The organism is Pseudomonas putida (assembly GCF_028682475.1).
GTDB lineage: Bacteria > Pseudomonadota > Gammaproteobacteria > Pseudomonadales > Pseudomonadaceae > Aquipseudomonas > Aquipseudomonas putida_AG.
Genome location: NZ_JANHLE010000024.1, coordinates 1 through 56154 on the forward strand (window position 1 = coordinate 1; position 56154 = coordinate 56154).

Annotated in this window: 54 protein-coding genes and 1 tRNA gene; 39 read left to right on the forward strand and 16 right to left on the reverse strand. The window is 62.1% G+C overall.

What is annotated here, in order from left to right:
* The coding region (locus NPS47_RS18800; protein ID WP_274296301.1) for a retention module-containing protein at positions 1-2725 on the reverse strand (2725 nt) is incomplete at its 3' end.
* Between the two features lie 347 nt (positions 2726-3072).
* Between NPS47_RS18800 and NPS47_RS18805 the strand changes: the two genes are divergently transcribed.
* The 7 genes from NPS47_RS18805 to NPS47_RS18835 all read left to right on the forward strand — a co-directional run bounded on the left by NPS47_RS18805 (position 3073) and on the right by NPS47_RS18835 (position 11905).
* Positions 3073-4410: a TolC family outer membrane protein gene (locus NPS47_RS18805; protein WP_274296302.1), complete on the forward strand. Its 1338-nt coding sequence runs from the start codon at positions 3073-3075 to the stop codon at positions 4408-4410.
* Positions 4411-4452: 42 nt separating this feature from the next.
* Entirely contained in the window at positions 4453-6609 is a 2157-nt protein-coding gene (locus NPS47_RS18810) for a type I secretion system permease/ATPase (RefSeq protein WP_274296303.1), read from the forward strand.
* A 7-nt stretch (positions 6610-6616) separates the two neighbouring features.
* Positions 6617-7972: an HlyD family type I secretion periplasmic adaptor subunit gene (locus NPS47_RS18815; protein WP_274296376.1), complete on the forward strand. Its 1356-nt coding sequence runs from the start codon at positions 6617-6619 to the stop codon at positions 7970-7972.
* 240 nt (positions 7973-8212) lie between these two features.
* Complete coding sequence (locus tag NPS47_RS18820; RefSeq protein WP_274296304.1) at positions 8213-9115, forward strand: TauD/TfdA dioxygenase family protein; 903 nt, start codon at positions 8213-8215, stop codon at positions 9113-9115.
* 20 nt (positions 9116-9135) lie between these two features.
* Positions 9136-10155 carry an ABC transporter substrate-binding protein gene (locus NPS47_RS18825; protein WP_274296305.1) on the forward strand — a complete coding sequence of 340 codons (1020 nt, stop codon included), beginning with the start codon at positions 9136-9138 and terminating at the stop codon, positions 10153-10155.
* Positions 10156-10160: 5 nt separating this feature from the next.
* A complete protein-coding gene (locus tag NPS47_RS18830; RefSeq protein WP_274296306.1) occupies positions 10161-11024 on the forward strand; it encodes an ABC transporter ATP-binding protein in 864 nt (287 codons plus the stop codon).
* A 14-nt stretch (positions 11025-11038) separates the two neighbouring features.
* On the forward strand, positions 11039-11905 hold the full coding sequence (locus NPS47_RS18835) for an ABC transporter permease (RefSeq protein WP_274296307.1): 867 nt from the start codon (positions 11039-11041) through the stop codon (positions 11903-11905).
* 5 nt (positions 11906-11910) lie between these two features.
* Here NPS47_RS18835 and NPS47_RS18840 read toward each other — a convergent pair whose 3' ends face one another.
* On the reverse strand, positions 11911-12501 hold the full coding sequence (locus NPS47_RS18840; protein ID WP_274296308.1) for a WYL domain-containing protein: 591 nt from the start codon (positions 12499-12501) through the stop codon (positions 11911-11913).
* Positions 12502-12707: 206 nt separating this feature from the next.
* Between NPS47_RS18840 and NPS47_RS18845 the strand changes: the two genes are divergently transcribed.
* From NPS47_RS18845 to NPS47_RS18870, 6 genes are all read left to right on the forward strand, one after another.
* Positions 12708-13526: a tetratricopeptide repeat protein gene (locus NPS47_RS18845; protein ID WP_274296309.1), complete on the forward strand. Its 819-nt coding sequence runs from the start codon at positions 12708-12710 to the stop codon at positions 13524-13526.
* 94 nt (positions 13527-13620) lie between these two features.
* Positions 13621-14073, forward strand: coding sequence for a MarR family winged helix-turn-helix transcriptional regulator (locus tag NPS47_RS18850; protein ID WP_274296310.1), 453 nt, complete (start codon positions 13621-13623; stop codon positions 14071-14073).
* Positions 14070-16160, forward strand: a complete 2091-nt coding sequence (locus tag NPS47_RS18855; protein WP_274296311.1) for an FUSC family protein — start codon at positions 14070-14072, stop codon at positions 16158-16160. Before NPS47_RS18850 ends, NPS47_RS18855 begins: the two co-directional genes overlap by 4 nt.
* Positions 16157-16369 carry a DUF1656 domain-containing protein gene (locus NPS47_RS18860; RefSeq protein ID WP_028943804.1) on the forward strand — a complete coding sequence of 71 codons (213 nt, stop codon included), beginning with the start codon at positions 16157-16159 and terminating at the stop codon, positions 16367-16369. Before NPS47_RS18855 ends, NPS47_RS18860 begins: the two co-directional genes overlap by 4 nt.
* Positions 16366-17241, forward strand: a complete 876-nt coding sequence (locus tag NPS47_RS18865; RefSeq protein WP_274296312.1) for an efflux RND transporter periplasmic adaptor subunit — start codon at positions 16366-16368, stop codon at positions 17239-17241. The genes NPS47_RS18860 and NPS47_RS18865 overlap by 4 nt, the downstream gene beginning before the upstream one ends.
* Positions 17238-18638 (forward strand): efflux transporter outer membrane subunit, encoded by a 1401-nt coding sequence (locus tag NPS47_RS18870; RefSeq protein ID WP_274296313.1) that lies wholly within the window; start codon positions 17238-17240, stop codon positions 18636-18638. Before NPS47_RS18865 ends, NPS47_RS18870 begins: the two co-directional genes overlap by 4 nt.
* 88 nt (positions 18639-18726) lie before the next feature.
* Here the strand turns inward: NPS47_RS18870 and NPS47_RS18875 are convergent, their stop codons facing one another.
* Positions 18727-19473, reverse strand: a complete 747-nt coding sequence (locus tag NPS47_RS18875; RefSeq protein WP_274296314.1) for a slipin family protein — start codon at positions 19471-19473, stop codon at positions 18727-18729.
* 2 nt (positions 19474-19475) lie between these two features.
* Positions 19476-20861 (reverse strand): NfeD family protein, encoded by a 1386-nt coding sequence (locus NPS47_RS18880; RefSeq protein ID WP_274296315.1) that lies wholly within the window; start codon positions 20859-20861, stop codon positions 19476-19478.
* Between the two features lie 103 nt (positions 20862-20964).
* On the opposite strand from NPS47_RS18880, the gene NPS47_RS18885 reads away from it, so the two are divergent.
* The 3 genes from NPS47_RS18885 to NPS47_RS18895 all read left to right on the forward strand — a co-directional run bounded on the left by NPS47_RS18885 (position 20965) and on the right by NPS47_RS18895 (position 22426).
* A complete protein-coding gene (locus NPS47_RS18885) occupies positions 20965-21423 on the forward strand; it encodes an aminoacyl-tRNA deacylase (protein ID WP_274296316.1) in 459 nt (152 codons plus the stop codon).
* 60 nt (positions 21424-21483) lie between these two features.
* The gene (locus NPS47_RS18890; protein WP_274296317.1) at positions 21484-21723 is read left to right on the forward strand and encodes a DUF2789 domain-containing protein; all 240 of its coding nucleotides are present in this window, start codon (positions 21484-21486) and stop codon (positions 21721-21723) included.
* A gap of 64 nt (positions 21724-21787) precedes the next feature.
* Entirely contained in the window at positions 21788-22426 is a 639-nt protein-coding gene (locus tag NPS47_RS18895; RefSeq protein WP_274296318.1) for an NADH:ubiquinone oxidoreductase subunit N, read from the forward strand.
* A 16-nt stretch (positions 22427-22442) separates the two neighbouring features.
* On the opposite strand, the gene NPS47_RS18900 is transcribed toward NPS47_RS18895, so the two are convergent.
* From NPS47_RS18900 to NPS47_RS18930, 7 genes are all read right to left on the reverse strand, one after another.
* The gene (locus tag NPS47_RS18900) at positions 22443-22883 is read right to left on the reverse strand and encodes a CBS domain-containing protein (RefSeq protein ID WP_274296319.1); all 441 of its coding nucleotides are present in this window, start codon (positions 22881-22883) and stop codon (positions 22443-22445) included.
* Positions 22884-23083: 200 nt separating this feature from the next.
* Entirely contained in the window at positions 23084-23398 is a 315-nt protein-coding gene (locus tag NPS47_RS18905) for a DUF3077 domain-containing protein (protein WP_274296320.1), read from the reverse strand.
* A 387-nt stretch (positions 23399-23785) separates the two neighbouring features.
* Positions 23786-24019: a DUF7683 domain-containing protein gene (locus NPS47_RS18910; RefSeq protein ID WP_274296321.1), complete on the reverse strand. Its 234-nt coding sequence runs from the start codon at positions 24017-24019 to the stop codon at positions 23786-23788.
* 336 nt (positions 24020-24355) lie between these two features.
* Positions 24356-24679, reverse strand: a complete 324-nt coding sequence (locus tag NPS47_RS18915; RefSeq protein ID WP_274296322.1) for a hypothetical protein — start codon at positions 24677-24679, stop codon at positions 24356-24358.
* Between the two features lie 57 nt (positions 24680-24736).
* Entirely contained in the window at positions 24737-25267 is a 531-nt protein-coding gene (locus tag NPS47_RS18920) for a DUF5384 family protein (protein ID WP_274296323.1), read from the reverse strand.
* 11 nt (positions 25268-25278) lie between these two features.
* The gene (locus tag NPS47_RS18925) at positions 25279-25788 is read right to left on the reverse strand and encodes a hypothetical protein (RefSeq protein WP_274296324.1); all 510 of its coding nucleotides are present in this window, start codon (positions 25786-25788) and stop codon (positions 25279-25281) included.
* A gap of 209 nt (positions 25789-25997) precedes the next feature.
* A tRNA-Arg gene (locus tag NPS47_RS18930) sits at positions 25998-26074 on the reverse strand.
* A gap of 260 nt (positions 26075-26334) precedes the next feature.
* Here NPS47_RS18930 and gabD point away from each other — a divergent pair.
* The 3 genes from gabD (at position 26335) to NPS47_RS18945 (ending at position 30593) form a co-directional block, all read left to right on the forward strand.
* A complete protein-coding gene (gene gabD / locus NPS47_RS18935; protein WP_274296325.1) occupies positions 26335-27777 on the forward strand; it encodes an NADP-dependent succinate-semialdehyde dehydrogenase in 1443 nt (480 codons plus the stop codon).
* Between the two features lie 183 nt (positions 27778-27960).
* Positions 27961-29244, forward strand: coding sequence for a 4-aminobutyrate--2-oxoglutarate transaminase (gene gabT, locus NPS47_RS18940; protein WP_274296326.1), 1284 nt, complete (start codon positions 27961-27963; stop codon positions 29242-29244).
* 140 nt (positions 29245-29384) lie between these two features.
* The gene (locus NPS47_RS18945) at positions 29385-30593 is read left to right on the forward strand and encodes a response regulator (protein ID WP_274296327.1); all 1209 of its coding nucleotides are present in this window, start codon (positions 29385-29387) and stop codon (positions 30591-30593) included.
* Positions 30594-30658: 65 nt separating this feature from the next.
* Here the strand turns inward: NPS47_RS18945 and NPS47_RS18950 are convergent, their stop codons facing one another.
* Together NPS47_RS18950 and desA are read right to left on the reverse strand one after the other, a co-directional pair.
* Complete coding sequence (locus NPS47_RS18950) at positions 30659-31648, reverse strand: GGDEF domain-containing protein (RefSeq protein WP_274296328.1); 990 nt, start codon at positions 31646-31648, stop codon at positions 30659-30661.
* Positions 31649-31781: 133 nt separating this feature from the next.
* Positions 31782-32966, reverse strand: coding sequence for a delta-9 fatty acid desaturase DesA (desA, locus tag NPS47_RS18955; RefSeq protein ID WP_274296329.1), 1185 nt, complete (start codon positions 32964-32966; stop codon positions 31782-31784).
* A 149-nt stretch (positions 32967-33115) separates the two neighbouring features.
* Here desA and dibA point away from each other — a divergent pair, with 149 nt between their 5' ends.
* The 17 genes from dibA (at position 33116) to NPS47_RS19040 (ending at position 50078) form a co-directional block, all read left to right on the forward strand.
* A complete protein-coding gene (gene dibA, locus NPS47_RS18960) occupies positions 33116-35011 on the forward strand; it encodes a phosphodiesterase DibA (protein ID WP_274296330.1) in 1896 nt (631 codons plus the stop codon).
* Positions 35012-35219: 208 nt separating this feature from the next.
* Positions 35220-35402 carry a sulfur starvation response protein OscA gene (gene oscA, locus NPS47_RS18965; RefSeq protein WP_007941032.1) on the forward strand — a complete coding sequence of 61 codons (183 nt, stop codon included), beginning with the start codon at positions 35220-35222 and terminating at the stop codon, positions 35400-35402.
* Positions 35403-35442: 40 nt separating this feature from the next.
* Positions 35443-36450 carry a sulfate ABC transporter substrate-binding protein gene (locus NPS47_RS18970; RefSeq protein ID WP_274296331.1) on the forward strand — a complete coding sequence of 336 codons (1008 nt, stop codon included), beginning with the start codon at positions 35443-35445 and terminating at the stop codon, positions 36448-36450.
* Positions 36451-36537: 87 nt separating this feature from the next.
* Positions 36538-37356: a sulfate ABC transporter permease subunit CysT gene (cysT, locus tag NPS47_RS18975; protein WP_107025791.1), complete on the forward strand. Its 819-nt coding sequence runs from the start codon at positions 36538-36540 to the stop codon at positions 37354-37356.
* Positions 37357-37370: 14 nt separating this feature from the next.
* Positions 37371-38243, forward strand: a complete 873-nt coding sequence (gene cysW / locus NPS47_RS18980; RefSeq protein ID WP_038605430.1) for a sulfate ABC transporter permease subunit CysW — start codon at positions 37371-37373, stop codon at positions 38241-38243.
* A 3-nt stretch (positions 38244-38246) separates the two neighbouring features.
* Positions 38247-39236: a sulfate/molybdate ABC transporter ATP-binding protein gene (locus tag NPS47_RS18985; protein ID WP_274296332.1), complete on the forward strand. Its 990-nt coding sequence runs from the start codon at positions 38247-38249 to the stop codon at positions 39234-39236.
* Positions 39237-39569: 333 nt separating this feature from the next.
* A complete protein-coding gene (locus NPS47_RS18990; RefSeq protein WP_274296333.1) occupies positions 39570-41912 on the forward strand; it encodes a TonB-dependent receptor in 2343 nt (780 codons plus the stop codon).
* 213 nt (positions 41913-42125) lie between these two features.
* Complete coding sequence (locus tag NPS47_RS18995; RefSeq protein ID WP_274296334.1) at positions 42126-42926, forward strand: energy transducer TonB; 801 nt, start codon at positions 42126-42128, stop codon at positions 42924-42926.
* Between the two features lie 27 nt (positions 42927-42953).
* A complete protein-coding gene (locus NPS47_RS19000; protein ID WP_274296335.1) occupies positions 42954-43676 on the forward strand; it encodes a MotA/TolQ/ExbB proton channel family protein in 723 nt (240 codons plus the stop codon).
* Between the two features lies 1 nt (position 43677).
* Entirely contained in the window at positions 43678-44079 is a 402-nt protein-coding gene (locus NPS47_RS19005; RefSeq protein ID WP_274296336.1) for an ExbD/TolR family protein, read from the forward strand.
* Between the two features lie 241 nt (positions 44080-44320).
* Positions 44321-44902, forward strand: a complete 582-nt coding sequence (locus NPS47_RS19010) for an alpha/beta hydrolase (protein ID WP_274296337.1) — start codon at positions 44321-44323, stop codon at positions 44900-44902.
* 65 nt (positions 44903-44967) lie between these two features.
* Positions 44968-45909: a sigma 54-interacting transcriptional regulator gene (locus tag NPS47_RS19015; protein ID WP_274296338.1), complete on the forward strand. Its 942-nt coding sequence runs from the start codon at positions 44968-44970 to the stop codon at positions 45907-45909.
* Positions 45910-46069: 160 nt separating this feature from the next.
* The gene (locus NPS47_RS19020) at positions 46070-46855 is read left to right on the forward strand and encodes a MetQ/NlpA family ABC transporter substrate-binding protein (RefSeq protein WP_274296339.1); all 786 of its coding nucleotides are present in this window, start codon (positions 46070-46072) and stop codon (positions 46853-46855) included.
* A 272-nt stretch (positions 46856-47127) separates the two neighbouring features.
* On the forward strand, positions 47128-47793 hold the full coding sequence (locus NPS47_RS19025; protein WP_157190738.1) for an amino acid ABC transporter permease: 666 nt from the start codon (positions 47128-47130) through the stop codon (positions 47791-47793).
* Positions 47774-48433 carry an amino acid ABC transporter permease gene (locus tag NPS47_RS19030; protein ID WP_274296340.1) on the forward strand — a complete coding sequence of 220 codons (660 nt, stop codon included), beginning with the start codon at positions 47774-47776 and terminating at the stop codon, positions 48431-48433. Before NPS47_RS19025 ends, NPS47_RS19030 begins: the two co-directional genes overlap by 20 nt.
* Positions 48430-49203, forward strand: a complete 774-nt coding sequence (locus tag NPS47_RS19035; RefSeq protein WP_274296341.1) for an amino acid ABC transporter ATP-binding protein — start codon at positions 48430-48432, stop codon at positions 49201-49203. Before NPS47_RS19030 ends, NPS47_RS19035 begins: the two co-directional genes overlap by 4 nt.
* The gene (locus tag NPS47_RS19040) at positions 49200-50078 is read left to right on the forward strand and encodes a transporter substrate-binding domain-containing protein (protein WP_274296342.1); all 879 of its coding nucleotides are present in this window, start codon (positions 49200-49202) and stop codon (positions 50076-50078) included. The genes NPS47_RS19035 and NPS47_RS19040 overlap by 4 nt, the downstream gene beginning before the upstream one ends.
* A gap of 76 nt (positions 50079-50154) precedes the next feature.
* On the opposite strand, the gene NPS47_RS19045 is transcribed toward NPS47_RS19040, so the two are convergent.
* Both NPS47_RS19045 and NPS47_RS19050 read right to left on the reverse strand, forming a co-directional pair.
* Entirely contained in the window at positions 50155-52524 is a 2370-nt protein-coding gene (locus NPS47_RS19045; protein WP_274296343.1) for a penicillin acylase family protein, read from the reverse strand.
* Positions 52524-53126, reverse strand: a complete 603-nt coding sequence (locus NPS47_RS19050; protein ID WP_274296344.1) for a DUF6436 domain-containing protein — start codon at positions 53124-53126, stop codon at positions 52524-52526. The genes NPS47_RS19045 and NPS47_RS19050 overlap by 1 nt, the downstream gene beginning before the upstream one ends.
* A 99-nt stretch (positions 53127-53225) precedes the next feature.
* Between NPS47_RS19050 and NPS47_RS19055 the strand changes: the two genes are divergently transcribed.
* Positions 53226-54167, forward strand: coding sequence for an alpha/beta hydrolase (locus NPS47_RS19055; protein WP_274296345.1), 942 nt, complete (start codon positions 53226-53228; stop codon positions 54165-54167).
* Here NPS47_RS19055 and NPS47_RS19060 read toward each other — a convergent pair whose 3' ends face one another.
* A complete protein-coding gene (locus NPS47_RS19060) occupies positions 54168-54917 on the reverse strand; it encodes a DUF2059 domain-containing protein (protein ID WP_274296346.1) in 750 nt (249 codons plus the stop codon).
* 113 nt (positions 54918-55030) lie between these two features.
* Between NPS47_RS19060 and NPS47_RS19065 the strand changes: the two genes are divergently transcribed.
* Both NPS47_RS19065 and NPS47_RS19070 read left to right on the forward strand, forming a co-directional pair.
* Entirely contained in the window at positions 55031-55663 is a 633-nt protein-coding gene (locus NPS47_RS19065; protein ID WP_274296377.1) for a 2OG-Fe(II) oxygenase, read from the forward strand.
* Position 55664: 1 nt separating this feature from the next.
* Positions 55665-56147, forward strand: coding sequence for a DUF523 domain-containing protein (locus NPS47_RS19070; RefSeq protein ID WP_274296347.1), 483 nt, complete (start codon positions 55665-55667; stop codon positions 56145-56147).
* Positions 56148-56154: the final 7 nt, after the last annotated feature.

The window sequence follows — 56154 nt, forward strand, 5'->3', positions numbered from 1 at the left end:
TCGCGCTGACGGTAGCGGTGTAGGTGATTACGCCGCCTTCGCCGATGGTGCTGACGTCGGCAGTCAACTTCACGGTGCTGGTGTTGATGGTGTCGGCAACATCGGTCACCGCTGGGGTGGTATCTACCACCAGGCTCTCGAAGTCACCGCCATCGGTGGTTTCGATCACGGCTTCGACAGTGCCGGCGTCGATGTAGACGTCGTCGGTCGGCGCATCGAACTGCACGCTGCCTTCAGTCTCACCGGCCTTGATCTCGATGACGGCGCCGTTGCTCAAGGTCACGGTCATGTCGGTACCGGCCTTGTTGGTCAAGGTCGCGGTGTAGGTGATCTTGCCGCCTTCATCGACCGACGGGGTCGCGGTAAGGGACAGACCGGTCTCGTTCTGAGTGTCCGGGCTGTCGGTGACGGTGATCGTGGTTTCACCCGACGCTTCGAGCTTCTCGAAGTTGCCGCCGCTGACATCCTTGATGCTGTTGGTCAGGTCCAGGTTGCTGGTGTGGACGTTGTTTGGCGCGATGTCCTGCACGGTGCCGGTGGTCTGACCCACTTCAATCACGATCTGCTGACCGTTGGTGAGGTTGATCACCAGCGGTTTGTCGGTGACTTTCGCGCTGACGGTAGCGGTGTAGGTGATTACGCCGCCTTCGCCGATGGTGCTGACGTCGGCAGTCAACTTCACGGTGCTGGTGTTGATGGTGTCAGCGACATCGGTCACGGCTGGGGTGGTGTCCACCACCAGACTCTCGAAATCGCCGCCGTCGGTGCTCTCAATAGTCGCGTCGACCGTACCGGCGTCGATGTAGACGTCGTCAGTTGGCGCATCGACGGTGACGGTGCCGCTGGTCTCGCCAGCCTTGATCTGGATGACCGCGCCGTTGCTCAGGGTCACGGTCATCGCCGTGCCGGCCGGGTTGGTCAGCGTCGCGGTGTAGATGATCTGGCCACCTTCATCGACACTGCCCGTAGCGGTCAGAGAAAGGCCGGTAGTCGCATCGGTATCCGGACCATCGGTCACGGTAGTCACCGGGTTGCCGCTGGTGTCCAGCTTCTCGTAGTTGCCACCGCTGGTGCCGGTGATGCTGTTGGTCAGGTCCGGGTTGCTGGTGTGGACGTTGTTCGGTGCAACGAACTCCACCGAACCGGTGCTTTGGCCAACGGGAATAGTGATCTGCTGACCATTGGCCAGGTTGATGACCAGGTCCGAACCGGTCACCGGTGCGGTCACCGAAGCGGTGTAGGTCACCACGCCGCCTTCAGCGACGCTCGGGGTCGCGGTAAGGGTGACGGTCGAGGTGTTGATGGTGTCGGTCACCTCGGTCACCGCCGGTACTTCGCTGACCACCAGGTTTTCAAAGTTGCCGCCATCGGCCTTGTCGATGGTCACGCCAACGCTGCCGGCATCGATGTACACGTCGTCGCCAGGCGCCGCCACGCTGACGCTGCCTTCGGTCTGGCCTGCGGCAATGGTGATCACCGCGCCATTGCTCAGGGTCACCGTCACCGGGGTGCCGGCCGGGTTGGTCAGGGTCGCGGTGTAGATGATCTGGCCACCCTCGGCGACGGTGCCGGTGGCAGTCAGGCTCAGGCCGGTGTTGTCGAGCGAATCGGTGATGGTGGTAACGGCCGGGTTCGGGTCCGGCACCAGGTTCTCGAAGTTGCCGCCCGTGGCACCGGTGATGGTGGTGCTGACGCTGCTGCCGTTGTTGTAGACGTCGTTCGCTGGCGTCTGGACATCGACGGTGCCGGTGGTCTGGCCCGCGCCGATGGTGATGGTGGTGCCGTTGGACAGGGTGACGGTCACCGGCGTCTGGGCCGGGTTGGTCAGGGTGGCGGTGTAGGTGATCACGCCACCTTCGGTGACACTCGGGTTCGCGCTCAGGGTGACCGTGGTGGTGTCGACGGTGTCGGTGATCTGGGTAACCGCCGGGGTGGTGTCCGGGGTGATGATCAGGCCGGCGCCACCGCTGGTGCCGGTAATGGTCGCAGACACTTCGCTGCCATCCACGTACACGGTGTCGTTCGGTGCAATGGTCACGCTGACGCTGCCGGTGGTCTGTCCGGCGCTGATGACGATGACCTGGCCGTTGGACAGGGTCACGGTCAGGTCAGTCAGCGGCGGCTGGCCCAAGGTGGCGGTGTAGATGATCACACCACCCGCTTCAGTGATCGACGGCGTGGCGGTCAGGGTCAGGCCGGATTCGCGCGTAGGCGTAGCGGTGTTTGCGTTGTTGCCATCGTCCAGGCCGCCCAGATCCAGGCGGTTGTCATCTATGGCAAAGCCGATAGGGCCGGTCGGGAAACCGATGGTCGGGTCAACCGAACCCGCCGTGGCATCGAGCATGACGAAGCTGTGGCCACCACCGGCGGCGCCACCAGAGCCTGCAGCCGATGGGCCGGCCGCGGTGGCTTCCAGTTCGGTGGTCGGGTCGGCACCAGCAGCAATGGCTTGTTGCAATTCTTCAACCGATGGCGCGGCCTGTGCGGTAGCAGCCGAAAGGTCGGTGCTGCTGTCTGGCGCGTCAGCGCTCCATTGCGTGTCACGACCCAGGTCGAGCGTGCGACCGTCAGCCAGTTCCAGGGTCACAGCGCCCGCCAGGCCAGTCAGCACCTGCTCGCCAGCCAGCAGGCGGTCACCTTCGATGAGGACGCGCCGAGCCCCTTCCGGGGATACGGCGATCACTTGACCAACAATGCTTTTGACGATGGCAACAACGCTGCTCATTGGACTCTCCGAATACCCGTTCAGTTGGCTTCCATGCCCAGTCGGCGCTGATTTGCCGCATTCCGATGGGTATGTATCAAATGTTATTTTGACGCTAAATCCGTCAAATATTTGTCTATATTTTTTGGCTATTAACTTTATGCCAAACTATTGACCTTCCTGCCGCCATCCTAAACAATCAACACCGTAATGTCACATTGATATTTAAGCGGCTGCCACCCTTCCTACGTACGCTCGAGTACCCCTTCGGAAGTTTCCGACAGAACGTCAAGCTGGTTGCCATTTTCGAATGCAGCAACGTCCTTTTGCTGTGATCTGGGACAAGAGGTCCCTAGGAAAAACGTCTCATGCGCGCTTCATTGTTCACTGCTCTTCCTTTCGCCCTCGCCGCCGGTTTTGTTCAGGCACAAAGCCTGCCAGAGGCCATGCAAAAAGCCCTTGAGGTACACCCGGAAATCCAGGCCGGGGTCAACAGCCGTATCGCTGCTGACTACCAGCTGCGCGCAGCCAAGGGCGGCTACCTGCCAAAGGTCGATGTACTGGCAGGTTACGGTCGCGAAGGGACCGACAGTCCGAGCACAGGCAACCGCTGGGAAACCCTCAACCGTGGTGAATCGAGCCTGCGTCTGCGGCAAATGGTTTTTGACGGTTTTGCCACCTCCAGCGAAGTAGGGCGTCAACAAGCCACCGTTAACTCGCGTGCCTACTCCTTGCTCGGTGCCTCCGAGCGCACCGCGCTGACCGTCGCCCAGGTTTACCTGGACGTCCTCACCCGTCGCGAAATGGTGCGTCTGGCCGAAGACAACCTGCGCAGCCACGAACGCATCTATGACCAGATCAAGCTGCGCACCGCCCGCGGTGTGGGGCGTCTGGCTGACCTCGACCAGGCTGAAGCGCGTCTGGCCCAGGCGCGTAACAACCTGATCACCGAGCAGACCAATCTGGCCGACGCCAAGACCAACTACCTGAGCGTTGTGGGTCAGATGCCCGACGAGTTGACCGCGCCTGCACCGTTCATCGATTTGCTGCCGGCAAATCTCGACGAAGCCCAACGACAGATGATCGAAAGCAGCCCGATCCTGCGTTCGGCGGAGTCCGATATCGCGGCGGCGGAAAAACAATACGAGGCGGCGAAGTCTACGTTCTATCCACGTTTCGATGCAGAACTCGGACGGACGGCCGATAACGATATCGATGGCCTGAACGGCCACAACAACGAATGGCAGGCTATGCTGCGTATGAGCTTCAACCTGTATAACGGTGGAAGTAACAAGGCCGACCTGGAATCCAAGTCGTACCTGACCAATCAGGCGCTGGACATTCGTAACAATGCCTTGCGCCAGCTCAATGAAGAACTAGGCCTGGCATGGAATGCTATGGACAACGCCAACGCGCAATTGCCTATTGCCCAGCAATACGTCGACTACAGCAACAACGTGCGCAGCGCCTACCAGCAGCAATTCAGCCTGGGTGAGCGGACCTTGCTCGACTTGCTCGATAGTGAGAACGAACTGTTCACCGCCCAGCGTCGTCTGGCCGAGGTGAAGAACGTCCAGGTGTTTACTCAATATCGAATCAAGGCGACCATTGGCCAGCTGCTCAAGAGCCAGGGCGTTGTTGCCCCTATGGCATCCGTTGTGCAGAACGATATGAAACCGCAAGTGAACCTGCCAGGCATGAACTGAGGTTCGCCTTAATCTCCAACCGTAATCATCAAGAGAAACCGCGTGGAATCAGAAGTCAGTCGAGTCCAACTCAGCCATGATCCACGCAGTCAGCACGATGATCCGTTGCTGGACAGCCTGCTGTCCCTTTGTGTGCTGCACCAGAAGCCCGCCAGCCGAGCAATGCTGACCACCGGTCTGCCGTTGCCGGCCCAGCGCCTGAGCCCGGAGCTGCTGCCGCGTGCGGCCGCCCGTGCCGGCCTGCAAGGGCGTCTGTTGCAACGCAAGCTGGAGCAGATCCCGAACATCGCCATGCCGGCGATGCTGCTGCTCAAGGATGGTCGCAGCACGGTGCTGCTCGGTTGGGAGAATGACGACACCGCGCGGCTGTTGCTCAGCGAGAGCGACGGCGGCGAGGTGCATGTCAGTCGCGAGGCGTTGCAGAGTGACTACAGCGGACGGGTGTTCTTCGCCCAACCGCAGCACAAGTTCGACGTTAACCATGGCAACCTGATTCCGCGCGCCCGCTCGTGGTTTCGCGACACGCTAAAACGCAGCCGCTGGCTGTACATCGATGCCATCGCCGCCAGCCTGGTGATCAACCTGATCGCCCTGGCCGCGCCGCTGTTCGTCATGAACGTCTACGACCGCGTGGTGCCCAACCAGGCGACCGCGACCCTGTGGGTGCTGGCTGTCGGTATCGGCGGTGCCTATATCTTCGACCTGATCCTCAAGGGCCTGCGCAGCCTGTGCCTTGACCTTGCCGGGAAAAAGACCGACCTGATCATCTCCGCCACGCTGTTCGAGCGCATCGTCGGCATGGCGATGAAATACCGCCCGGCGCGGGTCGGCAGCTTTGCCCAGAACATTCACGAATTCCAGGGGCTGCGCGACTTCCTCGCCTCGCTGACCCTGACCAGCCTGATCGACCTGCCGTTCACCCTGCTGATCCTGCTGGTGATCGCCATCATCGGCGGCCACCTGGTGTGGATTCCGATCATTGCCTTCCCGCTCGCCCTGGGCATCGGCTACGCCCTGCAGAAGCCGCTGGTGGCGACGCTGGAGCGGACCATGGCCCTGGCCTCCGAGCGCCAGTCGAGCCTGATCGAGACCCTGGCCGGTCTCGACGCGGTCAAGGTCAACAACGCCGAAAGCGAACGCCAGTACATGTGGGAGCAGACCATCGGCACCCTCAGCCGCCTGGAACTGCGGGTCAAGGTGCTGTCGGGCCTGGCGATGAACATCACCCTGCTGATCCAGCAACTGGCCGGGGTGGCGCTGATTTGTGCCGGTGTTTACCAGATCATTGCTGGCAACCTGAGTATGGGTGGCCTGATCGCCTGCTACATGCTCAGTGGCCGTGCCCTCGGTCCACTGGCGCAGCTGTCCGGCTTGCTGACCCGCTACCAGCAGGCCAAGGTCACCATGGTCTCGACCGACCAGATGATGGAGCTGCCACAAGAGCGCAACTTCGAAGAGCGCCCGCTGAGCCGTCAGGTGCTGCAGGGTGCAATCGAGTTCCGCAACATTGATTTCACCTACCCGAACCAGCAGAACCTGGCGCTCAAAGGCGTGAGCCTGAGCATCCGCCCGGGCGAGAAGATCGGCATCATCGGCCGAAGCGGCTCAGGCAAGAGTTCGCTGGCCAAGCTGATCGTCGGTCTATATGAAGCCGACGGCGGTTCGCTGCTGGTCGACGGCGTGGACATCCGCCAGATCGACGTCAGTGAACTGCGCCACAACATCGGCTATGTGCCTCAGGATATCCAGCTGATGGCCGGCACCCTGCGTGACAACCTGGTCAGCGGTGCGCGTTACGTCGAGGACGAAATGGTCCTGCAGGCGGCTGAGCTGTCGGGTGTTCATGAGTTTGCCCGCCTGCATCCGCAAGGCTATGAATTGCAGGTCGGCGAGCGCGGCCAGAACCTCTCGGGCGGTCAGCGCCAGAACGTTGCCCTGGGCCGGGCGCTGTTGCTCAACCCGCAGATCCTGCTGCTCGACGAGCCTACCAGCTCCATGGACAACACCGGCGAAGAGCGTCTCAAGCAGCGCCTGCAAGCCGTTATTGAAAGCAAGACCGTGGTCCTGGTCACCCACCGGGCATCGTTGTTGTCACTGGTCGATCGCTTGATCGTCGTCGACCGCGGACAGATTGTTGCGGATGGTCCGAAAGCCGCCGTCATGGATGCGCTGAAGAAGGGGCAGATCAGTGTTGCATAAGATCGATATGGGTCAGGTCAAGGACAGCCTGCGCAAGTACTTCAAAGGCTCCGAGTCTCTCAACGGCCAGCCGCTGCCGGAGGTCAACAAGGCCCTCATCGAGGACGCGCCGCGTATCGTGCGCATGACCATCTGGGGTGTCATCGCGTTCTTCCTGTTCCTTGGGATATGGGCCAACTTCGCGATCATCGACGAAGTCACCCGGGGTGAGGGCAAGGCGATTCCGTCGTCCAAGCTGCAGAAAATCCAGAACCTGGAAGGCGGCATCGTTGCGCAGATCTTTGCCAAAGAAGGCCAGATCGTCGAAGCGGGCGACCCTTTGCTGCGTCTGGACGATACCCGTTTCGTATCCAACGTCGGCGAGACCGAGGCGGATCGTCTGGCCATGGCCTTGCGGGTGGAGCGCCTGAGTGCCGAGGTCGAAGACCGGCCGCTGAAGATCGACGAAGAGATCCGCAAGGCTGCGCCAAGCCAGGCGGCCAACGAAGATTCCTTGTACCAGAGCCGTCGTCAGCAATTGCAGAGCGAAATCGGCGGTTTGCAGGAGCAACTGGTGCAGCGCCAGCAGGAGCTGCGCGAGTTCAGCTCCAAGCAGGCCCAGTACCGCAACAGCCTGCAGTTGCTGCGCCAGGAAATCAGCATGTCCGAGCCGCTGGTGGCCCAGGGCGCAATCTCGCAGGTTGAAGTGCTGCGCCTCAAGCGTGCCGAGGTGGAAAACCGCGGCCAGCTGGATGCCACCTCGCTGGCCATCCCGCGGGCCGAATCGGCGATCAAGGAAGTCGAGCGCAAGATCGACGAGACCCGCGGCAAGTTTCGCAGCGATGCCCTCATGCAGCTCAACGAGGCGCGCACCGACCTGAGCAAGGCACAAGCCACCGGCAAGGCCCTGGATGACCGGGTCAACCGCACCCTGGTGACCTCGCCGGTGCGCGGTATCGTCAAGCAGCTGCTGGTCAATACCGTCGGCGGGGTGATTCAGCCGGGCAGCGACCTGGTGGAAATCGTGCCGCTGGATGACACCTTGCTGGTTGAAGCGCGTATCCGCCCGCAAGACATCGCCTTCCTGCATCCCGGCCAGGAAGCCATGGTCAAGTTCACTGCCTATGACTTCACCATCTATGGCGGCCTGAAAGCCAAGCTGGAACAGATCGGCGCCGACACCATCACCGATGAAGACAACAACACCTTCTACGTGATCAAGCTGCGTACCGATCGCAGCCACCTGGGTACTGATGAAAACCCGTTGTTGATCATCCCGGGCATGGTCGCTTCGGTGGACATCATCACCGGCAAGAAGAGCGTGCTGAGCTACCTGCTCAAGCCGATCATTCGTGCCCGGGCTGAGGCTTTGCGCGAGCGTTGACAGCATCGCGGGGCAAGCCCGCTCCCACAGGTTTTCCACTTCCCCTGTGGGAGCGGGCTTGCCCCGCGATGATATTCTTATTCTATAAAGATATTTAAATTCTAGCTCTTATGACTTTATAGTCATTCCCCTGCGTACCTGCCGACCAATCGGCGCGCCGCACGACCGAACCAACACGGAACCCCGTGAGTTTCTGATCGATGCGCGCACCTTTGGGCGCGCTCTGCGTGGGAGTGAATCATGTCAGCGGCCTCCAGCGCCTTGTCGTCTGTCGACAGCGCACAACAACAACAACGCTTCGAAATTCGTCCTTTCTCCGGTGCCGTCGGTGCCGAACTCATTGGCCTGGACCTGTCCCGCACAGTCACCGCCGAAGACTTCGCCCGGATTCACCGCGCGCACCTCGACCACCATGTGCTGGTGTTTCGCGACCAGCGCATCACCCCCGAGCAACAGATCGCCTTCAGTCGCCGCTTCGGTGTGCTGCAGATCCATGTGCTCAAACAGTTCCTGCTGACCGGCCACCCGGAAATCCTCATCGTCTCCAACATTGTCGAGAACGGCCAGAACATCGGCCTGGGCGATGCCGGCAAGTTCTGGCACTCGGACCTGTCGTACAAGGAACTGCCGAGCCTGGGCTCGATGCTGCATGCCCAGGAGCTGCCGAGCGAAGGCGGCGACACCCTGTTCGCCGATATGCACAAGGCCTGGGATGGCTTGCCAGAAGCCCTGCGCACTGCCGTGCAAGACCGTAGCGCGGCGCACTCCTACACCGCGCGCTACAGCGAAAGCAAATTCGAAGGAAACTGGCGCCCGACGCTGACGGCCGAGCAACTGGCGCAGGTGCAGGAAGTGATTCACCCGGTGGTGCGAACCCACCCGGAGAACGGTCGCAAGGCCCTGTTCGTCAGTGAAGGCTTTACCACCCGCATCGTTGGCCTGCCCGAAGACGAAAGCCGGCAGATCCTCGCCGAGCTTTATGCCCACAGCGTGCTGGAACAGAACATCTACCGCCACCAATGGCAGCCCCGTGATCTGGTGTTCTGGGACAACCGCTCGCTGATCCACCTGGCCGCCGGCTGCCCCGCGCACCTGCGCCGCAAGCTGTACCGCACCACCATCCAGGGCGATGCCCCGTTCTGACACGACTCGAGGAGTACAGCATGCGCAAGTCAATCAGCCGCCTGGCGGCCAGTATCGGTCTGGGTGTCAGCCTGCTCGCCGGCAGCCTGGTGGCCCCGGCAACCGCCCAGGCCGAAGGTGAAATCCGTATCGCCGAACAGTTCGGCATTGTTTATCTGCTACTCAACGTGGTGCGCGATCAGAACCTGATCGAGAAACACGGCAAGGAGCAGGGCATCGACATCAAGGTCGACTGGACGCAACTGTCCGGCGGCGCGGCGATCAACGATGCCTTGCTGTCCGGCTCGATCGATATCGCCGGTGCCGGTGTCGGCCCGCTGCTGACCATCTGGGATCGCACCCAGGGGCGGCAGAACGTCAAGGCCGTGGCGTCGCTGGGTAACTTTCCGTACTACCTGGTCAGCAACAACCCCAAAGTCAAAACCATTGCCGACTTCAGCGAGAAGGACCGCATTGCGCTGCCGGCTGTCGGGGTCTCGGTACAGTCGCGTTTCCTCCAGTACGCGGCGGCCAAACAGTGGGGGGACAAGGAGTACAACCGCCTCGACAAGTACACCCTGGCCGTTCCGCACCCTGACGCTACCGCCGCCTTGCTGGCCGGTGGCACCGAGCTCAACGCGCATTTCTCCAACCCGCCGTTCCAGGACCAGGTGCTGGCCAACAAGGACGTGCACGTGGTGCTCAACACCTACGATCTGCTCGGGCCGAACTCGCCGACCGTGCTGTTCGCCACCGAGAAATTCCGCAAGGACAATCCGAAGACCTACAAGGCCTTTGTCGACGCCCTGGCCGAGGCCGCGGACTTCGCCCAGAACGACAAGGCGGCTGCAGCTGATACCTACATCCGCGTGACCAAGGCCAAGATCGACCGCGAAGCGCTGCTCAAGATCATCGACAACCCGCAGTACGAGTTCAGCGTCACGCCGAAAAACACCTACCCGCTGGCCGAGTTCCTCTACCGCGTGGGCGCGATCAAGCACAAACCCGCCTCCTGGAAAGACTACTTCTTCCAGGACGAGAAACCGCTACAAGGGAGCTGAAGCGCATGAACACCCCATTGCAAGGCCACACGGTCAGCAAGTTGAGCAGCGTCGCCACGCCGCCGCTGCTGCAGGTGGATAACGTCAGCCTGGAGTACCGCACCGCGCAACGCGTGGTGCGGGCCACGCACCAGGTCAGTTTCGAAGTGGACAAGGCGGATCGTTTTGTCCTGCTCGGCCCCTCCGGTTGCGGCAAGTCGACGCTGCTCAAGGCGGTCGCCGGTTTTATCGAACCGCGCGAAGGGCAGATCCGCCTGCAAGGCGAGGCGGTGCATGGCCCAGGCCCGGACCGCATCGTGGTGTTCCAGGAGTTCGACCAGCTGCCGCCGTGGAAAACCGTTAAACAGAACGTGATGTTCCCGTTGCTGGCGTCCGCCACGCTCAAGCGCAAGGAGGCCGAAGCGCGTGCCTTGCATTACCTGGAGAAAGTCGGCCTGGGCGGTTTTGCCGATGCCTATCCGCATACTTTGTCAGGCGGCATGAAAGCCCGGGTGGCGATTGCCCGCGCCTTGGCCATGCAGCCGAAAATCCTGCTGATGGACGAACCTTTTGCCGCCCTCGACGCCCTGACCCGGCGCAAGATGCAGGAAGAGTTGCTGCTGCTCTGGGAAGAGGTGCGCTTCACCTTGCTGTTCGTCACCCACTCGATTGAGGAGGCGCTGGTGGTGGGCAATCGCATCCTTCTGCTGTCGCCTCATCCTGGGCGGGTACGTGCCGAAATCCATAGCCATCAATACGACCTGCAGAGCCTCGGCGCCAGTGATTTCCAGGCCTCGGCGCGACGCATCCATCGCTTGCTGTTCAACGATGATGCGCACGCCGAGCACGACCCGGCACTGGATTTTGCCGACATCCGTATTGCCTACTGACCGGGAGAATTGCCATGACCACCTCTATTACGCCGCGTCAGGAATACGAAGTTGTTCTCGAACCGCTGCTCAGCGTGCCGATCGAGCGCGAGCTGCCTCTGGGCCAGCGCTTGTGGCAACAGGCCTGGCTGCGCAAGGGGCTGATACTGGTGCTGCTGGCGCTGGCCTGGGAAGCGATCGCTCGCTACCAGGCCAACGACCTGCTGCTGCCCAGCTTCCTGCAGACCGCAGCGGCGCTGTACGACGGCCTGATCACGGGTGAGTTGCCGGCCAAGGTCGGCGTCTCCCTGGTGGTGCTGCTCAAGGGGTATCTGCTGGGCATTGTCCTCGCATTCGGCCTGACCACCCTGGCGGTCTCGACCCAGTTTGGCCGTGACCTGCTCAGCACCCTGACCTCGATGTTCAACCCGTTGCCGGCCATTGCCCTGCTGCCGCTGGCCTTGCTCTGGTTCGGGCTGGGCGACAACAGCCTGATTTTCGTCCTGGTGCATTCGGTGCTCTGGGCCCTGGCCCTGAACACCTATGCCGGATTTCTCGGCGTGTCCGAGACCCTGCGCATGGCCGGGCGCAACTATGGCCTGCGCGGCTTGCGCCTGGTGCTGCACATCCTTATCCCGGCGGCGCTGCCGTCGATCCTCTCGGGTCTGAAAATCGGTTGGGCCTTCGCCTGGCGCACCCTGATTGCTGCCGAGCTGGTGTTCGGCGCCACCAGCGGCAAAGGCGGGCTGGGCTGGTACATCTTCCAGAACCGCAATGAGCTGTACACCGACAAAGTCTTCGCCGGGTTGGCCGTGGTGATCCTGATCGGCCTGCTGGTGGAAAGCCTGGTGTTCAACAACCTGGAGCGCATTACCGTGCGCCGCTGGGGCATGCAGCGCTGACCGGCTCAGGCGCTCTGGTACTGTGCTGCGGCGTTGCTCAAGGTTTCGGCGATCTGATGGCGCAGGGCCAGGGGCTGTTCGACGATCAGGCTGTCGCCCTGGCTGAGTAACCACCAGCGCAGTTGCCAGCCGTTACCCACCGTCGCCCGCAGGCTGTGGCCGTGCTCCAGCTGGGTGATCTGCATGTCTGCCGACACGGGGGTCTCCCGCACCAGGCGCGCCAGATTGTCGCTGATCCAGGCCTGCAACTCGATCTTGTCGGTATCACCAAACTGCAGGGCATCGCTGCGCAGATAGGCCTGCAGATCAAAGTCGCGCAGGCCTTCGCTGGCGTTGTTGAGCACGCGCAACTGGTGAAAGCCGGCATTGGCCGCCCAGTGCCAGCCATAGGGAATGCTCTTGTCGTTGCGCTCCAACGGAAAAATCAGCGACAGCTCGTTCAAGTCGCGTTCAATCGTGCGTTTGCTGATGGTAAAGCCGGCGTCTTTCAGGCGAGCTACCAGCTCGGCGCTGGTGCTACCGGGTGAACGGCTGGGCAGTTGGCGCAATAACTCCCATTGACGGCTGAGCGTGGCGCGGGTCGTGGCGGAGGGCAAAGTGTGGCGTCCTTGTCTAGGCTTGCGGTTGTAGCATGTTCCTAGTGGAAAGATATGGCAATTGGCCATTTATCTATCGAATCAAGGATGAAGTAGTTGATTTGCCTCAACCGAATCGTTCGCGACAGGTTTTGTCGTGGCTTTGCGCAGAATCACGCCTCATTACTCCTGCCTTCGTTTCGGCGGGTTGTTCAATGAGGATGAACATGTCAGCTGCCAGCAACATTTACCCACTGCTCGAGCGCCTGCTTCCCGAGCGCATCATTGCGGTGTCTGGCCGTTCCAGCCAACTGGAGCGGTTGTACGCCGGTGTGGGTATACCCAGCCAGCGGGCAGCTTTGGGTGAAAGTTTCATCCTGATCAGTCGACTCGAAGAGGCCAGCGACCTGCAGGCGCTGTACAGCGATCTGCGTGCCCAGGCCCTGGATGGCAGTGTTGCTGCACTCAACGACCTGGGCTGGATCTGGCTCAACGGCAAATACTGGCGCGCCGACCCGACGCTGGCCGGGCACCTGCTGCGTATGGCGGCGTTGCAGGGCAGTGCCCCGGCCTGGTTCAACCTGGGCCAGCAGTATTATTTCGGCAAGGGGGTGCAGGTCGCTTATGCCAGTGCGGCCGAGTATTACCAACAGGCATTCGAGCGCGGTCTGGAACAGGCGGCCGCGGCCTTGGGCGATCTCTACGAGGAAGAAATCTGCGACAGCGAAGTGCAGGAGTGGAAGGTCGACCTGCACATGGCCTACCACTGGTTCTTGCGCGGCGCCCAGCGCGGCGAAGCGCGCTGCCGCTTTGAAGTCGGCTACCGGCTGCTGCACGGGCAGACCGTGGAAGTCGACCAGAAAGCCGGTGTGTACTGGCTGGAACTGGCAGCCGTGGCCGGGGTGATGCAAGCCGCCGAAGAGCTGGCGGTGTACTTCAGTGTGTCGCAGAACGCCTTGCGCTACCTGTTCTGGCGTGACCAGGCCATCGCCATGGGCAGTTCGCTGGCCCTGACCATGAAGCTCGAAGATCAACTGCAACCCTGAGCATCGCGCTCGTCAGCCGCGCTTGACGGCGGGGGCGATGATCGAAGAATATTGATAGTTAGCAAACTATGAATATAGCGATGACCCTCCCTTCATGACTCTCGATGCACTGCACCTGAACATCAGCAGCGGTATGGTGGTGGCCGGTCGGCACTGGCGGCGGATCTGCCAGGCGACCCTGGCCGGCTATGGTATTTCCGAAGCCTGTGCCATGCCGTTGCTGATGATCGTGCGCCTGGGCGATGGCGTGCACCAGGTGGCGGTGGCCCAGGCGGCAGGGCTGGAAAGCCCGTCGCTGGTGCGCCTGCTCGACCAGCTGTGCAATGCCGGGTTCGTCTGCCGCAGCGAGGACCCGGTGGACCGCCGGGCCAAAGCCTTGAGCCTGACCCACAGTGGCCGGGTGCTGGCGGAAACCATCGAGGGCGAGCTGGTGCGTCTGCGCCGGGAGGTGCTGCAGGGCATCGATGAAGCTGATCTGCTGGCCACCCTGCGTGTGCTGCGGGCCTTCGAACAGGCCGCACAGCGCACCCCTGGAGTGTCTGCGTGAAGGATTTTTTCAGCTCCATGCCGCCCGCCCGCGACTGGTTTTACGGCGTGCGCACCTTCGCGGCCTCGATGATCGCCCTGTACATCGCCTTGCTCATGCAACTGCCGCGGCCTTACTGGGCCATGGCCACGGTGTACATCGTCTCCAGCCCGTTTGTCGGTCCCACCAGCTCCAAGGCGCTGTACCGTGCGATGGGTACCCTGCTGGGCGCGGCTGGCGCGGTGTTCATGGTACCGCTGCTGGTGCAGACGCCGGTGCTGCTGACCGTGGCGATTGCCCTGTGGACCGGCACCTTGCTGTTTCTCTCGCTACACCTGCGCACGGCCAACAGCTATGCCCTGATGCTGGCCGGCTACACCCTGCCGATGATCGCCTTGCCGGTGGTCGACGATCCGCTGAGGGTGTTCGACATCGCCTCGTCACGGGCCCAGGAAATCTGCCTGGGGATCGTCTGTGCCGCGGTGGTCGGGGCGATCTTCTGGCCGCGGCGCCTGACCCCGGTATTGGTGGGGGCTACCGGCAACTGGTTCAACGAAGCGATCCGCTACAGCGACACCTTTCTCGCCCGTAGCGTCTCGACCGAGACCGTTGGCACCTCGCGTGCGGCGATGGTTGCCACCTTCAACTCGCTGGAGCTGATGATTGGCCAGCTGTCCCATGAGGGCGCGCGCCCGCAGACGGTGAAAAATGCCCGCGAACTGCGTGGCCGCATGATCCACCTGTTGCCGGTGGTCGATGCGCTGGACGATGCCCTGGTCGCGCTCGAAGCGCGCGCGCCGGCCCAGGCCTCTGAACTGCAGCCATTGCTGGAGCAGGCCCGTGAATGGTTGCAAAGCACCGCCAGCGACGCTGCGCCGAGCCGCTGGTCAACCCTGCGGGCACAACTCGAAGCGATGCAGCCCAGCGCCGCGGCCCTCGACGAGCGCGCCGCGTTGCTGTTGTCCAATGCGCTCTACCGCCTGGCCGAGTGGGTCGACCTGTGGCAGGACTGCTGCAGCCTGCAACACGCCATCCGCAACGAAGACCTGTCGCCCTGGCGCGCGGTGTACCGGCACTGGCGCCTGGGTCGGCTGACACCGTTCTTCGACCGTGGCCTGATGCTCTACTCGGTGTTCTCCACCGTCACCGCCATCATCGCCGCCACCACCCTGTGGATCCTCTCGGGCTGGAACGACGGCGGCAGCGCGGTGATTCTGGCCGCCGTGGCCTGCAGCTTCTTTGCGGCAATGGACGATCCGGCGCCGCAGATTTACCGCTTCTTTTTCTGGACGGCGGTGTCGGTGGTGTTCGCCAGCCTTTACCTGTTTCTGGTGCTGCCCAACCTGCACGACTTCCCGATGCTGGTGCTGGCGTTTGCCGTACCCTTCATCTGCGTCGGCACCCTGACGGTACAGCCGCAGTTCTACCTCGGCACCTTGCTGACCATCGTCAACACCGCCTCGTTCATCAGTATCCAGGGCGCTTACGACGCCAACTTCCTGACCTTCATCAACTCCAACCTGGCCGGGCCGGTGGGGTTGTTGTTCGCCTTTATCTGGACCCTGGTGATGCGCCCGTTCGGCGTCGAACTGGCGGCCAAGCGCCTGACGCGTTTCAGCTGGCACGATATCGTCGGCATGACCCGGCCTGCGACCCTGGCCGAACACCGGCGCCTCGGCGTGCAGATGCTCGACCGCCTGATGCAGCACCTGCCGCGCCTGACCCAGACCGGCCAGGACACCGGCAGCGCCTTGCGCGACCTGCGCGTGGGCCTGAACCTGCTCGACCTGCTGGCCTATATGCCACGGGTTGGTGCCCAGCCACGGCAGTTGCTGGAACGGGTGGTGGAGGAAGTCGGTGAGCACTTTCAGGCCTGTCTGGATGCCCGCCGTCGTCTGCATGCGCCGCAAGTGCTGCTGCAGAACATGGAGCGCGCCCGCCGCGCCCTGAACCTCAATGACCTGGCGGATAGCGCCGACGCCCGCGTGCACCTGCTGCATGCCTTGAGCGGCCTGCGCCTGGCGTTGCTGCCCGGTGTCGAGGTGGTGCTGGAACCTTCTGACGACCAGCCGCAACTGCCTTACGGCATCGATGGAGCGCCCCTGTGATCGGTGAACTGGATATCAGCGGGGTGTTCCTGCCCACGCTGCTGGTGATGATGGTCCTCACCTACTTGTTGTTTCTCGGGGTGCACGCCGTGCTTACCCGTGTGCATTTCTACCGTCTGGTCTGGCACCGGGCGTTGTTCAACGTTGCGCTTTACGCCGTGCTGCTCGGCACGGTCGACCACTTTTGCCGAAACCTGATGCTGCCATGAAAAAACCTTTATTGACCCTGGGCCGCGTGGTCCTGACCCTGCTGGTAGTGACACTGGCGACCGTACTGGTCTGGCAGATGGTCATGTACTACATGTTCGCCCCCTGGACGCGGGACGGGCATATCCGCGCCGACGTGATCCAGATCGCCCCGGACGTGTCCGGGCTGATTCAGCAGGTCGAAGTCCGCGACAACCAGGTGATCAAGCGTGGCGACGTGCTGTTCACCATCGACCAGGACCGTTTCAAGCTGGCCCTGCGCCATGCCCAGGCGACCCTGGCCGAGCGCAAGGAAACCCACGCCCAGGCCCAGCGCGAGGCGCGGCGTAACCGTGGCCTGGGCAACCTGGTGGCGCAAGAGCAACTGGAAGAGAGCCAGTCGCGCGAGGCCCGCGCGCAATCGGCGCTGGCCGAAGCCCAGGTCGCGGTCGACGCGGCGCAGCTCAACCTCGACCGCTCGGTGGTGCGCAGCCCGGTGGATGGCTACCTCAATGACCGTGCACCGCGTGCGCACGAGTTTGTCAGCGCCGGCAAGCCGGTGCTGGCGGTGGTCGACAGCGCGTCCTACCACGTTGATGGCTATTTCGAAGAAACCAAGCTCGGTGGTATCCACATCGGTCAGGCTGTGGATATCCGCGTGATGGGTGACAACGCCCGTCTGCGCGGGCATGTGCAAAGCTTTGCCGCGGGAATCGAAGACCGTGACCGTACCAGCGGTGCCAACCTGCTGCCCAACGTCAACCCGGCCTTCAGCTGGGTGCGTCTGGCCCAGCGGATCCCGGTGCGGATCGCCTTCGATGAAGTACCGGCGGACTTTCGCATGATCGCCGGGCGTACCGCGACCGTGTCGATCATTGACGGTAACGGCCAATGAAACGTCTGTCGCTGCTGGGTGTGAGCTTGCTGCTGTCGGCCTGCCAGATGGTCGGGCCGGATTATCAGCTGCCCAAGGATGGCGCGATCCAGCGTGCCGATCTGCAGGGTGAGTTGCGCCAGGATGCCAACAGCGTGGTGTCGGCACCGGTGCCGCAGAACTGGTGGCACCTGTATCACGATCAGCGTCTGAACACGCTGGTAAGCCAGGCGCTGGCGGCCAACACCGAATTGCGCGTCGCGGCGGCCAATATCGTCCGTGCCCGTGCCCAGGTAGAGGAAGCGCAAGCCCAGGGCGGATGGAATGGCGGGGTGAAACTGGGGGCGCAGCGTTTGCAGGAATCCGGTGAAGCCTTCCTGCTGCCGGAGAAGGTACCGGTGGCGAACATCGGCGAAGCCATCCTCAGCGCGTCCTACCAGTTCGACCTCTGGGGCACACTCAAGCGTGGCGTCGAAGCGGCCCAGGCCAATGCCGACGCAACCCAGGCCGCTGCCGATACCGCACGCATTACCCTGGTGGCCGACGTGGTACGCGCCTACACCCAGGTGTGTGCAGCCAACGAGGAGTACCACATCGCGCGGGAGTCGCTGGACTTGCAGGAGCAGAGCGTGACCCTGGTTCAGCGTCTGCGCGACGCCGGGCGTGGCGACGAAACCCAGGTGACCCGTTCACAGACCCAGTTCAAGTCGCTGCGTGCCGAACTGCCGCGTTACCAGGCCGCACGTGAGGCAGGTTTGTATACCCTGTCGATGCTGCTGGCCAAACCGGTGGCGCAGTTGCCGGCCGGTACCGCCGATTGCGCCGAGCTGCCGCACATCGCCCAGGTGCTGCCGGTGGGGGATGGCGCCGCACTGCTCAAGCGGCGTCCGGACATCCGTCAGGCCGAGCGCGGCCTGGCGGCGGCCACGGCGACCATCGGCGTGGCTACCGGTCAGCTTTACCCGGACATCAGCATCGGTGCGCAGGTCGGCACCATCGGTATCCTGGAGAATCTTGGCGAACCGGCGACCAACCGCTGGGGCTTTGGCCCGGCGTTGACCTGGACCGTGCCGACCAATGGTTCGCGCGCACGCATCCGCGGGGCCGAGGCCTCGACCCAGGCGGCGCTGGCGCATTTCGACGGGGTGGTACTCAACGCCATCCGCGAAACCCAGACCAGCCTGGCGCAGTACAGCGCGTTGCTGGAGCGGCGTGATGCCCTGGCCGATGCTGAACGCTCGGCGCAGCAGGCGGCCGAGCATACCCACCGTTTCTACCGGGCGGGGCGCGAGTCGTTCCTGGCGGATTTGCAGGCGACGCGGACTTATACCGATATGCGTGCGCAACTGGCGATGGCCAATACACAGGTGGCGATGGGGCAGATCGGTCTATTCCTGGCCTTGGGCGGTGGTTGGTAGACCACTGCCTGTGGGAGCGGGCTTGCCCCGCGATGCGATCTGACAGATACACCGCAATCGCGGGACAAGCCCGCTCCCACCGGGTACCTCACTTATCCACAAACCCCTTGAGCATCTCGATCGGCAACGGAAAAATGATTGTCGACGACTTGTCCCCGGCAATCGTGCCCAGGGTCTGCATATACCGCAGTTGCATGGCCCCCGACTGGCGCCCGAGCATTTCCGCGGCCTGCATCAATTTCTCCGAGGCCTGCAATTCCCCTTCGGCATGAATCACCTTGGCCCGCCGTTCGCGCTCGGCTTCAGCCTGGCGGGCAATGGCGCGAATCATCGATTCATTGAGGTCAACATGCTTGATCTCGACGTTGGCCACCTTGATGCCCCAGGCGTCGGTTTGCGCGTCCAGCACCTGGCGGATGTCCAGGTTCAAGCGTTCGCGCTCGGCCAGCAACTCATCCAGCTCATGCTTGCCGAGCACCGCGCGCAAGGTGGTCTGCGCCAGCTGGCTGGTGGCCATGAGAAAGTCCTCGACCTGGATGATCGCCTTCTGCGGGTCGAGCACGCGAAAGTACAGCACCGCATTGACCTTGACCGAGACGTTGTCGCGGGTGATCACGTCCTGCGGCGGCACATCGAGTACCACCGTACGCAGGTCGACCCGGACCATCTGCTGGACCCCGGGAATCAGCAACACCAGCCCCGGCCCCTTGACCCGCCAGAAGCGCCCGAGCTGGAACACCACGCCCCGTTCGTACTCGCGCAGAATGCGAAACGCCGACAGTAACAGCACCGCAGCAAATGCCAGCAGCGCACCAATGCCCAGTTCGAAGAACATTTTCAGTCTCCTTGCGCCACAGCGTCGGCTGCGGCGCTGACGTCCAGAAGTACGCCCTTGCGTGAAACCACCCGGACGTGTTGCCCCACCTGCAGCGGCGTCTGGCTGTACGCCTGCCACTGCTCACCTTGCACCTGCACCGAGCCGATGTATGGATCGCTGTCATTCACCGCCATGACCGTGGCCAGGCTGCCGACCAGCCCGGCATCGCCACTGACCAGCGCGCGCTTGCGCGCTTTGATGGCCATGCCCAGCACACCGCCGAGCAATAGCGCCGAGAACAGTGCGAGAAACAAAATCAGCGGCAGCGGAATGCCGAAGCCGGGCACATCGGTGTCCATCAGGATCACCGCGCCCACCACAAAAGCGACGATGCCGCCAAAGCCGACCACACCGAAGCTGGGCATGAACGCCTCGGCAATCATGAAGGCCAGGCCGAGCAGAATCAGCGCCGCCCCGGCGTAGCTCACCGGCAACAGCTGCAAGGCATACAGCGCCAGCAACAGGCAGATACCGCCGATCACCCCGCCGACCCCGGAGCCGGGGCTCATGAACTCGAACATCAGGCCGTAGACGCCAATCATGATCAGGATCAGCGCGACACTGGGATTGGTGATCACCGCCAGCAGGCGTGTGCGCCAGTCTGGTAGGCGCTCGATCACCGGCGCGGCGGCGGTCTGCAACTGCACGGTTTTCCCCGCGGCTTCCAGGGACTTGCCGTCGAGCTGGCGCAACAAGTCGGGCAGATCGTTGGCGATCTGGTCGATCACCTTCAGGCGCAGGGCTTCGCTGGCAGGCAGGCTGACGGCTTCACGCACGGCCTGCTCGGCCCAGTCGGCGTTACGCCCGCGCATCTGCGCCAGGCTGCGGATGTAGGCGGCGGCGTCGTTGACCTGCTTGCGGGTCAAGGTGTCCTGCTCGCTCGGCGCCGCTTGCTTGTCGCCGGTGGGCGCTGCCGGTGGCGCGCCAGGGTCTTTCGGGGTGCCGGGGAGGCCGCCGATCTGCACCGGCGTCGCAGCGCCCAGGTTGGTGCCTGGGGCCATGGCGGCGACGTGGCTGGCGTAAAGGATATAGGTGCCGGCGCTGGCTGCGCGGGCACCACCGGGGGCGACGAAACTGGCCACCGGCACGGGGCTGGCGAGGATCGCCTTGATGATCTCGCGCATCGAACTGTCCAGCCCGCCTGGGGTGTCGAGGCGGATCACCACCAGTTGCGCCTGGTCGGTTTCGGCCTGGTGCAGACCACGAATCAGATAATCGGCACTGGCCGGCCCGATGGCGTCGTTAATACTCAGTACCAGCACCGATTGGCCGGGCGCCGCCTGGCCAGCAGGCAGCGTGCCGAGCAAGAGCAGCAAGAGCAGATGCCGACACCAGCGAGCGATCACCTGAATTCACCCGGTTTGTGCGTGTCCAATAAGTTTAGTCGGCTGCCCGAGGCAGCACGGCCTAAACTTCAGAAGTGGGGGGAGCTATCTGCGGAGGTGCATCATGCGTATGGCAAAAACCCTGCAGCAGTGCCTGGACAAGGCCGGCTGCGATTACGACGTTGTTTCTCACCCACACTCAGCCACCAGCCTTGAGTCGGCCCGTATGGCCGGGGTGCCGGCCGAGCGGGTGGCCAAGTCGGTCATGCTCGACGACCGTCATGGCAACTACCTGATGGCGGTACTGCCGGCCAACCGTCACCTGGACATGAGCAAGGTACAGGCCACCGGTCAGTGGCACATGACCTCTGAAAGCAACCTGCCCCACCTGTTCGGCGACTGTGAGCGGGGCGCCATCCCGGCGCTGGGTGATGCGTATTCGATCAAGATGCTGGTGGACCCGACGCTGACCCGCCAGGGTGATATCTATGTCGAGGCCGGCGATCACGACCACCTGATCCACATGAACATGACGCAGTACCTGAAACTGGTGCCGAACGCCGAAGTGCGCGAGGTGTGCTGATGATCAACCCACTGCCAGGCTGGCGTCGTGGACGACCGGTCTGGCCCCAAGGAGTGCCCCATGGAAGCATCGACGCATAAGTTTTCCGAACTGTTCAAACAGCTTGGCCTGCCCGACGATCCGGTCGGCATCGATCAATTCATCACTAGCCATTCACCGCTCAAAAGCGACATAAAACTGGTCGACGCGCCGTTCTGGACGCAGAGCCAGCGGGCGTTTTTGAAAGAGAGTATCGAGGAAGATGCCGACTGGGCGGTGATGTTCGATCAGCTCAATGAGGCCCTGCGAAATAAACGCTGAGTGGCACCGATACCGGCGATTGGCGTTGCTATGCTCAGGAAAAAACAACAGGGGGGATAGCGCAATGAAAGATCCCTATGCCGTCGGTTTCTGGTGTGCCGTAACCGCCTTGGGCCTGCTGACCGCCGGTTATTTCTATGGTGTCAAAGAAGCGTATCAACTGAACCAGGCGCTGGTGTTTCTCTACGCCGCCGCTGGCGTGATTGGGGCGCTGGCGCTGACGGCACTGGCCTGGATAGCCTGGCAGCAGTTGCGGGTCAGCAAGCGCCAGCTGGCCCAGGGGCGCACGCTGGTTGCGATCTGGAACACCAAGGTTGCCTTGCGCCGGGTCGAGACGGTGTTCGACCGCTACTTCTGGGGCAGCTACTGGCAGCCGGGGCGGACCTTTCAGGAAGTTATGGGCGAGCTTGAAGGCACGCCGCTGGAGCAGAGCCTTGAAGCCCTGAAGCGCCAGTGCCGGGAACTCGACAAGGAAACCCACGACCTGCGCCGCCACTGGCTGGACAACGCCCGTGAACTCTCCACCGTGGCCACCGCCATGGCCCGCGAGCGTTATCAGCTGGACCTGTGTGATTCACAGCAAAGCAGCGGGCGCGGGGGCGCGGTACTCAACCGCGACCTGGAAGTGCTGGTGTACACCTGGTCGGCGCGCCTGCGCAGCTTCGACCACCAGCTCGATGAGCTGGAGACCGAATACCGCTGAGGGGTGCCGCGGCGAGTCAATCGCCGCGAATGTACTGTTCCAGTTGCTGGATCATGTTGGCCTGCTCGGCGATGGCCTCCTTGACCAGGTCACCGATCGACAGCAAGCCCAGCAGCTCGCCGTTCTCCACCACCGGCAGGTGCCGCAGGTGGCTGTTGGTCATCATGCTCATGCAGTAATCGATGTTTTGGTGCGGGTCCACCGTGATCACCGGCGCGCTCATGATTGCGCTGACCGGCGTACCTACTGACGAGCGGCCCTTGAGCACCATCTTGCGCGCGTAGTCGCGCTCACTGACGATCCCCACCACCTGGCCGCCCTCGACCACCGGCAAGGCGCCGACGTTCTTCTCGGCCATCAGCCGCAGTGCATCGAGCACCATCTGCTCGGGGCCAATAGTATGCACCTGGTGATGCTTCTCGGCTTTGGTTTTCAGGAGCTGTGCCACGGTTTTCATAGAGGCCTCTGCGATGCTGGGAGTTGATGACGGCAGATACCTACAGAATCGTGTACAGATGGCCACAGAGCAAGGGAGAAAGCGGCATCGACCCGATTGAAAAACGTCATGGTACCTGTAACCCCGGTAGGAGCGGGCTTGCCCCGCGATTGCGGGCTGTCAGCCACATCGCATCGCGGGGCAAGCCCGCTCCCACCGTGTTATCTGTTTAGCGGGTCCATGGGTCGATCTTCTATGCCATCAAGCAGCGCATCGACCAGGCCCTTGGCCATTTCTACCGAATGCAGGGTCGACCAGAGAAAGTTCTTGCTGGCCGGATCGATGTTGTCGAAGGCTTTGTAGCCGGTGTCGTAGGCACAGCTCAGATATAAAGAGGCGTGCACCAGCGCGTCGTGGGCGGCGATGCCGGAGCAGACGGCGAACAGCGGAGAGTGGCCGGCTTCGCAATTGCCGAAGACGGTGTGGGCGGTGGTGATAGAGGGATCTAGTGGTGGATCGGGAACGATTTTTTTCATGTCGAAATCTCAGCTGTGGGGCTGACACCGTCATCCGTTACCACACGAATGGGTGGCAGCTGTGCGCGGGGTGGTAAACCGGTTGAGATTTCAATTCCCGGCAGGCCCGAAAGCCTCCCACGCACAGCCGCCATAGACTGTATTGAAATCTCAACTCCGGGTTACCACACCCGATCACCGAGTTTTCGGTGACAGGCAGGAGCCTAGAGGTACGAGTTCCCAGGGACAATCAGACGTCTATCGACAGACCGAGTAGGTTATTTCCTAGGACGCCGATTCAGCCAGCAATTTATCCTATTTCGAAACATCCCCTAACACCTGCCTTCGCGCAAATCGGCTCCTACCACAGCTGAGGGAGCGCATTCATGCGCCCCCTCGCTCAGACAATTAATCGATGTTGCAGGTGAGCTGCAGGATATGGTCGTGTTCGTGAATGGTTCTGTTAGCGAGCACTTCAATCGCCGCCACCTGTTCGCTGGTCAGGTTGTATCCTTCATCCCCTCGCTGGGGCGCTATCCACCCCATGATTGCCGCTAGCTGAGCATCGCATCCGTCAGGCAGAGCGATTTCATAAGCCAGTTGTTCGGTCTCTTTATCGAATGCTTCAATGATGTATTTCAAGGTTCCACCTCGCGTGCATTGTCCGCATCTTTCGTTTGCTCACCAGTGTTTGGGTTGAAACTACGGGAGATGAAGTTCGTAATTTTGAGTTTCCGTGCTCAGATTTCGAAGATGCGTCAGTGCAGGCACCGGAGTGTAGGGCCAGATGCACGAGCGTCGGGTCAAGGGTTGAATGTTCACAATTAGCTGTAGGAGCGGATTTATCCGCGATGGACTGCGTAGCAGTCCCAGCATTTGGGGCCGCGCTGCGACCCATCGCGGATAAATCCGCTCCTACATGAACCATAAAAAAAGGCCCAGGTTTTCACCTGAGCCTTCTGGCAACGCAACCAACACTTAAAGCCCGTTAGGCAAGAACCGGGTAGCACCGCTGACATCGTCGATCTTCTTGATACGGAAGGCCTTGATGCAGGTTTCGTTACGGGTGTTGGTGTCTGGGCAGTACTGTTTGACGAAAGCGCCAAAGTCCATGTCCTGACCGTTAACGCTGAGCACGCGCTTGAAGTAATCGCCCTGGATGCCCTGGGCCTGACGCGAGGTGGTCATTTCCTGATCAACCACCAGACGGCCGTGCAGGTCGACGGTGGGGAACTTGGCTTCTTCCTTGAAGCAACCGCTCAGCAGCAGGCCAGCCGCTACCAGCATAAACAGACGCAGCATGATGTTGTCTCCGCAAGGGTCGACCCCGGCCTAACGGCCGGGGTAGCCCTGTGATGGTTACTTGCCGAACAGGCTGTTGGAGCGATTGACCTCGGCCTTGCCCGCATCTTCGAGCAAGGACTTGGTACCGGAGGTCACGTTACGCGCGGAGTCGGCGTTGGACTGGATCACGTCGGTGCGCGCGGCGCTGTCGCGCAGCTCGGCATCGATGTAGTCGTTAGCCCGTGCAACCTGCGCTTTTTTCGCTTGCAGCTGCAGGCGACGCTCTTCCAGCTCCAGTGCGCGCAGTTCGTCTTCGAAACCTTCTTCACGGGTGCGAACGCGTTTCTGCTCGGCGGCTTGCGCCTGCTGCCGTTCGGCGGCGGCTTGCGCAGCGGCACGCTGCGAGGCAGCGCGTTGCTGGCGAGCAGCGGCTTCGCGAGATTCAGCACGTTGCTGGGCCGCAGCGGCCTGACGCAGGCGCTCGGTTTCCAGGGCGGCTTCTTGCTGTTTGGTCTGCTGTTCGATCTGGTAAAGCTGATCGAACTGGCCGGCCGTGGCGGTCATGGCAGACAGTGCGAGGGCGGTGCCCAGAACAATATGCTTCATGGCCGGTTGCCTCAGCTCTTTTTAGGTTCTGGGCAGGTAGCATTCGGCTGAATGCGGGTTTCGTTGGACATGGTCATGACCATCAGCGAGATGCCACCCACCTGGAAGTCGCAAGGACGACCCACCTGGGCGGAGGTGTAGATCTTGCCGCTCTCGGAGTAGCCGATCAGCACGCCTGGCACCAGGGTGGTGTCGTTGACCATCGAGCCTGCGAGGGCGCCTGCGCCACCACCGGCCACACCACCGACGATAGCGGTGTCTTTGTTCTTGCCGGCACCCAATGCTGCGCCACCCAGAGCGCCCAGCACACCGCCAACCATCATTGCGGCTTTCTGGTTCTTTTCGTTGCTGACTTTGATCTTGGTCGGCGAGATCGTGAGGATCTTGACGGTCTTGGCTTCTTGCTGGGTGTTCACCTGGCTGGCATCAAACACATCGGATTGATACTGCTCGCCGGTCGCCTGGCAACCTACGAGCGAAGCGATAACGGTCAAAGCCAGACAGTGTTTCAGCATTTTCATTCCTAAATTCCCTGGAGGGTGTGGGTAACCTTGCGCCGCAGTCCATGTTGGTGGGCATATTGCCATCATTGTAAGCGGATTGCTTAAGCGAGGTAAAGCCAACAGGACTTACAGGGGATTTGGATAGAGCGAAGAGTAATAAAGGAAAGGATCTTGAACAGCTGGAGTGGCGCAAGCGCCGGGTCTTTGCAAGCAAAGGGAGAGGAAGATGGCGCACTCGGCGGGATTCGAACCCACGACCCCTGCCTTCGGAGGGCAGTACTCTATCCAGCTGAGCTACGAGTGCAACGCGGGCGCCATGATACCCATCTAGACTGTCGGCGTCCATCGCCAGAATGGCTGTGTTCGATTTTGCACACACAGGGAGCTATAAGTGACGTTGATCTGAAAATCACCACCGCACAGCGCTTTTTGTTCTTTTTTTCGAACACCCTATTGTCCTTTTTCGCCGTTGCTCCTAGGATTCGTTTGAGATTTCAAACGCTCTCCTTTTTCTACAATCAATAATTCGCGCCGTGTCTGTACGGTGCCGTTAAGGAAGCCGACATGCAGCTTAAAGACGCCCAGTTGTTCCGCCAGCAAGCCTTCATCGATGGCGTGTGGTTGGACGCGGACAACGGTCAGACCATCAAGGTCAACAACCCGGCCACCGGCGAGATCATCGGCACTGTGCCGAAGATGGGCGCGGCCGAAGCCCGTCGCGCTATCGAGGCCGCCGACAAGGCGCTGCCGGCCTGGCGTGCACTGACCGCCAAAGAGCGTGCTGGCAAGCTGCGTCGTTGGTTCGAATTGATGATCGAGCACCAGGACGACCTGGCCCGCCTGATGACCACCGAGCAAGGCAAGCCACTGGCTGAAGCCAAGGGCGAAATCGCCTACGCCGCTTCCTTTATCGAGTGGTTCGCGGAAGAAGCCAAGCGCGTTTACGGCGACACCATTCCTGGCCACCAGCCAGACAAGCGCCTGATCGTGATCAAGCAGCCAATCGGCGTAACCGCGGCAATCACCCCGTGGAACTTCCCGGCGGCGATGATCACCCGTAAAGCCGGCCCGGCCCTGGCCGCTGGCTGCACCATGGTGCTCAAGCCTGCTTCGCAAACCCCGTACTCGGCCCTGGCCCTGGTTGAGCTGGCCACCCGCGCCGGTATTCCGGCTGGCGTGCTGAGCGTGGTGACCGGCAGCGCTGGCGACATCGGCAGCGAGCTGACCGGCAACCCGATCGTGCGCAAGCTGTCGTTCACCGGCTCGACCGAAATCGGTCGCCAGCTGATGGCCGAATGCGCCAAGGACATCAAGAAAGTTTCCCTGGAGCTGGGCGGTAACGCACCGTTCATCGTGTTCGACGACGCTGACCTGGATAAGGCCGTCGAAGGCGCGATCATCTCCAAGTACCGCAACAACGGTCAGACCTGCGTCTGCGCCAACCGTATCTACGTGCAGGACGGCGTCTACGATGCCTTCGCCGAGAAGCTCAAGGCCGCTGTGGCCAAGCTGAAAATCGGTAACGGCCTGGAAGACGGCACCACCACCGGTCCGCTGATCGATGGCAAAGCGGTAGCCAAGGTTCAGGAGCACATTGCCGACGCCGTTGGCAAAGGCGCTCAGGTACTGACCGGCGGCAAGCTGATCGAAGGCAACTTCTTCGAGCCGACCGTGCTGGTCAACGTGCCGAACAACGCTGCAGTAGCCAAGGAAGAAACTTTCGGCCCGCTGGCGCCACTGTTCCGTTTCAAGGACGAGGCTGAAGTCATTGCCATGTCCAACGATACCGAGTTTGGTCTGGCCTCGTACTTCTATGCCCGTGACATGAGCCGTGTGTTCCGTGTCGCCGAAGCGCTGGAGTACGGCATGGTCGGTATCAACACCGGTCTGATCTCCAACGAAGTCTCGCCGTTCGGCGGTATCAAGGCCTCGGGCCTGGGCCGCGAAGGTTCCAAGTACGGCATCGAGGACTACCTGGAAATCAAATACCTGTGCATCAGCATCTGATCGCAGCGTAAGGCTTTACCTCTGCCAGCGGGGCGCGAGAGCGACGTCTCGCTGGCCTTTTTACACCGTACACCCGGTGGCCTGGGCCCCTGCAGCAGTCGATCAACGCATGCTGCGCGCAGTTGAATACCGGCCACTCTGACTTGAATCGCGCCACCTTGTGTGTGGCGAATTGAGGACATTATGAGCAACAAGACCAACGAATCTTTGATGCAACGTCGTATCGCCGCTGTTCCGCGCGGTGTTGGCCAGATCCACCCGATCTTCGCCGAGTCGGCAAAAAACGCCACCGTGACTGACGTTGAAGGCCGCGAGTTCATCGACTTCGCCGGCGGTATCGCGGTACTGAACACCGGTCACGTGCATCCGAAGATCATCGCTGCCGTCGAAGCCCAACTGCACAAACTGACCCACACCTGCTTCCAGGTACTGGCCTACGAGCCTTACGTCGAGCTGTGCGAAAAGATCAACGCCAAGGTCCCAGGCGACTTCGCCAAGAAAACCCTGCTGGTCACCACCGGTTCCGAAGCCGTTGAGAACGCCATCAAGATCGCCCGCGCCGCCACTGGCCGTGCCGGCGTGATCGCCTTCACCGGCGCCTACCACGGTCGTACCATGATGACCCTGGGCCTGACCGGTAAAGTCGTGCCTTACTCGGCCGGCATGGGCCTGATGCCAGGCGGCATCTTCCGTGCCCTGTACCCGAACGACCTGCACGGTGTCAGCGTTGACGATTCGATCGCGTCGATCGAGCGCATCTTCAAGAACGACGCCGAGCCACGCGACATCGCCGCGATCATCCTTGAGCCAGTTCAGGGCGAAGGCGGTTTCTACGTTGCGCCTAAAGAGTTCATGAAGCGTCTGCGCGCCCTGTGCGACCAGCACGGCATCCTGCTGATCGCTGACGAAGTGCAGACCGGCGCTGGCCGTACCGGCACCTTCTTCGCCATGGAGCAGATGGGCGTTGCCCCGGATCTGACCACCTTCGCCAAATCCATCGCCGGTGGCTTCCCACTGGCCGGTGTCTGCGGCAAGGCCGAGTACATGGACGCTATCGCTCCAGGCGGCCTGGGCGGCACCTACGCCGGTAGCCCGATCGCTTGCGCCGCGGCCCTGGCCGTGATGGAAGTGTTCGAAGAAGAGAAACTGCTGGAGCGCAGCCAGGCTGTTGGCGAGCGTCTGGTCGCTGGCCTGCGCAAGATCCAGGACAAGCACCCGATCATCGGTGACGTGCGTGCCCTGGGCTCGATGATCGCTGTTGAAGTGTTCGACAAGGCCGGTTCCCACACCCCTAACGCTACTGCCGTGGCTTCGGTTGTGGCCAAGGCGCGTGACAAGGGTCTGATCCTGCTGTCGTGCGGCACTTACGGCAACGTCCTGCGTATCCTGGTTCCGCTGACCTCGCCTGATGAGCAACTGGACAAAGGTCTGGCAATCATCGAAGAGTGCTTCGCAGAACTCGCGTAAACTGTGACGCAGTAGAAGAAAAACCCGCTTCGGCGGGTTTTTTTTCGACTACAGGAATGCAACACGGCTAAGGTTGCCAACAAGGAGAAATCCTGGAAGGTGCGCAGGATGGCGCGTCGTGAATTATCGGAGAGCCGCGTATGCGCATTACCAACCCGCCCACAGCACCTTGTGTGTTGATTGCCGAAGGCGACCCCTGGGTGCGGGAGATGCTCAGCCAGATGTTGCTCAGCGTGCGTTGCGATGCACGGGTGCAGGTCTGCGCCGATGGCTCCCAGGCACTGGCGGCGTTGTCGTGCCAGCCTGACCTGATCATTGCCGCGCGCGAACTGCCCGGTGGTGACGGCCTGGATTTGCTGCGTAATGTGCGCGCCAAGGGGCGCCAGCCAGCGCTGCCGTTTATCCTCATGAGCAACCGCAGTGACAGCGCCAGCGTGCGCGAAGCCTTGCCGTTCGCGCCCACCGCTTACCTGAGCAAACCGTTGAACATGGATTCCCTGCGTCATCGCCTGGAGGAGCTGCTGCTCAAGGTCGGTGAACACATCGCTTGTCCGGTGCCGGCGCTGCAACCGGGCATGACCCTGACGCGTTTTCTCGAAGGACGCCGGGCCACGGCCGATGGAGGTCCGTTGCTGGCCGATGTGCAGCAGGCCATCAAACGTAGCCTGAACCCGCAGGGGCTCAACCTCAAAACCCTGGAAGAAGAGATCCGCAACGACCCGCAGGTGACTGCCGTGCTGATCGCTGCTGCCAACAGCGCGGCATTGCACCGCGACGGCGCTGTGCAGACGTTGCTGCAGGCGCTGAACAAACTGGGTACCACGCAGAGCATGAACCTGATCCTGGGGCTGACGCTCAAGCGCAGCGCCAAGCTCAGTGACCCGTTGTTGTCGCAGCGGGCCCAGCACTTCTGGGAGCTGTCGCTGCACGCGGCCGAGTACGCCCGGGTGCTGGCGCGGATGCTCGAGCTGGACCCGGAGCGGTGTTACTGCGCCGGTCTGCTGCATTGCCTGGGTGACCTGGCGTTGCTGCGTTGCTTGCAGGAGTGGCGCTTATCCGGGGGCGAGCTGGATGAGGACGACGTTGAGTTGTCGCTCAATGAATATGGCGCGGCCTTCGGTTCGGCGTTGCGCACTCGTTGGCGTTTGCCGCTGGAGCTGCGCGAACTGATTGCGGCGATCTACCAGCTGGGCGGCGGGGTGTATTCGCGTGAAGCACTGGTGATGAACCTGGCCGGGCAGCTGGCGCGGTTGCCGGCGGATCAGGGGCTGGAGGCGTTGGCCGAGAGCAAGACGGCACGGTTGCTCAAGGTGGGGATGGCGGAGCTGGGTAGACTGCGCAAGGTTTGAGCAGGCATCGCGGGGCAAGCCCGCTCCCACCGGTGGGAGCGGGCTTGCCCCGCGATGAGGCCTGTTCAGCCAATCACAATCTGGTTCTTGCCCTGACGCTTGGCCTGGTACATCGCCGCATCCGCGCGGGCAAACAGGCTGTCCAGCGACTTATCCACTTCACTGATGCCCGTCAGCCCCTGACTCACCGTCACGCCGAACCCCTGTTGATCATGACTGAATTGCAAGCGCTGGATTTCCCGCTGCAAGCGCTCGGCGATCTGCTCGGCGACCTGTGGCGTGCAACCCGGGAACACCGCGGCAAACTCCTCACCACCGATGCGCCCGAACAGATCGCCACGGCGTAATACGGCTTTGCCGGTGTCGGCGATGCGCTGCAGCACATAGTCGCCTTCCTGATGGCCGTAGGTGTCGTTGATCTGCTTGAAATCATCGATATCGAGCAGTAGGAAGGTCAACGGCGTGTGCTCCCGCCGTGCCGTTTCGAACGCTTGCTGAGCGCAGTCGAAGAAGTGTCGGCGGTTGCTGCTTTGGGTCAGGACATCGGTGGTAGCCAGCAGCTGCAGTTCGTCTTCGACGCGTTTCTTTTCGGTGATGTCTTCCGCCATGCCGACCACGATCAGCCGCTGCTCGTGGTCGGTCTGCTGGCTGATGAAGCATTTGTCGCTGAGCCAGCGGACGTTACCGTCGGCATCGATGATGCGGTATTCGCGGTCTTCCACAGCGCCTTTGACCAGCACGTCGGCCAGGCTGCGCTCGGCATAGTCGAGGTCGTCAGGGTAGATGCTGTCGCGCCATTCATTGAAGTCGGCCAGCAGCCGATCGGCCGGGCGGCCGAAGATGCGTTCGTAGGCGGGGCTGACATACAGCACCTGACGGGATTCCCAATCGAACGCCCAGAGCACGGCATTGACGCTGTCGAGCAACGAGCTGAACAGCTGTTCGCGTTCGCTCAGGCGCGCCACTTCGCCTTGCGCGTGCATCAGCGCCAGGAGGGTCTGGGCCAGTTCAGGGGGCTGATTGTGGGGGTGGGATGTCGGTTTCTTGTTGACCATTTATGCGGAACTTCTCACACAGAGGCGGGCGGCCACGACCCGGCCCGCCACGCGGGCGTTATGCCTGTCAGAGTGAGAATAGGCGGTGAAGTTCCGGACAGCGCGCCCGCAACGGGCGCGCCGATCAACGGCGTCAGCTCGCTGCAGGGCGCAGGGAGTAGGTTTTCAGCTGGGCTGCGAAGTCGCGCAGCGATTGAATGCCGCTGGCCTCGGCCTCGTGTACCCAGTCTTTCATCGCCGCCAGCATGTCGTGGCCGTTGGCACTGGTGCGTAGCCAGATCTGTTGCAGGGCCAGGCGTTTTTCGTAGATGGTCTTGAGCGCCTGGCTGTGTTCGAGCATGGTCTGGATGCGCAGGTGGTGACGGTCTTCCAGCAGGCTGGTTTCCCGCGACAGCAAGCGCTTGGCGCGGCGGAACTGATGGCGCACCGAGTCATCCACGCGTGCCAGTTCCTGTTTGACCAGCGGCGCGATCACCAGCTTGCGATACTGGGCCATGATCTGGAAGCGGTTGTTGAGGATCGCCATGGCGGTGTCCATGTCCAGCTGGCCTTTGCCTTCGACTCGATGGGCGATCGGCGCGACGCGCTGCACCTTGGCCAGGCGCAGGAAGCAGAACAATTTGATCCACGCCCAGCCCATGTCGAACTCCCAGCGCTTGACCGACAGCTTGGCCGAGTTGGGGTAGGTGTGGTGGTTGTTGTGCAGCTCTTCGCCGCCGACGATGATGCCCCAGGGCACCAGGTTGGTGGCGGCGTCGCGGCATTCGAAGTTGCGATAACCGACGGCATGGCCCAGGCCATTGATGACCCCGGCGGCCCAGAACGGAATCCACATCATCTGCACTGCCCAGATGGTGATGCCGATGGTGCCGAACAGCAGCAGGTCGATGACCGCCATCAGGGCGATGCCACCCAGTTTGTAGCGCGAGTAGAGGTTGCGCTCGATCCAGTCTTCCGGGCAGTTCTTGCCGTAGATCCGCAGGGTTTCCGGGTTCTGTGCCTCTTCGCGGTACAGCTCGGCACCTTTGCGCAGGACCGTGGACAAGCCCAGGATCACCGGGCTGTGCGGGTCGTCGACGGTCTCGCATTTGGCGTGGTGCTTGCGGTGGATGGCCGTCCACTCGCGGGTGTTCTGCGCCGTGGTCAACCACAGCCAGAAGCGGAAAAAGTGCTTGAGCCCGGCGTTCAGTTCCAGCGAGCGGTGGGCGGAGTAGCGGTGCAGGTAGACCGTGACACTGACGATGGTCACATGGGTCATGACCAGGGTAACTGCCAGCAGTTGCCAGGCCGACAAGTTGAGCAAACCTTGGTACCACATAGGCGAAAGGGCCCTCTAGAACATAAGGAACAGCGGGAAGCATTATCCCTGCACCGGCAAATAAAACCAGTCGGCCTTTTAGATAGGAGGTCACGGGATGTTTCTACCCTATAATCCCCCAATATTTTTTGTGGGCTTGTCAGGACCTTATGTCTGCTTCCATTCGAGACGCCATGCGCATGGCTGCGCTCTATCTGGTGTTGTCTGTGCTCTGGTTGGCACTGTCTGATCAATTATTGAGCAACCTTTTCGATAATCCTCAGCAACTGGCCCGCTGGCAATTGTTCAGCGCTTATATCTGGGTGCTCTGCAGCGCCTTGTTGATCTTCACGTCCCGTGCCCGGCTGTTGAATTTCATCGGTGTCGGCGCACGCCTGCGCCGTGAAGACCGCGAACGTCTGCGCATGGCCGCGGCGGTGTTCGACAGTACCCTTGAAGGCGTGCTGGTTACCGACAGTAGTGGGGTGATCGTGCATGTGAACCGGGCGTTCATGCAGATCACCGGTTACGAAAAGGAAGAAGTCATCGGTCAGCGGCCGAGCAAGTTCAAATCCGGGCGGCATGGGCCGGCGTTCTATCAGGAGATCTACGCGACCCTGGCTGAAAAGGGTGAGTGGAGCGGCGAGATCTGGAACCGGCGCAAGAGTGGCGAGGTGTACCCGCAGTGGCAGACCATATGCTCGATCCGCGATGACAGCGGCGAGCTCAGCCATTATGTGGCGGTGTTCAGTGATATCAGTGCGATCAAGCACAGTGAGCGCGAGCTGGCCTACCTGGCCCACCATGATCCACTCACCGACCTGCCCAACCGTCTGTTGTTCAATGATCGCGCCGAGCAGGCGCTGGCCGCGGCTCAGACCAACAAGCGCGGTTGTGCGCTGCTGTTACTCGACCTGGACCATTTCCAGAGCATCAACGACGGCCTTGGGCACAATGTCGGTGATCAGTTGCTCAAGGGGGTGGGCGAGCGCCTCAAGGCATTGCTCGGCAGCGGCGTGACCCTGGCGCGCCTGGGGGGCGACGAGTTCGCCGTGCTCACCGAGCAGTGTCCGCAGGTCGGCCAGGCCGCGGCACTGGCGCAAAATATCATTGATGCATTGAAGCAACCCTTCGAACTCGACAATCAATGCCTGTTCATCAGCGCCAGCATTGGTATCAGTCTGTTCCCCAGTGATGCCCTGAGCGCCGAGCAGCTGTTGCGCAATGCCGACTCGGCGCTGTTCAAGGCCAAGGCCTGCGGCCGTGCCGGTTACGCGCTGTACACCGAAGAGCTGACGGCCCATGCCCAGCAGCGGGTGGAAACCGCTGGAGAGCTGCGCCGGGCGCTGGAGCAGGAAGAGTTGCAGGTCTATTACCAGCCGGTGCATGAGCTCAACAGCGGCGCGATGATTGGTGTCGAGGCGCTGGTGCGCTGGCAGCACCCACAGCGTGGGTTGGTGGCGCCCGGCGAGTTCATTCCGATTGCCGAACGCACCGGGCTGATCGCCGAAATCGATACCTGGGTCTTGCATCATGCCTGTGCGCAGATGGTGCAGTGGCAGGCCAGCGGGCGGCCGCTGCAGTTTGTGGCGGTGAACATCTCCAGTCGCCTGTTTGCTCATCGCGACCTTTATCAACAGGTGGCCAAGGTACTGCATGAAACCGGTCTGGCGCCGGCGATGCTGGAGCTGGAAGTGACCGAAAGTGCAGTGATGGATGACCCGGAAGTCGCGTTGGAGCAGCTGCATCGCTTGCGCGAGCTGGGGCTGCGGCTGGCCATCGATGACTTTGGTACGGGTTACTCTTCGCTGCTGCGGCTCAAGCGTTTGCCGGTGCAAAAGCTCAAGATCGACCAGGGTTTTGTCGCTGGCTTGCCGTGGGATGAAGACGATGCGGCGATTGTCCGGGTGATCATCGCGCTGGGCAAAAGCATGGGTATGCAGGTGCTTGCCGAAGGCATCGAGCAGGCCGAGCAAGCGCAGTTTTTGCTCGAACATGAGTGCCAGCTGGGGCAGGGGTACTGGTTTGGGCGGCCGGTTCCGGCGCAGCAATTGCGCTGGGTCTGAGGGCCTCATCGCCGGCAAGGCCGGCTCCCACAATATCCCCCCTGTGGGAGTCGGCCTTGTCGGCGATGCCGTGTGATTCTGGTTATATAAAAATTCTTAAATAGTATTTTTAAGAATATTCAACGCGCCCTAAGATTGCCCTCAAGCCAGGCGCAGTCGCTCCCCTTCATGCAACTGCACGGCGTCCCTTATTCACAGGAGCACGAGCATGAGCGCATCTCTGCGTAGCGTTGACGGTCAGGACGAAGCCACCATTCTGCGCGAAATCCAGAGCGCTCTGCGCGATCTGCGCTTTGGGGCGGTGGAAATCACCGTACACAACGCCCAGGTCGTACAGATCGAACGCAAGGAAAAGTTCCGCCTGCAGAATCCCGGCAACAAGCCCAGCTGATCACCCTAATTAGAAAAAATAGCCAATCGGGAGCTTCACCATGTCCATCCGCCGTTATGCCCTGGCTGCCCTCGCCAGCGCCGTGTTTGCCGGTTCCGCCATCGCCAAGGACTACGAGTTGCTCAACGTGTCCTACGATCCGACCCGCGAGCTGTACCAGCAGTACAACGCCGAGTTCATCAAGCACTGGCAGCAGGCTCACCCGGACGACAAAGTGAAGATCCAACAGTCCCACGGTGGTTCGGGCAAGCAGGCCCGGGCGGTGATCGACGGTCTGCGCGCCGATGTGGTGACCCTGGCCCTGGCCGGTGACATCGACGAAGTGGCCAAGCTCGGCAAGACCCTGCCGGACACCTGGCAGACCCGTTTACCGGAGGCCAGCACGCCGTACACCTCGACCATCGTGTTCCTGGTGCGCAAGGGCAACCCCAAAGGCATCAAGGACTGGGGCGACCTGATCAAGAAAGACGTCTCGGTGATCACCCCGAACCCGAAAACTTCCGGTGGTGCGCGCTGGAACTTCCTCGCCGCCTGGGCCTACGGCCTGAAAGCCGGTGGCAGCGAAGCCAAGGCCCAGGAATACGTGAAGGAGCTGTTCAAGCACGTACCGGTGCTCGATACCGGCGCCCGTGGCTCGACCATTACCTTCGTCAACAACGGTCAGGGTGACGTGTTGCTGGCCTGGGAAAACGAAGCGTTCCTGGCCCTCAAGGAAGACGGTGGCAACGACAAGTTCGAAATCGTCGTGCCGTCACTGTCGATCCTCGCCGAGCCGCCGGTGGCGGTGGTCGACAAGAATGCCGAGAAAAAGGGCAACGAAGCGATTGCCAAGGCGTACCTGGAACACCTGTACAGCCCGGCCGGGCAGAAAATCGCCGCCGAGAACTTCTACCGTCCGCGTGACGAAAAAGTTGCCGCCGAATACGCCAAGCAGTTCCCGAAACTGGATCTGGTGACTATCGACAAAGACTTCGGTGGCTGGAAAACTGCCCAACCCAAGTTCTTCAACGATGGTGGTGTGTTCGACCAGATCTACACGGCTCAGTAAGTCATGGCCGTCAGGATAATCGCCATTCAGTAGCCAGCATGGGCCCGGGATTCGTCCCGGGCTTCGTGCGTTCAACCAGGGACCTTTATGTCACGTCGTATCTCCCCCGTCATACCCGGCTTCGGGCTGACGCTGGGCTACACCTTGGTGTACCTCAGTCTGATTGTGCTCATACCGCTGGGGGCCATGTTCGTGCATGCCGCCCAGCTCACCTGGGAGCAGTTCTGGGCCATCATCAGTGCGCCGCGCGTCCTCGCCGCACTCAAGCTGAGCTTCGGTACTGCCCTCTGCGCCGCCATCATCAACGGCATCATCGGCACCTTGCTGGCCTGGGTACTGGTGCGTTACACCTTCCCGGGGCGCAAGATCATCGAGGCGATGATCGACCTGCCGTTCGCCCTGCCGACAGCTGTAGCCGGTATCGCCTTGACCGCGTTGTACGCGCCAGCGGGCCTGGTCGGCCAGTTCGCCACCGACCTGGGTTTCAAGATTGCCTACACCCCTTTGGGTATTACCCTGGCACTGACCTTCGTGACCTTGCCGTTCGTGGTGCGTACGGTGCAACCGGTACTGGCCGACATCCCCCGGGAAGTCGAAGAAGCCGCCGCCTGCCTGGGCGCCAAGCCGCTGCAGGTGTTTCGCTACGTGCTGCTGCCAGCGCTGTTGCCCGCCTGGCTGACCGGCTTTGCCCTGGCCTTTGCCCGCGGTGTCGGTGAATACGGTTCGGTGATTTTCATCGCCGGCAACATGCCGATGAAAACCGAGATCCTGCCGCTGCTGATCATGGTCAAGCTCGACCAGTACGACTACACCGGCGCCACTGCCATCGGCGTATTGATGCTGGTGGTTTCCTTCGTCCTGTTGCTGCTGATCAACCTGCTGCAGCGGCGCATCGAAACCCCTTGAAGGAGGCCACGTCCATGTCTGCATCTACCCTTGGCGCGGCCGCTTCGGCCAATGCCGCGCGCCGTGGCAGTTCGACCTCGCGGCGGATCCTGATCAGCCTCGGCTGGTTGATTTTCGCCCTGTTCCTGCTGCTGCCGCTGGTTATCGTCGTATCCCAGGGCCTGAAAATGGGCCTGGGCACATTCTTTGAAGCGATCTTCGAGGCTGACGCCTTGTCGGCCCTGAAGCTGACCCTGATCGCCGTGGCCATCTCGGTGCCGCTGAACCTAGTGTTCGGCGTCAGCGCCGCCTGGTGCGTGAGCAAGTACAACTTCCGCGGCAAGAGCATCCTGGTGACGCTGATCGACCTGCCGTTCTCGGTCTCGCCGGTGATCGCCGGTCTGGTCTATGTGCTGATGTTCGGTGCCCAGGGCCTGTTCGGGCCGTGGCTGCAGGATCACGACATCCAGATCGTCTTCGCCTTGCCGGGCATTGTCCTGGCAACCATCTTCGTCACCGTGCCTTTTGTTGCCCGTGAACTGATCCCGCTGATGCAGGAGCAGGGCACCCAGGAAGAAGAGGCTGCGCGCCTGCTCGGTGCCAACGGCTGGCAGATGTTCTGGCACGTGACCCTGCCCAACATCAAATGGGGCCTGATCTACGGCGTGGTGCTGTGTACCGCGCGGGCGATGGGTGAGTTCGGTGCAGTGTCGGTGGTTTCCGGGCACATTCGCGGGGTGACCAACACCTTGCCGCTGCACGTCGAGATCCTCTACAACGAATACAACCACGTTGCGGCCTTCAGCGTCGCCAGCCTGTTGCTGATCCTGGCGCTCTTCATCCTGCTGCTCAAGCAGTGGAGCGAGAACCGTATTAACCGTCTGCGCCATAGCGCAGCGGAGGAATAATTCATGTCGATCGAAGTTCGTAACGTCAGCAAGCGCTTCAACGCTTTCCAGGCTCTGGACAGCATCAACCTGGATATCCACAGCGGTGAGCTGGTGGCGCTGCTCGGCCCGTCCGGCTGCGGCAAGACCACCCTGCTGCGGATCATCGCCGGGCTGGAAACCCCCGACCAGGGCAATATCGTGTTCCATGGCGAGGATGTGTCCGGCCACGATGTGCGTGATCGCAACGTCGGTTTCGTGTTCCAGCACTACGCCCTGTTCCGTCACATGAGCGTGTTCGACAACGTCGCTTTCGGTCTGCGCATGAAGCCCAAGGGCGAGCGGCCGAGCGAAAGCAAGATTGCCGAGAAGGTCCATGAGCTATTGAACATGGTTCAGCTCGACTGGCTCAGCGACCGTTATCCCGAGCAGCTTTCCGGTGGCCAGCGCCAGCGTATCGCCCTGGCCCGTGCCCTGGCCGTCGAGCCCAAGGTGCTGTTGCTCGACGAGCCGTTCGGCGCCCTCGATGCCAAGGTGCGTAAAGAGCTGCGCCGCTGGCTGGCGCGCCTGCACGAAGACATCAACCTGACGTCGGTGTTCGTGACCCACGACCAGGAAGAGGCGATGGAGGTTGCCGACCGCATCGTGGTGATGAACAAGGGCGTGATCGAGCAGATCGGCTCGCCGGGCGAGGTATACGAGAACCCGGCCAGCGATTTCGTTTACCACTTCCTCGGCGACTCCAACCGCCTGCACCTGAGCGAAGGCCATCACGTGCTGTTCCGCCCTCATGAAGTGTCGTTGTCGCGGCATGAAGTCGAGGGCCACCATGCCGCTGAAGTGCGTGATATCCGGCCGTTGGGCGCAACCACCCGGGTGACCTTGAAGGTCGAAGGGCAGAGCGAATTGATTGAAGCCGAAGTGGTCAAGGATCATGACAGCCTGACCGGGCTGGTGCGTGGCGAGACTTTGTTCTTCAAACCCAAGGTCTGGCAGAAAGTCGCCAATATTTGATAGCAGTCAGGGCTGCCTTGCAGCCCATCGCCGGCAAGGCCGGCTCCCACAGTAGTTCGGCATGTAAAGAACCTTGTGGGAGCTGGCCTTGCCAGCGATGAACCCCCGCCCGTGACACCCAAAACCTGCCAATCAACCACCGCGGCCAGCGCACTGTGGCGGCGCGTTCACGCCTGCGCGGCATATGCATTTTTCTCATAAAAAGTATCGGGCAAAGGCATTTGCCCTACCTCTGTCGCACTCCTTATAAAGGTCATCACTTATTCGATAAAACTATTTCAGTTAATAAATAAATAGCCAATAGGAATATGTATTCCTGGCCAGGAGCCGCCCATGAGCCCGACCCATCGCCTTGCACCTCTCTCTTCCCGGCGGCTCCAGCGCCTGCCCCTGGCCTTGCTGCTGGCCGGTAGTGCGCACTGGTTGCCGGCTCAGGCCGACGAACCGCAGCAGGCTGCGGTAAAAGCCAGCGACAGCCAGCTCAAGACCGTCACCGTGACTGCCCGCCGCCGCGAGGAGAGCGCCCAGGACGTGCCGACACCGATGAGTGTGATCGATGGCCAGGCGCTGGAAACCCAGCGCGTGTACCGCATACAAGACCTGCAGCAACTGGTACCGAGCGTCAACGTCGCCTACATGCATGCGCGCCAGTCCAGCGTGTCGATCCGCGGCCTGGGCAACAACCCGGCCAGCGATGGCCTGGAAGGCAGCGTTGGCCTGTACCTGGACAACGTCTACCTCGGTCGGCCGGGCATGGCAGTGTTCGATCTGATGGACATCGAGCAGCTGGAAGTGCTGCGCGGCCCGCAAGGTACCCTGTTCGGCAAGAACACCACCGCCGGGGTGATCAACATCAGCACCCGCGCGCCAAGCTTTACCCCCGAGCGCAGCATCGAGACCTCGGTGGGCGAGGATGGCTACTTCCAGACCAAGGGCACCCTGTCCGGGCCGTTGAGCGAGACGTTGGCCGGGCGCATTTCGGCCTACCGGACCCGTAGCGATGGCGACATCAAGAACGAATTTGACGGACATACCCTCAATGGCGGTTCACGCCAGGGCTTTCGTGGCCAGCTGCTGTACAAGCCGAGCGAGCAGTTCAACCTGCGCTGGATCGGCGACTACAACGAAGAGGACTCCAGCGCCGGCACCCGCCTGCTGTACAGCACCGGGCCGACCATCAATGGCGTCAACCGCTACGAAGCCCGGGCCAGGGCGGCGGGTGCCACGCTGATTGATGGCAGCAAGCGCAAGGTCAATCTGGACAGCGATCAACAGGTGACGGTGTTCCAGGGCGGTACCTCGCTGGAAGCCAACTGGACCCTGGACAACGATTTCACCCTCACTTCCGTCAGCTCCTACCGCTGGTGGGACTTCACCCCGCGCAACGACGAGGGCCTGAATGTGCCCGCGGCGTACAACTCCGGGATCTCGGTGCGTGACAAGCAGTACTCGCAGGAGTTTCGCCTGGCCTCGCCCACCGGCGGCTTCTTTGACTACGTCCTGGGCGCCTATTACTTCGGCTCCGATCTGGATAACAAATCCTTTGTTTACTACGGTCCCCAGGCGGATATCTGGAATGGCACCCCGACCGGTGCCCTGGCCAACGTCACCACCCTCGGCAAAGGTCATATCGAGACCGACAGCTTTGCCCTGTTCGGCCAAGGCACCTGGCACCTGACCGAGCGTCTGGACTTCACCGCCGGCATCCGTGGCACTTATGAAGAGAAAAGCGCCTGGGTCGATCGTGCAGCCCCGGCTGGTGGTTCGGCTGTCACTGGCGCGGCAGCCGCTGCCCGGCAGGCGCGAGTCGGCGCCTATGATTCCGGCGACCTCAACCAGTACACCTTCAGCCCCTCGGGCCTGCTCAACCTGAGCTATCGCTTTACCGATGATCTGCTCGGCTATGCCACCTTGTCCCATGGCGAGAAGTCCGGCGGCGTCAACCTGACGGTGGCGACCGCGCCGGTGGCCGGCGCCGAGTCGCTGCTGGTCGGTACCGAGCGCGCCAACAACGCCGAGCTGGGTCTGAAGAGCACCCTCTGGGATCGCCGCCTGCAACTCAACGCCAACCTGTTCTGGACCGAAGTGCACGGCTACCAGACCAACGCCTACGACGAAGCCAACCGGGTGCAATACCTGACCAACGCCGGTTCCGTGCGCTCCCGCGGGGTTGAAGTGGAAAGCACTCTGGTGCCGATCCGCGGCCTGACCCTGAACCTCAACGGCTCGTACAACGATGTGAGTTACCTGTCCTACAAAGATGCCCCGTGCGCCCCGGAAGTCGCCCTGCAGCCAGGGGCTCCCGCTTCCTGCGACCTCACCGGCCATCAGGTGGTCGGCGCCTCGAAATGGATCGGCAATGCCAACGGCCAGTACCAGTGGGACCTGGACAACGGCCTGCAGCCCTACGTCACCGCCAGCTATGCCTTCCGCTCCAAGGCAGTCGGCACGGTCGAGGACTCCGACTTCGCACAGATCCCCAGCTACGCCGTGGTCAACCTGTCCACCGGTTTGCGCGGTGATCTCGGTCAGGGCCAGTGGGACGTCTCGCTGTGGCTGAAAAACGCCTTCGACAAGACCTACTACACCACCCTCTGGAGTGCTGCCAACGGCGGCTATGAAGGCCTGGTGGGCACGCCGAAAACCTTGGGCCTGACCGGTCGCTACGACTTTTGAGAGCGGGTTTTCCATGCCTGCCGCGAATACTTTTGATGCGCGGCAGGCATCGCCAACCCAGCCTTCTGCCCGAGGCCTTGAGTGGCGGGGCTTAGCGCGAAATGCAGAATTTTTATATTTCTTAAAGTTCTACTCATAACCTTAAAGATTACTTTAAGAAATAAGCGATCTGCAGTGATGATCCATACACATAGCGATCCCGGGAGTTGATCAATGGGTAATGTCCAGACCGCCGCCACCGCGCTCGATGTGCATTGGCGCCAGACGCCGAGCGGTGAGCTGGTCGATCTCGGCCGGCCGCACCGTGTTCCTCTGGCGCACCAGCGCCTGCAGCGCACGCCGAAAAGCGCCTTGGGCCGCCGGGAAAAAATCCTCCTGGGGATTTTCGCTCTGGCTCTGCACGGTGGCGTTGCTTACTGGGTCAGCCAGACGCCAACGCCGGTGTTGCCGGTGGTGGCGCCGGAAATTCCACCGATGACCATCGAGTTCTCGCAGCCGGCGCCGCCTGTAGTCGAGCCACCACCGCCTGCGCCACCACCTGCCGTGGTCGCAGCGCCACCCCCGGTGGTCGATGAGCTGGCGGCAAAACCTGCACCCAAGCCGGTGCCCAAGCCCAAGCCGGCGGCAAAACCCGTGGCCAAAGCGCAGCCCAAACCTGCGCCCAAGGCGCTCGAGCAGCCGCCCGCGCCAGCGCAACCGGTGGCCGCACCGAAACCGCCTGCGCCCGCCCCGGTGACCCCGGCCTCGGCCAGCGCCGGGTACCTGAAGAACCCGGCCCCGGAGTACCCGGCGCTGGCCCACCGACGCGGCTGGGAAGGCACGGTGATGTTGCGCGTGCACGTGCTGGCCAGCGGCAAACCCGGCGAGATTCAGCTGCAGAGCAGCAGCGGCCGCCAGCAGCTCGACGACGCGGCGCTGGCCGCGGTCAAGCGCTGGAGCTTCGTCCCGGCCAAGCAGGGTGAGGTGGCCGTGGACGGCTGGGTCAGCGTGCCGATCGAATTCAAGATCCACTAATTCGCGCTAACAGAGAGAGTATTGATCATGACGTTATTGGCATCCCCCCTCGAATCCATCGAAAGCGCGGTGATCTGGCTGCTGGTGGGCTTCTCTGTCATCACCTGGGGCCTGGCCCTGGTCAAAGGTGTGCAGTTTGTGCGCCTGAGGAATCAGGACAAGCGTTTCCACAAACACTTCTGGGCCGCCTCCAGTCTGGATGCTGCGGCCGAACTGAGCGAAACCCAGCCTGGCTCTGCCGCCCGGGTGGCCGAGGCCGGTTATGCCGCCATTGCCGTCGGCGAGCCCGGCCCGGCCAGTGACCTGAGCCAGGCCATCAACCATCAGGATCGCCTGGAGCGCGCCCTGCGCCAGCAGATCGTGCGGGAGCGGCGCTCGCTGGAAAGCGGCCTGGCGGTGGTTGCCAGTATCGGCAGCACCTCGCCGTTCATCGGTCTGTTCGGTACGGTCTGGGGCATCATGGAGGCCCTCAAGGGCATCAGCGCGGCGGGCTCGGCCAGCCTTGAAACCGTTGCTGGGCCGATTGGTGCGGCGCTGGTCGCCACCGGTGTGGGGATCGCCGTCGCGGTGCCGGCGGTGCTGGTTTACAACTACTTCCTGCGGCGCCTGAAGCTGACCGCTGCCGACCTCGATGACTTCGCTCACGACTTCTACAGCCTGGCGCAGAAGAGTGCCTTCCGTGTGCTGGTGCACCCGACTGCCTACAAAGCGGCCGGCGGCACGCAGCAAAAAGTGAAGGAGGCTTCCTGATATGGCCTTCTCGACCCAGGACAGTGACGAAGTACTCAGCGAGATCAACGTAACCCCGTTGGTGGACGTGATGCTGGTGTTGCTGGTGGTGTTCATCGTCACCGCGCCGCTGCTGACCAACGCCATCCCGATCAACCTGCCGAAGACCGAAGCCGTGGCGCCGGTGGAGCAGAAAGACCCGTTGGTGGTGAGCATCGATGGTGGCGGCAAACTGTTCATCAACAAGGATGAAGTCCAGCCTGACCGGCTGGAAACCAGCCTGCAGACCGCCAAGGCCAAGGACCCGGCGTTGCGTGTGCAGCTGCAGGCGGACGATGGCGTGAATTATGGGGAAGTGGCGCGTGCCATGGCCTCGATCGAACGTGCGGGGATTACCAAACTGTCGGTGATCACCGCCCGCTGAGCAACACACCTCAGGCAAGACTTCAGGGGCCATTCCTGGGCAGGGGGTGGTCCCTTTTTTTATGCCGCTTGGCGAGATACTTGTGGGAGCTGGCGTTGCCAGCGATCGAGCGCGCAGCGGTCGCCAATCAGGCAACGCATTTGTAATTTGGTTATTAATAAATAGCTTCTTATTCCTTTACGAATATAACCACCTCCCTATACTTGGCCTCAAGCACGCAAACCCAGCAGGAGGCGTCCCCATGCGCAACACGTCGATCCGTTACCTGATTGTGCCGGGCTGGCAAGGATCGCCAGACGATCATTGGCAGAGTCACTGGCAGCAAGTGCTGCCCAACAGTGCGCGGGTCGAGCAGCTCGACTGGGTGACGCCGCAGCGCCACGACTGGGTGGCGGCGCTGGAACAGGCAGTGGCCGCCGACGACGCGCCGGTGATCCTGATTGCCCACAGCCTGGGCTGCATCACCGTCGCCCATTGGGCGGCGCAAGCCAGTGCCAGCCTGCTGCGTCGCGTACGCGGTGCGTTGTTGGTGGCGCCAGCCGATGTCGAGCGCCCAACCTGTTCGCCAGCCCTGCGCAATTTCGCGCCGATTGCCCAGCAGGTGTTGCCGTTCCCGAGCCAGGTGGTCAGCTCCGACAACGATCCGGCGATCAGTGCTCCGCGCGCCATGCAGCTGGCGCGGGCCTGGGGCGCCGAGGTGGGCTTTCTGGCCGGGGCCGGGCATATCAACGTCAAGTCCGGGCATCGCCGCTGGGAGCAGGGCTTTGCCTACCTGTACCGCCTGCAGAACCGTCTGGAACAGCACGCCCTTCGCCGCGCCTGAACTCCAGGCGCTGACCTTATCCTGATCCAACGCCCGGCCCCAGGTGCTTCGGGCGGGAGTTTGCCATGAGTAATCACGACACCTTCGGTCAGCCGCTGCTGACCTTCCCTGAGCTGGACAAGAGCCCGCTGAGCATCCGCGCCAAGGCGCTGGTATTCGTCGACCCGCGTTCGCGGCAATTGCGCGAGGAGCTGGAACTGCTGGCGCCATTGGCCCTGCCGGTGCTGATCCGCGGCGAGACCGGTACCGGCAAGGAGCTGCTGGCGCGGCAGATTCATCGCGCCAGTGATCGCGCCGGTCTGTTTGTTTCAGTCAACTGCGCGGCGATCAGCCCGACCTACGCCGATGCCGAATTGTTCGGCTACAGCGCCGGTGCTCACAGTGGTGCTGCCAGTAGCCGCGCCGGTTGGTTCGGCTCGGCCAATGGCGGCACCCTGTACCTGGACGAAATCGCCGACCTGCCGCTGGCGATCCAGGTCAAGTTGCTTGCCGCCCTGGAAAACCGTGAAGTCACCCGGGTCGGCGCCCAGCAACCCAACCCTGTCGATGTGCGTCTGGTCGCGGCGTCGAGTATCGACCTGGGGGAGGCCGTCAGCGCCGGCAAGTTCCATGAGCGGCTCTACCACTATCTGCGCGAAGGGCATCTGGAGCTACCGGCCTTGCGCGAGCGGGTCGGCGATATCCTGCCGCTGGCGGAGTATTTCGTCGGTATCTACAGCCCGCGGCTCAACCTGCCGGTGCCGTTGATCAGTGAAGCGGCCCAGCGCGTGCTGGAGCTTCACAGCTGGCCGGGCAACACCCGAGAGCTGGAGAACGTCATTCACTTTGCTTTGCTGGTCAGCAGTGGTGACGAGATTTTGCCTGAGCACCTGAACCTGCCCACGCCGCTGCAAGCCCTGGCCAGTCAGCTCGATCAGCTGTACCAGCGGGCGCTTGGCGATGAGCGCAGCGCCTTGCAGGGCCTGCTGGAACAGGCTTTGGTGCGTCTGGCGCAAGGCGCCGCGTAATCCTGCGCCGCTTCGTGATGAAAATGGAATAAGCAGCGAAATAAAAGATATTGTTCCGGCATAAAAAATCTCGGTATTGTCCGCTGCAAGCCCGCTAGAAAATGGCTGGCAACTTGATTTGCCGTCGACCGATGGCCCCGAATTCGAATAAGGACTGCGCATGAAAAAGGCTCTGTTGTTCACTGCTCTGGCGGCCGCTCTGTCGGTTGCAGGTTTCGCCCACGCCGGCGAGAAACTGGTGGTTGCCGCCACCCCGGTGCCCCACGCTGAAATCCTCGAGCTGATCAAGCCGACCCTGGCCAAAGAAGGTGTAGACCTTGAGATCAAGGTCTTCACCGACTACGTGCAGCCCAACGTTCAAGTCGACCAGAAGCGTCTGGACGCCAACTACTTCCAGACCCTGCCGTACCTGAAGAACTTCAACGAGGGTAAAGGCACGCACCTGGAAACCGTGATCGGCGTTCACGTCGAGCCGTTCGGTGGCTACTCGAAGAAGGTCAAGAGCCTGAGCGAGCTGAAAGATGGCGCAACCGTTGCCATCCCTAACGAAGGCAGCAACAGCGGCCGTGCCCTGCTGCTGTTGCAGAAGGCTGGCCTGATCACCCTGAAGGATCCGAAAAACGCTCTGGCAACGCCGAAAGACATCGCCGATAACCCGAAGAAGCTGAAGTTCCGCGAGCTTGAGTCGGCCATGCTGCCGCGCGTGCTGGACCAGGTCGACCTGGACATGATCAACACCAACTATGCGCTGGAAGCCGGCCTGAACCCGGCCAAGGACGCCCTGGTCATTGAAGGTTCCGATTCGCCGTACGTGAACTTCCTGGTCGCCCGTCCAGACAACAAGGACAGCGAGGCCATCCAGAAACTGGCCAAGGCCTTGACCAGCCCGGAAGTGAAAACTTTCATCGAGAAGAAATACAGCGGCGCGGTACTGCCGGCGTTCTAAGCAACCCCTGATACCCCTCCTGTCCTGTGGGAGCGGGCTTGCCCCGCGATGCAATGTGCCTGACACAACGCATCGCGGGGCAAGCCCGCTCCCACAGTTGCTTCCACACATTGCAGATAGTTCGGTTAGTTGTTTGGGTGATATCAATATGCAATAAAGGTATTTAAATAATTATTTTTATACCTTTAGAGTCTTAGTCATTGTGCTCACCCGCACTGACAACCCCTGTGTAGAGCGGCCCGTTTATCCTCGGGCCGATCCGAGATTCTGCAATGAGCTTCGATGTCGCTTTTATCCTCAGCACGTTGCCGGCGTTCCTCAAAGCTGTCGGGGTCACCCTGCAGGTCGGCCTGATCGCCATTGCCACTTCACTGCTGGTGGCGCTGATCAACGCGGCGATCCTGGTGTACCGCACGCCCTACCTGCAGCGCCTGGTGCAGCTGTACGTGGAACTGGCGCGCAACACGCCGCTGCTGATCCAGCTGTTCTTCGTCTATTTCGCCTTGCCGAGCCTGGGCCTGAAAATCTCCGGCTTCGCTGCTGCGATCATCACCATGACCTTTCTCGGTGGCGCCTACCTGACCGAAGTGCTGCGTGCCGGCGTCGAGGCGGTGCCGCAGGCACAGCTGGAATCGGGCCGCTCGATCGGCCTGTCCGACGGCCAACTGCTGCGTTACGTGATCCTGCCTCAGGCCGGCATCCTCAGTCTGCCCTCGCTGTTCGCCAACTTCGTCTTCCTGCTCAAGGAAACCACCGTGGTGTCTGCGGTGGCGGTGCCGGAAATCCTCTACACCACCAAGAGTTACATCGCCCTGTACTACAAGACGTACGAGATGCTTGCGGTGCTGACGCTGATCTGTGTACTGCTGTTCCTGCCATTGTCGTTGCTGCTCAGCCGCCTGGAACGGAGGCTGCAACATGGCCAGTTCGGGTCTTGAGTTGTTGCTGGTGTCCTTGCCGCAACTGGGCAAGGGCGCCGCGCAGACGCTGGCCATCTCGGCGCTGGGGATTGTCTTCAGTACCTTCGGCGGCGTGTTCTACGGCGTGCTGGCGAGCCTGAACCTGCGCAGCCTGAACCTGCTGCTGCGGGTGTACCTGGAGCTGTTCCGGGCGATTCCGGTGCTGGTCTGGTTGTACCTGTTGTTCTTCGGCCTGCCGATTTTCTTTGCTCTGAGCATTCCCAGCTTCTGGTGCGCGGTGCTGGTGTTGTCGCTGTGGGGCGCCAGTGAAGTCGGCGAGGTGGTGCGTGGTGCCTTGCGTTCGTTGCCCCGTGGCCAGCGCGAGGCGGGTCTGTCGATCGGGCTGTCTGCCTGGCAACTGTACGGCTATGTGTTGCTGCCGCAGGCACTCAAGCGCATGACCCCGCCGACCATCAACATCTACACGCGGATCATCAAGACCAGCTCGCTGGCGGTGCTGATCGGGGTGGTCGATGTCATCAAGGTCGGCCAGCAGATCATCGAGCGCACCTACGAATCGGTGCTGATCTACGGCGCGCTGTTCCTGTTTTTCTTTTTTATCTGCTACCCGCTTTCGGCCGCCTCGCGCGCCCTTGAGCGCCGCTGGACACACGCATGAGTGCATTGATCGAGTTCAAGGGTTTCAACAAATTCTTCGGCGAGCAGCAGGTGCTGAACAACGTCGACCTGCAAGTGCGCAGTGGCGAAGTAGTGGTGATCCTCGGCCCCAGCGGCTGCGGCAAGAGCACCTTGCTGCGCTGCCTGAACGGCCTGGAAAGCGCCCACAGCGGTCACTTGCGCCTGGCCGGAGAGGACCTGCTCGAACCGCGCACCGACTGGCGCCAGGTGCGCCAGCGGGTGGGCATGGTGTTCCAGAGCTATCACCTGTTCGGCCACATGAGCGTGCTCGACAACCTGCTGCTGGGACCGCTCAAGGTGCAGAAGCGCGAGCGCCGTGAAGCCCTGGCCCAGGCCGAAGCGCTGCTGGCCCGGGTGGGTTTGCTGGACAAGCGCGACGCTTATCCGCGCCAGCTTTCCGGTGGCCAGCAGCAGCGCATCGCAATCGTCCGCTCTCTGTGCATGAACCCTGAGGTGATGCTGTTCGACGAGGTCACCGCAGCCCTCGATCCGGAGATGGTCAAGGAAGTGCTGGAGGTGATCCAGGGCCTGGCCCGCGACGGCATGACTCTGCTTATCGTGACCCATGAAATGGCCTTCGCCCGCGCGGTGGCCGACCGTATCGTGTTCATGGAGGCCGGCAGGATCCTTGAACAGCGCGACCCCGAGAGCTTCTTTACGAACCCGCAGACCGCACGCGCGCAGCAGTTCCTGGAGAAATTCTCCTTTGTAGAAAGCCTGCCCAAAATGCCCGCAAAGGAACTGTCATGAAAACTGCCAAAACCTCGAAACTGCTGTTATCCCTGTTCGGCCTGGCCCTGCTGGCCGGTTGCAACAAGGCTGAAGAACCCGGCAAGCCGGCGGCTACAGGCGCAGCGCCGGCCACCAGCTACCTGGAAACCATCAAGGCCCGCGACAAGCTGATTGTCGGCGTGTTTACCGACAAGCCACCGTTCGGCTTTGTCGACGAGAGCGGCCGCTATGTCGGCTTCGATACCGACATCGGCCGCCAGTTCGCCAAGTCGCTGCTCGGTGACGAAAACAAGGTCGAGTTCGTTGCCGTTGAGCCGGCCAGTCGTATTCCGTTTCTGCAAAGCGACAAGGTTGACCTGATCCTCGCCAACATGACCGTGACGCCGGAGCGCAAGGAAGCGGTGGAGTTCACCAACCCCAACCTGCGCGTTGCGGTACAGGCACTGGTGCCTGAAGGTAGTGACGTGAAGCATCTGGATGACCTGGTCGGCAAGACCACCATCGTCACCACCGGCACCACGGCCGATATCTGGCTGACCAAGAATCACCCGGACTGGAAACTGCTCAAGTTCGAGAAGAACTCCGAGTCGCTGCAAGCGCTGGCCAACGGTCGTGGTGATGCCTATGCCCAGGACAACCTGATCCTGTTCAGCTGGTCGAAGCAGAATCCGGGGTACCGCGTGCTGGCCGAGAAACTGGGCGAAGAAGCGCCGATCGCGCCAGCGGTGAAGAAGGGCAATATCGAACTGCGGGATTGGGTCAATGCCGAGCTGGCGCGCCTGGGTGAGCAGAAGTACCTGCTCAAGCTGTATGACCAGTACGTGCGCAAAGAGCTGAGCGACGACACCAAGCCTGAGAGCGTGATTGTCGAAGGTGGCAAGTGGCAGGGTTGATCTATTGAGCTCATCGCGGGGCAAGCCCGCTCCCACAGGTTCCCTCTGTGGGAGCGGGCTTGCCCCGCGATAAGGCCTACTTCCCAGGCACCAACCGCAAGGTACTCTGCGCCGCAATCACCCCGATCTGCGCCTTGTGGTACTGCCCCTCGATATAGTCCTTGGCCTGATCGGCATAGTGCCGGTCGAACAGCACGCCACTTTGCCCGACCGGGTTGATGGTCAGGGCCTGCCCGGCATCGGCGAAGTCGATCAGGCGCCGGGTCGAAGGGCCATAGGTGACCGGCCAGGGCGCCGGGCCGATCTTCGCCGACAGGTTGTTCGGCACCTCATGCGTACCCGGTGCGGCGAACGCGCCGACATTGAACAGCAGGTTCAGCGGTTTCTGCTGCCCGAGCGGATGGTTGTGGGTCAGGGTATGCGCCTTGCCCCATTGCCAGGCGGTCGGGTCGTTGCCGAGGGTCTCGCGCAGGTGCACCAGGCTGGCCTGCCAGGCGCGTTTCACCGCTTCGTTGCGGCTGCCATGCTCGCTGCTGCCATGCAGCCCCCACCACGGCGATTCGGCGTCTGCGGCCAGGCGCGGCATGGCGGCATCGATGACGCGGGTGCTGATCAGCATCTGGAACCAGGCATCGCCCAGTTCGTCATGCATGGCTGCGTACGCCAGGTCGTAGAGGAACTGGTTGAACAACGTGGCGCTGACCGAGTCCAGCGGGTAGTCGCCATTCCAGCTGGCCAGTTGCTCGACCAGCTCCTTCTCCTGATCGCCCGCGGCCACCTCTCGTAACACCCCCAGCAACGGCGCCAGGGTGCGCGGGCCATAGTTGCTGGCCGTGTCGAGCTGCAGCGCCTGGCTGTTTTGCGTATCCCATTTGATTTGCGGGTCGGCCAGGTGACGGTCGAGCTGTTGGCCACGGTCGGCGAGGTTGTAGTAACCGGGAATCGGCATGGCTGCGGGTGGCTGGTAGTTGGCCGAGACGATATAGCCGCTGGCCGGGTTTTCCTGCTGCGGGTTGGCGCTGAACGGGTAGAAACCGAGTTTGTCGGCCTGGGCCGTGCTGCCGTCGAGGATGAACGACGGGTTTACCCCGTCCGGGCGAATCGGTAGCTGCGCCGCCGCCCACCAGCCGATGTCGCCACGGGCATTGGCCCACACCAGGTTGAGGCCGGGCGCCTGGATCTTCGCGGCGGCGCTGCGCATCTTGTCCAGGGTGTCGGCGCGGTTGACCTGGTAGAAGCCTTCGAGGATCGGGTTGTCGGTTTCCAGGAACGCCCACCACAGGGCAATCGGTGTCGGACCGGCATTGGCGCCGATCACCTGGTTGACAATCGGGCCGTGTGGCGAGCGCTTCAGGGTGATGGTGACAGGCTCCTCGCCCTTCACCGCGATAGTGTCCTGGGTGGTGGTCAGCGTTTGCCACTGACCGTTGATACGCACCTGGTCGGCGTTGGCCGGATTGACTTGCTCGGCGATCAGGTCGACATCGTCGTTCTGGAACATGGTCAGGCTCCAACCGAACTCGCGGTTGTGCCCCAGCGAAGCGAAGGGGTTGAGCGCCTGGTGATAGCCATAGAGGTTGAAGCCCGGCGCCGACAGCTCGGCCTCGTACCACACCGCGGGCACGGCAAAGCTGATATGCGGGTCGCCGGCCAGCAGCGGTTTGCCACTGCGGGTGCGGCTGCCGGACACCGCCCAGGCGTTGCTGCCTTCGTACTGGGGAATGCCGGCCTCGCTCAGGGCTTGCTGGCTGACCTGTGCCAGCTGCTCCAGGCTTTTCCAGTCGGCAGCTGCCAGCGGCGGGGGGTTGTGCAACGCACCTTCAGGGTTCCAGTCGAGGTCAAAGATTTTCAGGTACTCGCTGCCGAGCTGGTCGCGCACATAGGTCAATGCCGGTTCCGTGCGAAAGGCGGCAGCAAAGCTGTAGGCCATGTAGCCGGCAATGCTCAGGGTGTCCTGGGCGGTGAACGGCCGTGGCGTGATGCCCAGCACGTCGAATTCCATCGGTTTGGGGTGGCTGTCCTGCCAGGCATTGACACCATCGAGGTAGGCTTGCAGTGCGAGCCAGGCCGGCGATTGTTTGTCCTGGCGTTCGATGTAGCGCTCGGCCTGTTCGCGAATGCGCAGGCTGCGGAACAGGCTATCGGTGGTCACCAGCTTGCTGCCGAGCACTTCGGCCAGCTCGCCACGGGCCAGGCGGCGGATGATCTCCATCTGGAACAGCCGGTCCTGGGCATGTACGTAACCCAGGGCGCGGTACAGGTCGATCTCGTTGCCGGCCTGGATGTGCGGTACGCCGCGGGCGTCATAACGCACGCTCACCGGGGCCTGCAGGCTGGCCAGGGCAACCTCGCCTTCACGTTGCGGCAACTTGCCCTGCACGTACCAGTAACCGCCGCCGGCTGCTGCGGCAATGACCACCGCGAGAAAGGTCAGGCTGCGCTTCATCAGGACTCCTTGTGCTTCATAGCTGAGGGTGTGGAGGGGCTCCAGGGGCAGTAGCAACCCACTGCCAGTGTATGTGTAGCACTGACTGCGCGGCCCTGGCTCAGGGCGAGCAATATCGGTTCGATAAAGCTGTTGCTCGAATTGCAGGTCGCCCCTTCGCTGTAAGGGCCGAAGTAGGCCAGTTTGCCCTGGCGATCCCAGATGGCGACGCCGGGGCTGGCAGGCAAGTGCTCGGCACCGGGCAGCTCAGGCAACGGCTTGAGGGCGCTGAGCGTGCTTGGCAATTGCCCACGGCTGCCGGGTTTCTGTACCACATAGAACTCCACCCCTTGAGGGGCGAAATGCTCGATCAGTTCCGCCAGGTGCTGCTGATTGCCGACGTTGCACGGGCAGGCCGGGTCCCAGAAGTGCACCAGTCGGATCGGTCCGGGCCCGGCAATTTCCGCCGGCAGCTGCAGGCGGTCGCCGGAGAACAGTGCGGTCTGGTTATCGAAGGTGCGCAGGTAGCGACTCTGGAAACTGTCGTAGGCCCACCACAAACCGGCGGCGCAAAGGGCCGCGATCAACAGGCCGAGCAGGGTGCGGGTGGGCGATGCGAGCATGAGGGCAATATCCGAGAAAAGTCACCTAGCTTGCCATGCTGCTGGCGACAGCTGAATATCACAGGTCAATATCCGGCTTTTGCTGTGTGGAAATCCTCTATGCCTGCGTCTTTTCAACCCGACTCGTTACGCGCCAGCCTGTCCTCGATGACAGCGCGTCAGCCGCTGTCGACCCCGGCCCAGGCCTATCAGCGTTACTACGGGCTGGATTTCCCCGCGCGCAAGGTTGCCGCGCAGCGCTGGCTGGGGCGTTTCGAGGCGGCGGGTTTTGACCTGGTCGGGCAGGTCTGGTTGCCTGCGGCGCCGGTGGCGACCCTGGTGCTGTTGCATGGCTTCTACGACCACATGGGCTTGTACCGTCATGTGATCGACTGGGCGCTGGATCAGGATTACGCAGTGATCGCCTGTGACTTGCCGGGGCACGGTCTGTCCAGCGGCGAGCGGGCCAGCATCGACGATTTCGGCGCTTACCAGCAGGTGTTGCAGGCGCTGTTCGAACAGGGCAGTGCCCTTGAGCTGCCGCAGCCCTGGCATCTCTGCGGGCAAAGTACCGGCGGGGCGATTGTCATCGATCATCTGCTGCACGGTGGCGCACAGAGTCCGGCTCAGGGGGAGGTCATCCTGCTGGCGCCGCTGGTGCGGCCACGTGCGTGGCGCTGGTCGAAATTCAGCTATCACCTGTTGCGCCCGTTCGTGAAAGGCATCGAGCGGCGCTTCAGTGAAAACAGCAATGATCCGACTTTCCTGCCGTTCCTGCAGGCCGATCCGCTGCAACCGCGCTGCTTGCCGACGGCCTGGGTGGGGGCGCTGGTGGATTGGGTCAAGCGTATCGAGGCGGCGCCGGTCAGTGCACGGCGACCACTGATCATTCAGGGCCAGTCCGACATGACCGTGGACTGGCCGCACAACCTCAAGGTGCTGCAGGAGAAATTCGCCGCGCCTGACATTCTGCTGATCCCCGAAGCGCGCCATCACCTGGCTAACGAGTTGCCGGCGATTCGTCAGCGCTACTTCGACTTCATCGATCAGCGCCTGGGCTGATCACTTCAGGTCCGAAGTGTTCTGCCCGACGGCCAGGCCGGCGCGGATCGCGGCCAGCGCAGCCTTGTAGTACGTCTTGCCGTCTGCCGATTCGGCAAAGGTGGCGAACTCGTCCAGCTCTTCATCGGACAGGTCGCGATACACGTAGAGCAGGGTGTTGTTCAGCTCGCTGCCGATCTGCTCCATCAGCCGCTGACGCTGACCGTCGAGCAGGCTCTGGGCCTGAGCGCCGCCGAGCAGGCCGGGGATCATCTGGCTGAGGCTGTCGGCGGCGACCCCGGCAATCGCCAGGCTGACTTCGGCACCGGCTTCACGGGCGGGCAGGGCCTGGGCCAGGTGGCCGATGATCAGCAGGCGGTTGTCGCTGGCCTGGATCCTGGGCAAGCCCTTGGCGTTCTTGGCCAGCTGGTCACGCCGGGTGGCCAGCAGTTCCGCAGCGACAATCTTGCGCCCCAACGGCGACTGGAAGAAGGCCAGCGCAGGGCGGGGATTGCTCAGGTTGGCACGCAATTGCGCCTGCGCGCGCTTGTCCACGGCCTGGGCCTGGAAGCGCTGGTTACTGTTATTGACCAACGCCTGATAAACAGCGGGCGGCAGGCTATTGCGATAGCGCTGCTGGGCGGCATCGAGGGCATCGGTAAAGTGGGCGCGCTGCTCAGGCCAGCCGGCGACCTTGTAGAGTTGGTCGAGGCTGTCTGCCCAGACAGGCGTGGTGCAGATCATCATCAGCAAAAAAAACAAACGGCGCATTCAGGACTCCTGTCGGCAGGGCGCTATTGTCTTGGCCTGGCCGGGCTTTGTCGAGAAGCCATTGCATACTCTCGGCCAAGTGGCGCTGTCGGATTTCGCGGCAGATGGATACTATGCGCGACATGCACATATCCCCTGATGACCCCCTGCTGTTGCGCATCGTCGACGACCTGGCCACCCGTGGCTGGTCGCAGCACAATACCTTTCTTCCAGCGTCTCTGACCCTGGCGCTGGCGGCCGAGTGCCGCAAACGCGCCGCCGAGGGCGAGCTTGCGCCAGCAGCCGTGGGTCGGGGCGATGCTCAGGAGGTTCGCGAGGGCATTCGTGGCGACCGTATCCAGTGGTTGGAGCCCGGCCAGGCCGAGCCTTGTGACCACTACCTTGAGCTGATGGACAGCCTGCGTCTGGCCCTGAACCGCGGCTTGTTCCTTGGCCTTGAGGACTTCGAGTGCCATTTCGCCCTGTATCCGCCGGGTGCCTTCTATCGCAAGCACGTCGACCGCTTTCGCGATGACGACCGGCGCATGGTTTCGGCGGTGATCTACCTCAATGAGGGCTGGCAGCCCGAACACGGCGGTCAGTTGCGCATGACCCTCAAGGGTGATGTCGAGCACGACGTGCAACCGGTCGGCGGTTGTCTGGTGGTGTTTCTGTCCGGCGAAGTACCCCATGAGGTGTTGCCGGCCCAGCGCGATCGCCTGTCCCTGACCGGCTGGTTCCGTCGCCGTGGCAACGAGCCGTTCTGAGATGTACAAGGTGCTGGTCAGTGCCTGCCTGCTCGGTCAGCCGGTGCGCTATGACGGGCGTGCCAGCGGGCACCCGGACCTGTTGCAACGTTGGCAAAGCGAAGGTCGGATCGTGCCCTTGTGTCCTGAAGTGGCTGGCGGCCTGCCGACACCACGGCCGCCGGCGGAGATCCCGGGCGGGCAGGGCGCAGCGGTGCTCGAGGGTGAAACGCAGGTACTGACTGTCACGGGCGAGGATGTCAGTGCGCAATTTCTGGCCGGTGCGCAGCGGGCGCTGGAGTTGGCGCGGCGCCATGGCATCCGTATTGCGGTGCTCAAGTCGGGTAGCCCGTCGTGCGGCAATGCACTGACTTATGACGGGACCTTCACGGGTACCAAGGTGGCAGGTGAAGGGGTGACCACGGCGTTGCTACGTCGGCAAGGGGTGCAGGTGTTCAGTGAGCTGGAGCTTGAGGCGGCAGAGCAAGCCTTGAAACTGCTTTAACACCCTC

Bases quoted from the DNA above. Each gene is read 5' to 3' on its own strand.
- NPS47_RS18805 (WP_274296302.1), top strand. From the start codon at position 3,073: ATGCGCGCTTCATTGTTCACTGCTCTTCCTTTCGCCCTCGCCGCCGGT.
- NPS47_RS18815 (WP_274296376.1), top strand. From the start codon at position 6,617: ATGGGTCAGGTCAAGGACAGCCTGCGCAAGTACTTCAAAGGCTCCGAG.
- NPS47_RS18820 (WP_274296304.1), top strand. From the start codon at position 8,213: ATGTCAGCGGCCTCCAGCGCCTTGTCGTCTGTCGACAGCGCACAACAA.
- NPS47_RS18825 (WP_274296305.1), top strand. From the start codon at position 9,136: ATGCGCAAGTCAATCAGCCGCCTGGCGGCCAGTATCGGTCTGGGTGTC.
- NPS47_RS18830 (WP_274296306.1), top strand. From the start codon at position 10,161: ATGAACACCCCATTGCAAGGCCACACGGTCAGCAAGTTGAGCAGCGTC.
- NPS47_RS18835 (WP_274296307.1), top strand. From the start codon at position 11,039: ATGACCACCTCTATTACGCCGCGTCAGGAATACGAAGTTGTTCTCGAA.
- NPS47_RS18845 (WP_274296309.1), top strand. From the start codon at position 12,708: ATGTCAGCTGCCAGCAACATTTACCCACTGCTCGAGCGCCTGCTTCCC.
- NPS47_RS18850 (WP_274296310.1), top strand. From the start codon at position 13,621: ATGACTCTCGATGCACTGCACCTGAACATCAGCAGCGGTATGGTGGTG.
- NPS47_RS18865 (WP_274296312.1), top strand. From the start codon at position 16,366: ATGAAAAAACCTTTATTGACCCTGGGCCGCGTGGTCCTGACCCTGCTG.
- NPS47_RS18870 (WP_274296313.1), top strand. From the start codon at position 17,238: ATGAAACGTCTGTCGCTGCTGGGTGTGAGCTTGCTGCTGTCGGCCTGC.
- NPS47_RS18875 (WP_274296314.1), bottom strand. From the start codon at position 19,473: ATGTTCTTCGAACTGGGCATTGGTGCGCTGCTGGCATTTGCTGCGGTG.
- NPS47_RS18885 (WP_274296316.1), top strand. From the start codon at position 20,965: ATGCGTATGGCAAAAACCCTGCAGCAGTGCCTGGACAAGGCCGGCTGC.
- NPS47_RS18890 (WP_274296317.1), top strand. From the start codon at position 21,484: ATGGAAGCATCGACGCATAAGTTTTCCGAACTGTTCAAACAGCTTGGC.
- NPS47_RS18895 (WP_274296318.1), top strand. From the start codon at position 21,788: ATGAAAGATCCCTATGCCGTCGGTTTCTGGTGTGCCGTAACCGCCTTG.
- NPS47_RS18900 (WP_274296319.1), bottom strand. From the start codon at position 22,883: ATGAAAACCGTGGCACAGCTCCTGAAAACCAAAGCCGAGAAGCATCAC.
- NPS47_RS18905 (WP_274296320.1), bottom strand. From the start codon at position 23,398: ATGAAAAAAATCGTTCCCGATCCACCACTAGATCCCTCTATCACCACC.
- NPS47_RS18915 (WP_274296322.1), bottom strand. From the start codon at position 24,679: ATGCTGCGTCTGTTTATGCTGGTAGCGGCTGGCCTGCTGCTGAGCGGT.
- NPS47_RS18920 (WP_274296323.1), bottom strand. From the start codon at position 25,267: ATGAAGCATATTGTTCTGGGCACCGCCCTCGCACTGTCTGCCATGACC.
- NPS47_RS18925 (WP_274296324.1), bottom strand. From the start codon at position 25,788: ATGAAAATGCTGAAACACTGTCTGGCTTTGACCGTTATCGCTTCGCTC.
- gabD (WP_274296325.1), top strand. From the start codon at position 26,335: ATGCAGCTTAAAGACGCCCAGTTGTTCCGCCAGCAAGCCTTCATCGAT.
- gabT (WP_274296326.1), top strand. From the start codon at position 27,961: ATGAGCAACAAGACCAACGAATCTTTGATGCAACGTCGTATCGCCGCT.
- NPS47_RS18945 (WP_274296327.1), top strand. From the start codon at position 29,385: ATGCGCATTACCAACCCGCCCACAGCACCTTGTGTGTTGATTGCCGAA.
- NPS47_RS18950 (WP_274296328.1), bottom strand. From the start codon at position 31,648: ATGGTCAACAAGAAACCGACATCCCACCCCCACAATCAGCCCCCTGAA.
- desA (WP_274296329.1), bottom strand. From the start codon at position 32,966: ATGTGGTACCAAGGTTTGCTCAACTTGTCGGCCTGGCAACTGCTGGCA.
- dibA (WP_274296330.1), top strand. From the start codon at position 33,116: ATGTCTGCTTCCATTCGAGACGCCATGCGCATGGCTGCGCTCTATCTG.
- oscA (WP_007941032.1), top strand. From the start codon at position 35,220: ATGAGCGCATCTCTGCGTAGCGTTGACGGTCAGGACGAAGCCACCATT.
- NPS47_RS18970 (WP_274296331.1), top strand. From the start codon at position 35,443: ATGTCCATCCGCCGTTATGCCCTGGCTGCCCTCGCCAGCGCCGTGTTT.
- cysT (WP_107025791.1), top strand. From the start codon at position 36,538: ATGTCACGTCGTATCTCCCCCGTCATACCCGGCTTCGGGCTGACGCTG.
- cysW (WP_038605430.1), top strand. From the start codon at position 37,371: ATGTCTGCATCTACCCTTGGCGCGGCCGCTTCGGCCAATGCCGCGCGC.
- NPS47_RS18985 (WP_274296332.1), top strand. From the start codon at position 38,247: ATGTCGATCGAAGTTCGTAACGTCAGCAAGCGCTTCAACGCTTTCCAG.
- NPS47_RS18990 (WP_274296333.1), top strand. From the start codon at position 39,570: ATGAGCCCGACCCATCGCCTTGCACCTCTCTCTTCCCGGCGGCTCCAG.
- NPS47_RS18995 (WP_274296334.1), top strand. From the start codon at position 42,126: ATGGGTAATGTCCAGACCGCCGCCACCGCGCTCGATGTGCATTGGCGC.
- NPS47_RS19000 (WP_274296335.1), top strand. From the start codon at position 42,954: ATGACGTTATTGGCATCCCCCCTCGAATCCATCGAAAGCGCGGTGATC.
- NPS47_RS19005 (WP_274296336.1), top strand. From the start codon at position 43,678: ATGGCCTTCTCGACCCAGGACAGTGACGAAGTACTCAGCGAGATCAAC.
- NPS47_RS19010 (WP_274296337.1), top strand. From the start codon at position 44,321: ATGCGCAACACGTCGATCCGTTACCTGATTGTGCCGGGCTGGCAAGGA.
- NPS47_RS19015 (WP_274296338.1), top strand. From the start codon at position 44,968: ATGAGTAATCACGACACCTTCGGTCAGCCGCTGCTGACCTTCCCTGAG.
- NPS47_RS19020 (WP_274296339.1), top strand. From the start codon at position 46,070: ATGAAAAAGGCTCTGTTGTTCACTGCTCTGGCGGCCGCTCTGTCGGTT.
- NPS47_RS19025 (WP_157190738.1), top strand. From the start codon at position 47,128: ATGAGCTTCGATGTCGCTTTTATCCTCAGCACGTTGCCGGCGTTCCTC.
- NPS47_RS19030 (WP_274296340.1), top strand. From the start codon at position 47,774: ATGGCCAGTTCGGGTCTTGAGTTGTTGCTGGTGTCCTTGCCGCAACTG.
- NPS47_RS19035 (WP_274296341.1), top strand. From the start codon at position 48,430: ATGAGTGCATTGATCGAGTTCAAGGGTTTCAACAAATTCTTCGGCGAG.
- NPS47_RS19040 (WP_274296342.1), top strand. From the start codon at position 49,200: ATGAAAACTGCCAAAACCTCGAAACTGCTGTTATCCCTGTTCGGCCTG.
- NPS47_RS19045 (WP_274296343.1), bottom strand. From the start codon at position 52,524: ATGAAGCGCAGCCTGACCTTTCTCGCGGTGGTCATTGCCGCAGCAGCC.
- NPS47_RS19050 (WP_274296344.1), bottom strand. From the start codon at position 53,126: ATGCTCGCATCGCCCACCCGCACCCTGCTCGGCCTGTTGATCGCGGCC.
- NPS47_RS19055 (WP_274296345.1), top strand. From the start codon at position 53,226: ATGCCTGCGTCTTTTCAACCCGACTCGTTACGCGCCAGCCTGTCCTCG.
- NPS47_RS19060 (WP_274296346.1), bottom strand. From the start codon at position 54,917: ATGCGCCGTTTGTTTTTTTTGCTGATGATGATCTGCACCACGCCTGTC.
- NPS47_RS19065 (WP_274296377.1), top strand. From the start codon at position 55,031: ATGCGCGACATGCACATATCCCCTGATGACCCCCTGCTGTTGCGCATC.
- NPS47_RS19070 (WP_274296347.1), top strand. From the start codon at position 55,665: ATGTACAAGGTGCTGGTCAGTGCCTGCCTGCTCGGTCAGCCGGTGCGC.